Annotated in this window: 55 protein-coding genes; 36 read left to right on the plus strand and 19 right to left on the minus strand. The window is 61.5% G+C overall.

The genetic code is table 11. The annotated features are described in order from the left end of the window. Window positions 1-60: 60 nt before the first annotated feature. Both ANI01nite_RS04705 and ANI01nite_RS04710 read right to left on the minus strand, forming a co-directional pair. On the minus strand, window positions 61-717 hold the full coding sequence (locus ANI01nite_RS04705; RefSeq protein ID WP_038992348.1) for a potassium channel family protein: 657 nt from the start codon (window positions 715-717) through the stop codon (window positions 61-63). A gap of 7 nt (window positions 718-724) precedes the next feature. Continuing rightward, window positions 725-2,158 (minus strand): TrkH family potassium uptake protein, encoded by a 1,434-nt coding sequence (locus ANI01nite_RS04710; protein WP_038992320.1) that lies wholly within the window; start codon window positions 2,156-2,158, stop codon window positions 725-727. Window positions 2,159-2,363: 205 nt separating this feature from the next. On the opposite strand from ANI01nite_RS04710, the gene ANI01nite_RS04715 reads away from it, so the two are divergent. The 5 genes from ANI01nite_RS04715 (at window position 2,364) to ANI01nite_RS04735 (ending at window position 6,325) form a co-directional block, all read left to right on the plus strand. Next, window positions 2,364-3,533 (plus strand): acetoin utilization protein AcuC, encoded by a 1,170-nt coding sequence (locus tag ANI01nite_RS04715; RefSeq protein WP_052253885.1) that lies wholly within the window; start codon window positions 2,364-2,366, stop codon window positions 3,531-3,533. Window positions 3,534-3,634: 101 nt separating this feature from the next. Next, window positions 3,635-4,072, plus strand: coding sequence for an ArsR/SmtB family transcription factor (locus tag ANI01nite_RS04720; RefSeq protein ID WP_066140976.1), 438 nt, complete (start codon window positions 3,635-3,637; stop codon window positions 4,070-4,072). A gap of 190 nt (window positions 4,073-4,262) precedes the next feature. Then, complete coding sequence (gene gdhA, locus ANI01nite_RS04725) at window positions 4,263-5,606, plus strand: NADP-specific glutamate dehydrogenase (RefSeq protein WP_038992317.1); 1,344 nt, start codon at window positions 4,263-4,265, stop codon at window positions 5,604-5,606. 256 nt (window positions 5,607-5,862) lie between these two features. Further along, window positions 5,863-6,087: a helix-turn-helix domain-containing protein gene (locus ANI01nite_RS04730; RefSeq protein WP_013349804.1), complete on the plus strand. Its 225-nt coding sequence runs from the start codon at window positions 5,863-5,865 to the stop codon at window positions 6,085-6,087. Between the two features lie 139 nt (window positions 6,088-6,226). Beyond that, window positions 6,227-6,325, plus strand: coding sequence for a 30S ribosomal protein bS22 (locus ANI01nite_RS04735; RefSeq protein WP_005504750.1), 99 nt, complete (start codon window positions 6,227-6,229; stop codon window positions 6,323-6,325). A gap of 102 nt (window positions 6,326-6,427) precedes the next feature. Here ANI01nite_RS04735 and ANI01nite_RS04740 read toward each other — a convergent pair whose 3' ends face one another. Beyond that, window positions 6,428-7,234 carry an HAD family hydrolase gene (locus ANI01nite_RS04740; protein WP_038992316.1) on the minus strand — a complete coding sequence of 269 codons (807 nt, stop codon included), beginning with the start codon at window positions 7,232-7,234 and terminating at the stop codon, window positions 6,428-6,430. A gap of 62 nt (window positions 7,235-7,296) precedes the next feature. Here ANI01nite_RS04740 and ANI01nite_RS04745 point away from each other — a divergent pair, with 62 nt between their 5' ends. Together ANI01nite_RS04745 and ANI01nite_RS04750 are read left to right on the plus strand one after the other, a co-directional pair. After that, the gene (locus ANI01nite_RS04745; protein WP_307723203.1) at window positions 7,297-7,542 is read left to right on the plus strand and encodes a glutaredoxin family protein; all 246 of its coding nucleotides are present in this window, start codon (window positions 7,297-7,299) and stop codon (window positions 7,540-7,542) included. Window positions 7,543-7,569: 27 nt separating this feature from the next. Then, window positions 7,570-8,244, plus strand: a complete 675-nt coding sequence (locus tag ANI01nite_RS04750) for a redox-sensing transcriptional repressor Rex (RefSeq protein WP_255209569.1) — start codon at window positions 7,570-7,572, stop codon at window positions 8,242-8,244. A 105-nt stretch (window positions 8,245-8,349) separates the two neighbouring features. Here the strand turns inward: ANI01nite_RS04750 and ANI01nite_RS04755 are convergent, their stop codons facing one another. Next, window positions 8,350-9,126 (minus strand): AI-2E family transporter, encoded by a 777-nt coding sequence (locus ANI01nite_RS04755; RefSeq protein WP_141356461.1) that lies wholly within the window; start codon window positions 9,124-9,126, stop codon window positions 8,350-8,352. A 174-nt stretch (window positions 9,127-9,300) separates the two neighbouring features. Here ANI01nite_RS04755 and ANI01nite_RS04760 point away from each other — a divergent pair, with 174 nt between their 5' ends. From ANI01nite_RS04760 to ccsB, 5 genes are read left to right on the plus strand one after another with little or no spacing between them, the layout of a single operon-like run. After that, on the plus strand, window positions 9,301-9,963 hold the full coding sequence (locus tag ANI01nite_RS04760) for a histidine phosphatase family protein (protein ID WP_038992310.1): 663 nt from the start codon (window positions 9,301-9,303) through the stop codon (window positions 9,961-9,963). Between the two features lie 5 nt (window positions 9,964-9,968). Next, window positions 9,969-10,592 carry a TlpA family protein disulfide reductase gene (locus ANI01nite_RS04765; protein WP_038992308.1) on the plus strand — a complete coding sequence of 208 codons (624 nt, stop codon included), beginning with the start codon at window positions 9,969-9,971 and terminating at the stop codon, window positions 10,590-10,592. Between the two features lie 8 nt (window positions 10,593-10,600). Beyond that, the gene (locus ANI01nite_RS04770; protein ID WP_141356463.1) at window positions 10,601-11,356 is read left to right on the plus strand and encodes a cytochrome c biogenesis CcdA family protein; all 756 of its coding nucleotides are present in this window, start codon (window positions 10,601-10,603) and stop codon (window positions 11,354-11,356) included. Then, a complete protein-coding gene (gene resB / locus ANI01nite_RS04775) occupies window positions 11,356-12,984 on the plus strand; it encodes a cytochrome c biogenesis protein ResB (protein WP_038992306.1) in 1,629 nt (542 codons plus the stop codon). Before ANI01nite_RS04770 ends, resB begins: the two co-directional genes overlap by 1 nt. Further along, entirely contained in the window at window positions 12,977-14,044 is a 1,068-nt protein-coding gene (gene ccsB, locus ANI01nite_RS04780; protein ID WP_038992305.1) for a c-type cytochrome biogenesis protein CcsB, read from the plus strand. Before resB ends, ccsB begins: the two co-directional genes overlap by 8 nt. A 266-nt stretch (window positions 14,045-14,310) precedes the next feature. Here the strand turns inward: ccsB and ANI01nite_RS04785 are convergent, their stop codons facing one another. Further along, window positions 14,311-14,754, minus strand: coding sequence for a PLD nuclease N-terminal domain-containing protein (locus tag ANI01nite_RS04785; protein ID WP_038992304.1), 444 nt, complete (start codon window positions 14,752-14,754; stop codon window positions 14,311-14,313). Window positions 14,755-14,807: 53 nt separating this feature from the next. On the opposite strand from ANI01nite_RS04785, the gene ANI01nite_RS04790 reads away from it, so the two are divergent. Continuing rightward, complete coding sequence (locus ANI01nite_RS04790) at window positions 14,808-15,098, plus strand: DUF4229 domain-containing protein (RefSeq protein WP_038992302.1); 291 nt, start codon at window positions 14,808-14,810, stop codon at window positions 15,096-15,098. A gap of 133 nt (window positions 15,099-15,231) precedes the next feature. Here ANI01nite_RS04790 and ANI01nite_RS04795 read toward each other — a convergent pair whose 3' ends face one another. The 3 genes from ANI01nite_RS04795 to ANI01nite_RS04805 all read right to left on the minus strand — a co-directional run bounded on the left by ANI01nite_RS04795 (window position 15,232) and on the right by ANI01nite_RS04805 (window position 18,309). Further along, the gene (locus ANI01nite_RS04795; RefSeq protein WP_121867166.1) at window positions 15,232-16,116 is read right to left on the minus strand and encodes a 1,4-dihydroxy-2-naphthoate polyprenyltransferase; all 885 of its coding nucleotides are present in this window, start codon (window positions 16,114-16,116) and stop codon (window positions 15,232-15,234) included. Between the two features lie 75 nt (window positions 16,117-16,191). Further along, window positions 16,192-17,319 (minus strand): AMP-binding protein, encoded by a 1,128-nt coding sequence (locus tag ANI01nite_RS04800; protein WP_141356465.1) that lies wholly within the window; start codon window positions 17,317-17,319, stop codon window positions 16,192-16,194. A gap of 27 nt (window positions 17,320-17,346) precedes the next feature. Then, on the minus strand, window positions 17,347-18,309 hold the full coding sequence (locus ANI01nite_RS04805) for a 1,4-dihydroxy-2-naphthoyl-CoA synthase (RefSeq protein ID WP_174787668.1): 963 nt from the start codon (window positions 18,307-18,309) through the stop codon (window positions 17,347-17,349). 184 nt (window positions 18,310-18,493) lie between these two features. Here ANI01nite_RS04805 and ANI01nite_RS04810 point away from each other — a divergent pair, with 184 nt between their 5' ends. Then, window positions 18,494-19,933 (plus strand): amino acid permease, encoded by a 1,440-nt coding sequence (locus ANI01nite_RS04810; protein ID WP_141356467.1) that lies wholly within the window; start codon window positions 18,494-18,496, stop codon window positions 19,931-19,933. A 74-nt stretch (window positions 19,934-20,007) separates the two neighbouring features. On the opposite strand, the gene ANI01nite_RS04815 is transcribed toward ANI01nite_RS04810, so the two are convergent. After that, complete coding sequence (locus ANI01nite_RS04815) at window positions 20,008-21,435, minus strand: MFS transporter (protein ID WP_174787669.1); 1,428 nt, start codon at window positions 21,433-21,435, stop codon at window positions 20,008-20,010. A 336-nt stretch (window positions 21,436-21,771) separates the two neighbouring features. Between ANI01nite_RS04815 and ANI01nite_RS04820 the strand changes: the two genes are divergently transcribed. The 3 genes from ANI01nite_RS04820 to ANI01nite_RS04830 are packed head-to-tail and all read left to right on the plus strand — an operon-like array spanning window position 21,772 to window position 24,667. Then, window positions 21,772-22,995, plus strand: coding sequence for a thiolase family protein (locus ANI01nite_RS04820; protein ID WP_141356469.1), 1,224 nt, complete (start codon window positions 21,772-21,774; stop codon window positions 22,993-22,995). 2 nt (window positions 22,996-22,997) lie between these two features. Then, entirely contained in the window at window positions 22,998-23,792 is a 795-nt protein-coding gene (locus ANI01nite_RS04825) for an enoyl-CoA hydratase/isomerase family protein (protein ID WP_141356471.1), read from the plus strand. Window positions 23,793-23,794: 2 nt separating this feature from the next. Next, complete coding sequence (locus ANI01nite_RS04830; RefSeq protein ID WP_141356473.1) at window positions 23,795-24,667, plus strand: 3-hydroxyacyl-CoA dehydrogenase family protein; 873 nt, start codon at window positions 23,795-23,797, stop codon at window positions 24,665-24,667. A 54-nt stretch (window positions 24,668-24,721) separates the two neighbouring features. On the opposite strand, the gene ANI01nite_RS04835 is transcribed toward ANI01nite_RS04830, so the two are convergent. Further along, complete coding sequence (locus ANI01nite_RS04835; protein ID WP_141356475.1) at window positions 24,722-24,976, minus strand: LuxR C-terminal-related transcriptional regulator; 255 nt, start codon at window positions 24,974-24,976, stop codon at window positions 24,722-24,724. A 146-nt stretch (window positions 24,977-25,122) separates the two neighbouring features. Continuing rightward, window positions 25,123-26,025 (minus strand): serine protein kinase RIO, encoded by a 903-nt coding sequence (locus ANI01nite_RS04840; protein ID WP_141356477.1) that lies wholly within the window; start codon window positions 26,023-26,025, stop codon window positions 25,123-25,125. A gap of 140 nt (window positions 26,026-26,165) precedes the next feature. On the opposite strand from ANI01nite_RS04840, the gene ANI01nite_RS04845 reads away from it, so the two are divergent. The 4 genes from ANI01nite_RS04845 to ANI01nite_RS04860 all read left to right on the plus strand — a co-directional run bounded on the left by ANI01nite_RS04845 (window position 26,166) and on the right by ANI01nite_RS04860 (window position 31,653). Further along, entirely contained in the window at window positions 26,166-26,894 is a 729-nt protein-coding gene (locus ANI01nite_RS04845) for a tyrosine-protein phosphatase (RefSeq protein ID WP_255314409.1), read from the plus strand. A 31-nt stretch (window positions 26,895-26,925) separates the two neighbouring features. Further along, window positions 26,926-27,294 carry a VOC family protein gene (locus ANI01nite_RS04850; RefSeq protein ID WP_038992293.1) on the plus strand — a complete coding sequence of 123 codons (369 nt, stop codon included), beginning with the start codon at window positions 26,926-26,928 and terminating at the stop codon, window positions 27,292-27,294. A gap of 133 nt (window positions 27,295-27,427) precedes the next feature. After that, window positions 27,428-29,551, plus strand: coding sequence for a phenylacetic acid degradation bifunctional protein PaaZ (gene paaZ / locus ANI01nite_RS04855; RefSeq protein ID WP_141356479.1), 2,124 nt, complete (start codon window positions 27,428-27,430; stop codon window positions 29,549-29,551). 392 nt (window positions 29,552-29,943) lie between these two features. After that, the gene (locus ANI01nite_RS04860; protein WP_141356481.1) at window positions 29,944-31,653 is read left to right on the plus strand and encodes a carbohydrate-binding module family 20 domain-containing protein; all 1,710 of its coding nucleotides are present in this window, start codon (window positions 29,944-29,946) and stop codon (window positions 31,651-31,653) included. 57 nt (window positions 31,654-31,710) lie between these two features. On the opposite strand, the gene ANI01nite_RS04865 is transcribed toward ANI01nite_RS04860, so the two are convergent. The 6 genes from ANI01nite_RS04865 to ANI01nite_RS04890 form a co-directional block, all read right to left on the minus strand. After that, window positions 31,711-32,424 carry a nicotinamide mononucleotide transporter gene (locus ANI01nite_RS04865; RefSeq protein WP_141356483.1) on the minus strand — a complete coding sequence of 238 codons (714 nt, stop codon included), beginning with the start codon at window positions 32,422-32,424 and terminating at the stop codon, window positions 31,711-31,713. 214 nt (window positions 32,425-32,638) lie between these two features. Next, entirely contained in the window at window positions 32,639-33,256 is a 618-nt protein-coding gene (locus tag ANI01nite_RS04870) for a TetR/AcrR family transcriptional regulator (RefSeq protein WP_038992289.1), read from the minus strand. 32 nt (window positions 33,257-33,288) lie between these two features. Next, window positions 33,289-34,608, minus strand: coding sequence for a phenylacetate--CoA ligase PaaK (paaK, locus tag ANI01nite_RS04875; RefSeq protein ID WP_038992288.1), 1,320 nt, complete (start codon window positions 34,606-34,608; stop codon window positions 33,289-33,291). A 32-nt stretch (window positions 34,609-34,640) separates the two neighbouring features. Continuing rightward, window positions 34,641-35,087, minus strand: a complete 447-nt coding sequence (paaI, locus tag ANI01nite_RS04880; RefSeq protein WP_038992287.1) for a hydroxyphenylacetyl-CoA thioesterase PaaI — start codon at window positions 35,085-35,087, stop codon at window positions 34,641-34,643. A 116-nt stretch (window positions 35,088-35,203) separates the two neighbouring features. Beyond that, entirely contained in the window at window positions 35,204-36,217 is a 1,014-nt protein-coding gene (locus tag ANI01nite_RS04885; RefSeq protein ID WP_141356485.1) for a GNAT family N-acetyltransferase, read from the minus strand. A gap of 20 nt (window positions 36,218-36,237) precedes the next feature. Next, complete coding sequence (locus tag ANI01nite_RS04890; RefSeq protein ID WP_141356487.1) at window positions 36,238-38,391, minus strand: S9 family peptidase; 2,154 nt, start codon at window positions 38,389-38,391, stop codon at window positions 36,238-36,240. Between the two features lie 274 nt (window positions 38,392-38,665). On the opposite strand from ANI01nite_RS04890, the gene ANI01nite_RS04895 reads away from it, so the two are divergent. From ANI01nite_RS04895 to ANI01nite_RS04935, 9 genes are all read left to right on the plus strand, one after another. Continuing rightward, complete coding sequence (locus tag ANI01nite_RS04895; protein WP_255314410.1) at window positions 38,666-40,060, plus strand: amino acid ABC transporter substrate-binding protein/permease; 1,395 nt, start codon at window positions 38,666-38,668, stop codon at window positions 40,058-40,060. Further along, window positions 40,057-40,812 carry an amino acid ABC transporter ATP-binding protein gene (locus ANI01nite_RS04900; RefSeq protein WP_141356491.1) on the plus strand — a complete coding sequence of 252 codons (756 nt, stop codon included), beginning with the start codon at window positions 40,057-40,059 and terminating at the stop codon, window positions 40,810-40,812. Before ANI01nite_RS04895 ends, ANI01nite_RS04900 begins: the two co-directional genes overlap by 4 nt. 198 nt (window positions 40,813-41,010) lie before the next feature. Then, entirely contained in the window at window positions 41,011-41,460 is a 450-nt protein-coding gene (locus ANI01nite_RS04905) for a DoxX family protein (protein WP_141356493.1), read from the plus strand. 141 nt (window positions 41,461-41,601) lie between these two features. Continuing rightward, entirely contained in the window at window positions 41,602-42,588 is a 987-nt protein-coding gene (gene paaA / locus ANI01nite_RS04910; protein ID WP_038992281.1) for a 1,2-phenylacetyl-CoA epoxidase subunit PaaA, read from the plus strand. 1 nt (window position 42,589) lies between these two features. Next, a complete protein-coding gene (paaB, locus tag ANI01nite_RS04915; protein ID WP_038992280.1) occupies window positions 42,590-42,880 on the plus strand; it encodes a 1,2-phenylacetyl-CoA epoxidase subunit PaaB in 291 nt (96 codons plus the stop codon). Beyond that, window positions 42,877-43,737, plus strand: a complete 861-nt coding sequence (gene paaC / locus ANI01nite_RS04920; RefSeq protein WP_141356495.1) for a 1,2-phenylacetyl-CoA epoxidase subunit PaaC — start codon at window positions 42,877-42,879, stop codon at window positions 43,735-43,737. Before paaB ends, paaC begins: the two co-directional genes overlap by 4 nt. 36 nt (window positions 43,738-43,773) lie before the next feature. Then, window positions 43,774-44,271, plus strand: coding sequence for a 1,2-phenylacetyl-CoA epoxidase subunit PaaD (paaD, locus tag ANI01nite_RS04925; RefSeq protein WP_038992277.1), 498 nt, complete (start codon window positions 43,774-43,776; stop codon window positions 44,269-44,271). After that, complete coding sequence (paaE, locus tag ANI01nite_RS04930; protein ID WP_141356498.1) at window positions 44,268-45,428, plus strand: 1,2-phenylacetyl-CoA epoxidase subunit PaaE; 1,161 nt, start codon at window positions 44,268-44,270, stop codon at window positions 45,426-45,428. The genes paaD and paaE overlap by 4 nt, the downstream gene beginning before the upstream one ends. Before the next feature lie 18 nt (window positions 45,429-45,446). Further along, the gene (locus ANI01nite_RS04935) at window positions 45,447-46,232 is read left to right on the plus strand and encodes an enoyl-CoA hydratase/isomerase family protein (RefSeq protein WP_066140888.1); all 786 of its coding nucleotides are present in this window, start codon (window positions 45,447-45,449) and stop codon (window positions 46,230-46,232) included. A gap of 69 nt (window positions 46,233-46,301) precedes the next feature. On the opposite strand, the gene ANI01nite_RS04940 is transcribed toward ANI01nite_RS04935, so the two are convergent. Further along, window positions 46,302-46,754, minus strand: a complete 453-nt coding sequence (locus ANI01nite_RS04940) for an Lrp/AsnC family transcriptional regulator (RefSeq protein ID WP_038992273.1) — start codon at window positions 46,752-46,754, stop codon at window positions 46,302-46,304. Window positions 46,755-46,979: 225 nt separating this feature from the next. On the opposite strand from ANI01nite_RS04940, the gene pdhA reads away from it, so the two are divergent. From pdhA to ANI01nite_RS04960, 4 genes are all read left to right on the plus strand, one after another. Beyond that, window positions 46,980-48,143: a pyruvate dehydrogenase (acetyl-transferring) E1 component subunit alpha gene (gene pdhA / locus ANI01nite_RS04945; protein ID WP_141356500.1), complete on the plus strand. Its 1,164-nt coding sequence runs from the start codon at window positions 46,980-46,982 to the stop codon at window positions 48,141-48,143. Between the two features lies 1 nt (window position 48,144). Next, complete coding sequence (locus ANI01nite_RS04950) at window positions 48,145-49,227, plus strand: alpha-ketoacid dehydrogenase subunit beta (RefSeq protein ID WP_141356502.1); 1,083 nt, start codon at window positions 48,145-48,147, stop codon at window positions 49,225-49,227. Beyond that, the gene (locus ANI01nite_RS04955; RefSeq protein ID WP_141356504.1) at window positions 49,228-50,649 is read left to right on the plus strand and encodes a dihydrolipoamide acetyltransferase family protein; all 1,422 of its coding nucleotides are present in this window, start codon (window positions 49,228-49,230) and stop codon (window positions 50,647-50,649) included. A 242-nt stretch (window positions 50,650-50,891) separates the two neighbouring features. Continuing rightward, window positions 50,892-51,920 carry a hypothetical protein gene (locus ANI01nite_RS04960; RefSeq protein ID WP_141356506.1) on the plus strand — a complete coding sequence of 343 codons (1,029 nt, stop codon included), beginning with the start codon at window positions 50,892-50,894 and terminating at the stop codon, window positions 51,918-51,920. Between the two features lie 37 nt (window positions 51,921-51,957). On the opposite strand, the gene ANI01nite_RS04965 is transcribed toward ANI01nite_RS04960, so the two are convergent. Next, complete coding sequence (locus ANI01nite_RS04965; protein WP_141356508.1) at window positions 51,958-52,821, minus strand: phosphatase PAP2 family protein; 864 nt, start codon at window positions 52,819-52,821, stop codon at window positions 51,958-51,960. Window positions 52,822-52,901: 80 nt separating this feature from the next. On the opposite strand from ANI01nite_RS04965, the gene ANI01nite_RS04970 reads away from it, so the two are divergent. Both ANI01nite_RS04970 and ANI01nite_RS04975 read left to right on the plus strand, forming a co-directional pair. Further along, window positions 52,902-53,897: an o-succinylbenzoate synthase gene (locus ANI01nite_RS04970; RefSeq protein ID WP_141356510.1), complete on the plus strand. Its 996-nt coding sequence runs from the start codon at window positions 52,902-52,904 to the stop codon at window positions 53,895-53,897. A gap of 125 nt (window positions 53,898-54,022) precedes the next feature. After that, window positions 54,023-56,116, plus strand: a complete 2,094-nt coding sequence (locus tag ANI01nite_RS04975; protein WP_141356512.1) for a PhoX family protein — start codon at window positions 54,023-54,025, stop codon at window positions 56,114-56,116. The last annotated feature ends 151 nt before the right edge of the window (window positions 56,117-56,267 follow it).

Raw genomic sequence — 56,267 nt, forward strand, 5'->3', positions numbered from 1 at the left:
AACGGCGGTGGCCGGCAACCAACTGGATGCCGGCCACCGCCGTTTTCGAATCCTTTGGCCCTAGGGGCGGGCCGCGAACCGCTCCAGCAGATCCACGTGTCCCGAGACGATCAGGACATCTCGACGCGTCACCATGGTATCGGGGATTGCGTAAGTGAAGTCCTCACCAGGGGACTTCACCCCGACAATGGTCACCCCGTACTTGGAGCGGACCTGGGACTGGGCCAAGGTGAAGCCCTGGGTCTCCTTGGGCGGGTACATTTTCACGATGGCGAAGCCGTCATCGAATTCGATGAAGTCGAGCATGCGACCGCCGACCAGGTGCGCGGCACGCACCCCGGCATCGGCTTCCGGATAGATGACATGGTTGGCGCCGATGCGCGTAAGGATCTTTCCATGGGACGGAGTGATGGCCTTGACCCACAGGTGCTCGATGCCCAGATCCACCAGGTTGACGGTGATCAGCACCGAGGATTCGATGGAAGTGCCGACGCCCACGACAGCAGAGGAGAATTCCTGGGCGCCGAGCTGGCGCAGCGCATCGATGTTGGTTGCGTCGGCCGCGACAACGTGGGTCAGGGTGCTGGCCCACTGCTGGACGAGCTCCGGGCTGCGCTCGATGGCCAGCACTTCGCGGCCCTGCTTGACCAGCGTCTCGGCGACAGAGGCACCGAAGCGGCCCAAGCCGATCACCAGCACCGGGGCATTGTGGTCCATGTTCTTGTCAGCCAATGAGAGGCCTTTCTTCTGGAAGTCTGAACAACGTGTTGCGGTGGCGCATGGTCAATGCGCTGGCGAGTGTAATGCTGCCGATGCGTCCGGCAAACATCAACGCGCTGAGCACATATTTGCCAGCCGGAGGCAGTTCTTGCGATACGCCGGTGCTCAGCCCTACGGTAGCAAAGGCCGAAATCGACTCGAACAGGGCGCGCGAGAAGCCCACTGATTCATCAATGGTCACCAGTGCCCCGGTAGCGACCATCACCAGCGAAGCGCCCATGGCGACCACTGAGATGGCCACGCGCATGGTGCCCTGAGGAATCTGCCGGCCGAAGGCCTTCGCGTCCGTATCGCCGCGGACCTCTGCCAGAATGGCCAAGAACATCACGGCAATGGTGGTGACCTTGATGCCGCCAGCGGTGGAAGCTGAACCGCCACCGGCAAACATCAATGCGTCGGTCAGCAGGACGGTCACCTGGTGGATGTCGTTCTGGTCCACCAGATTGAATCCACCGGAACGGGTCATCGTCGAGGCGAAGAATCCATGAATGATCTTGTCGCTCAAGGACAGACCCCCAATGGTCTTGGGATTGGCCCATTCGAATACCAGCCACAGGAAGGATCCGGCAAAGAGCAGGATCGTGGTGGTGAGCATGGTCAGCTTAGTATGCAGGTTCCACTTCTTGATGTTGAACTTGTGCGCCAGGAGCACCATGATGACCGGGAACCCCAAGGAACCGGTGAAAACGCCGGCCATCAAGGGTCCCAGGATCCACAGGTCGGTTTCATAGGGAACCAAACCATCGGAGTGCGGGGTGAAGCCTGCATTGTTGAAAGCCGAGACTGCATAGAAAATTCCGTGCCAGATGGAGGACAGCACGCTTTCGCCCAGAATGTAGAAGCGCGGGATCAAGAACAGCGCGATCACCGCCTGCAGGCTGATCGCCGTGAGGATCACGATGCGCAGCAGCGAGCTGACCTCGCCCAGCGCAGAGGCTCCAGAACTGTTCATGGAGTTCTGGGCCATCAGCTTGGCTCGCACGCCCAGCTTGCGCGATACCGCCAGGGACATGATGGAGGCCAAGGTCAAAATGCCCAACCCTCCCATGAACGTCGCGACCAGCATGATCAGCTGGCCGGCAAATGACCAATGCACCGCGGTGGAGACGGTGGTGAGGCCGGTGACGCACACCGCCGACACCGCCGTGAACAATGCGTCATGCAGCGCGGTGGCTTCTCCGGTGGCCGAGGAAAACGGTGCGGCCAGCAGGGAAGTGAACAGCGTGATGGCCAAGAGGAAAGCGCCAAGAGTCAAGCGCGCGGGGGAGCGCACGGTGAAGTCGGCGACTGCGATGCGAACCGCCAGCCATTTCTTGCGTCGCCGTTCACGCATTTCAGCTGCCCGGGCACTGGGGCCCGGTGCACTGGCTGTGCTCATTTATTTCTCGCCGTTTCCTCGGGAACAGTACTTTGCCATGCGGAATTGAAGTCCTCCTAGTAATTTACGCGTTTCCACCGCTAAACGCTTGCGTTGCCCGCCTGAAGACCAGACAAGCCTCGCAATCTGCCATAAATTCATGAGTTGGATCACTATCGGGTAGCCTGAATTCGTGTTAGATCCGCAGCATGCCCCACGGTCCACCATGGTGATGTGGGATGAACAGTATCTGAAGTACAAATTCAGCGACTGGCATCCGATGCACCCTTCGCGGCTAGAGCTGACCTATCGGCTCAGCGACGAGCTGGATGTTTTCGATGCGCAGAACGTCTCGATCCAGGCGCCAGAAGTTGCCGAGGACGCGGTTATCGGCACGGTTCACGACCAGACCTATATCGACCAGGTACGACGGGTCAGCAACGATCCGGCACTGGTTGCCGAAGAATTCGGCTTGGGCACTGAAGACGACCCGGTATTCGCCGGGATGCATGAAGCAGCCGGACGCATCGTGGGAGGTTCGGTGATGGCGGCCCAAGCCATCATGGATGAAGATGTTGTCCGTGCAGTGAATTTCGCCGGCGGCATGCACCATGCAGCGAAGAGCAAAGCCAGCGGTTTCTGCATCTACAACGACGCTGCCGCCGCGATCCAGCGCATGCTGGAACAGGGCGCGAAGCGCGTAGTCTACATAGATGTCGACGCGCATCATGGGGATGGCACCGAATCGATCTTCTGGGATGACGAACGTGTGCTGACAATTTCCATCCACGAATCGGGATTGTCGCTTTTCCCGGGAACCGGATTCGCCAATGAAATCGGCGGCAAGGATGCCCAGGGCAGCGCAGTCAATGTCGCTCTTCCGGCCATGACCGGGGACTCCGGGTGGATGCGTGCTTTCCATGCGATCGTTCCCCAACTGGTGCGCGCCTTCAAGCCGGAAATCATTGTCTCCCAGCATGGATGCGATGCGCACCGTGATGACGACATGACCAATTTGAAGCTGTCGGTCGATGCCCAACGCCAGGCCGCCTTGGATATTTCCCAGCTGGCGGACGAACTGTGCGAAGGCCGTTGGCTGGCTACCGGAGGCGGGGGTTATAACGTCACTGCCGTCGTGCCGCGTACCTGGACCCATCTGACCGCGATTGTCGCCGGCAAGCCGGTGCCGTTGCGCACCTATGTCCCCGAGACTTTCCGCCGCTATGTCCTGGAGAAGTACGGGCGTGCCATGCCTTATCTCATGGGCGACGATGCCCAGTTGTGGTGGCGCAATTGGGAAGTTGGCTATGATCCGGCCGATCCGGTGGACCGGACCATCATTGCTACCCGCAAAGAAGTTTTCCCGCTATTTGGCCTTGATCCCTGGTTTGACTAGCCTCGGGTCGATACGACCACTGGGCGCAGCAACAAGACTTCACAGCTTTTTCGACAAGTAAATCGATTGCCATTCATTCATATGCCGTTAGGGTTATGAGTGTGGCAATTGATGAAGTATTTTCGGCGTTGGCTGAGCCGACCCGACGCAGGATCATAGAAGCGCTCAAGTCCGAGCCGAAAGCCGTGGGCACCTTGGTCACGGAACTGGAGATTTCCCAGCCGACCGTTTCCAAGCACCTGAAGGTATTGCGCGAAGCTGAGCTCGTGAGCATGGCCGCTGCCGGGCAGCGGCGCATCTACAGCATCGACACCGCTGCGCTCGAAGACCTCGTGCATTGGTGCACCGAATTGGTACCTGCACCAGCGGTGGACCAGGAACCGGCAACGGCCGAAACCGGAACCGAGGGGCAGCTGGCTGTGGCATCGAATCCGACCGCCCAGCAGATCGGCCGCCGCGTGGGCCAAGGCTTGGAACAAGTTACGGGACGTGCGCAGGAATTCTTCGAGAAACTTCCTCGGTTCGGACGCCGACGCTAGGCGTTGTCCAGTCTTCGACGCTGCAACCGGGCAAAATGGTCAATCTTTTAAGTTACGCGCGCAATCCTGTTTTATAACAAGAAAATTTTGTTCAGAATGCCCAGCATGGCATTCTCGTGTGCGGGGCAGTGACGCCGGCTATGAGGCCCCTCGTGCGCCTGTGCCTGCCCCAAGTGATGAGGAGAAGAACTTGGACAAGCACTTAGCGACGATTCGCGACGAAGTCTTCCGCCGCAATCCCGGCGAAGCAGAATTCCACCAGGCCGTCACAGAAGTATTCGAGAGCCTTGAAGCCGTATCGGTCAAGCACCCTGAATACGCTGAAGCCGCAATCCTGCAGCGTTTGTGCGAACCTGAACGCCAGATCATCTTCCGCGTGCCATGGGTTGACGACGAAGGACGCGTGCAGATCAACCGCGGCTTCCGCGTTGAATTCAACTCGGCACTAGGCCCATACAAGGGCGGTCTGCGCTTCCACCCATCGGTCTACCTTGGCATCGTCAAGTTCCTGGGCTTCGAGCAGATCTTCAAGAACTCCCTGACCGGCATGCCAATCGGCGGCGGCAAGGGCGGCTCGGACTTCGACCCCCGCGGCAAGTCCGATGGCGAAGTCATGCGCTTCTGCCAGTCCTTCATGACCGAGCTCTACCGCCACATTGGCGAATACACCGACGTGCCAGCAGGCGACATCGGCGTGGGTGGCCGCGAAATCGGCTACCTCTTCGGCCAGTACAAGCGCATCACCAACCGCTACGAGTCCGGCGTGCTGACCGGCAAGGGCTTGAGCTGGGGCGGTTCCCTGGTTCGCCCGGAAGCCACCGGCTACGGCGCAGTGATCTTCACCGAAGAAATGCTCAAGACCCGCGGCCAGACCTTCGACGGCCAGCGCGTGGTCGTTTCCGGTTCGGGCAACGTGGCAATCCACGCCATCGAGAAGGCGCAGGCACTGGGAGCCAAGGTCGTCACCGCCTCCGACTCGGCCGGCTTCATCGTCGACGAAGGCGGCATCGACCTGGATCTGCTGCGCCAGATCAAGGAAGTCGAGCGCGGGCGCATCTCCGAGTACGCCGAACGCCGTGGCAGCAAGAAGGTCAAGTACGTCGCAGGCGGCAGCGTCTGGGACGTCGAAGGCACCGTGGCCCTGCCATGCGCAACCCAGAACGAGTTGGGTGCCGAGGCTGCGAAGAAGATGGTCGCCGCTGGCACCATTGCCGTCGCCGAAGGCGCCAACATGCCTACCACCGCTGAGGCAACGTCGATCTTCCAGGATGCCGGAGTGCTCTTCGGCCCAGGCAAGGCCGCCAACGCTGGCGGTGTCGCCACCTCGGCCCTGGAGATGCAGCAGAACGCCAGCCGCGATGCATGGACCTTCGAGCACACCGAGCGCCGCCTGACCGAGATCATGGTCGGCATCCACGACAGCTGTGCTGCCACTGCAGACGAGTACGGCATGCCAGGCAACTACGTCGCCGGTGCCAACATCGCTGGCTTCGTGAAGGTTGCTGACGCCATGCTAGCGCAAGGCGTCATCTAGTAATTCAGTTTGTTGCAATCCGCGTGGATTCATCGGAACCCCGGTGAATCCACGCGGATTGTCTCATTCTGGCATCGAAATATGCGATTCAGATGGTCACCGGTGTGTTTCGTGATGCAAAAGTTACAAAAGTGCGATTAGACTAGTACAAAGCGAACGTGAACCTGAACCGCCGATGTTGATCCAAAGTCGTGTAAGTTCATCTTCGCTAAAATAACGCGACGAATTAGAGATCAGCGTCAGGAGAATATCCCGCATGACGGATAAACAGAATTTTGCCGGAGCCCGATTCATGACTGTGGCCGAAGTCGCCGACATGATGCGTGTTTCCAAAATGACCGTTTATCGGCTGATCCACGCCGGTGATCTGCCAGCTGTTCAGTTCGGTCGCTCCTATCGTGTTCCGGAAAACGCCGTGGAATCATATCTGAATGCCGCGGCCATTGATCCGCAGCACGGTACCGGTTCCTACGGTCGATAGTCCGCGCGATGGTCAGAGCATGGCCGAAAAGCGGGTAATCTGTTAAGGAACGTTTAACGTCCGGTCAACCTTGTCCTTGTGCTCGCGCGCAAGCAGGCGTTTGGGGTTGACGCATTTATTTAGTTTGTGAGGAACCACTATGGGCTCTGTTATCAAGAAGCGCCGCAAGCGTATGTCGAAGAAGAAGCACCGCAAATTGCTTCGCAAGACCCGCCACCAGCGTCGCAACAAGAAGTAAATCTGCTTCTGAGCGTTTGCCGCTTGGCAATCATCGCCACCGCTTCACAGTGATACTGCTGAACGGTGGCGATTGCTTTATCCAAAACCGCTCAACGCCCGCCTAAGAGCCGGAACGGCGCACGAATGAACGCCGGGCAGCCCAGAGCGCGCCAAGGACGCCAGCGGCCTTCAGGCCCAGTTTGGCGGCCCGCTGGCCGGTGCGGAAGTCATAGACCTGCCAGCCGCGGCGCTTGGCGTAGGCGCGCAGCCGTGCATCGGGATTGATGCACACCGGATGGCCCACGGCTTCAAGCAGGGGAACATCATTGTAGGAATCCGAGTACGCCCAGGACTTCGATAGCGAGATTCCGCGAGCCTTCGCCAGGGAGCGCACGGCCTGGGCCTTTTCCGCAGCATGCAGGATCGGACTGGCCAGCGCTCCGGTGTAGAAACCGTCTTCGCTGGCCACTACGGTGCCCAGTGCGCCGGTAAGTTCCAGGCGATCTGAGATGACATTCGCCACTTCCAGGGGAGTGGCAGTGACCAGCCAGACCTCACGCCCCACCGTCCGATGCTGGCGGGCAATGGCTACCGTCCCGGTCCACAGCTTGGGTTCGATGTATTCGTCATAGATCTCGTTGCCGATCTTCTCGATCTCTGACACCGGAATCCCGCGAACCATCATCAACGCACGGTCGCGGATCTGGTGGATGTCCCCGAGGTGCTCGCCTCGGGCGGCGAAGCGCAGCTGCTTGAGCGCGAACCAGAGGATTTCGCGGAACTGGAAGAAACGGCGCTCATGCAGCTTGCGGGCCAGCAGATACAGCGAGGCGCCGCGCACAAGTGTGTTGTCGACATCGAAAAAAGCGGCGACCGTTTCCGGCGCCAGGGCGGAATTCGGGCTGGGGTGTGGATCGATGGAAGGCATTTGATCCAGTTTATTTCATCGCCAAGTTTAAGCGTGGTTACGGCTCGTGAGATTATAGGCAGGTGAGTACTTTGCATCAGATCCAGCTATTGGTTCGAGAAGGCTGCCACCTGTGCCACGCCGCACGCGCAACCGTGGCCGAGGTGACTGGACGGCTGAATATGGAGTTTTCCGAACTCGATATCGACCAGCACCCCGAACTGCTGGCAAAGCACCACGAAGAAGTGCCGGTGCTGCTCATCGACGGAGCAGTCCGCGACTTCTGGCACATCGACGCACAGCGTCTCGAACGGCTGCTGCGCAGCTAGCCGCGGCGGAATTCATGAATATGCGTTGTGCTCGTCCAGAGCACCGAAAAGTGCGGGAGAACGAAGATGTCAGAGCTTGAAGCCCGGGTCCTGCCTGAGGCCACGCTGGCTCGACTGACCCAATACCTGCGCGCGCTGAACGCCCTGGAAGCCCAAGGCCTGGAACGCACCAGTTCCGGGGTGCTGGCCAAGGAAGCCGGCGTTAACCCCTCCATCTTGCGCAAGGACCTTTCCTGGTTGGGATCCTACGGAACCCGCGGTGTGGGCTATGTGGTCCGCGAGCTGGCAGAACATATCAGCCGCACACTTGGCTTGAACCAGGACTGGCGTGTGGCCATTCTCGGCGCAGGCAACCTCGGCCGGGCGCTCAGCGGCTATGCAGGGTTCAGGACTCGCGGCTTCAACGTCAAGGCGATTCTGGATGTCGATCCTGCACTGGTGGGCAGCGCAGTTGGCGAACTGCATGTGGAAGCCATCGCGGACTTGGCTGCTGTTGTGGAACGCGAGGAAATCAACATTGCCGTCTTGGCTGTTCCCGGAGAAGCCGCGCAGGATCTGGTCTACGAACTGGCCGAGCTGTCGGTCCGCTCGGTGCTCTCCTTCGCGCCGAAGCCGCTGCGCGTACCAGCGGGAATGAATCTGCGGCGCGTCGACCTGTCCACCGAATTGCAGATCCTTGCCTACCTCGCCGTCCAAGGCTGAAACTCCGGCAAGCAGAAAGGCGTAGCCGCATCATCCTCCTATGGGATGACGCGGCTACGCCTTGATTGTTCTTGCGGGGCCTAGCGAAGCTGCAAGGCCAGGGGTTTAGCGGAAGCCCGCGAGGCGGGCCTGGCGGCGCTGCGCAATGTATTGCGAGGACGGGCGCAGCCAGGAGAAGACCACGCCGGCAACGCCCAGCAAGATGCCCACAACGTAGACGGCATTGATGATTCCGGCCTGGGTGTCGGCGAACATGCTGATCATTGGAACGGTCGTCACGAGGTTCAGCAGCGAAATCGCACCGAGGATCGTGGCGATAATGCGCATGGCGCCCACGCCGCGGCCAACGAAGAAGCCCACCAGGAAGTACAGGCCCAAGGTGATGACCATGCCGACAATCACGAAGCTCGACATCATGGAATTGACCTGGGACATGAACGCTTCAGGGCTGGCCATCATCTGCTCGACCAGCGGATCCTGCTCCATGCCAGGAGTGCTCTGCATCTGCTTCTCGAACTCTTCTTGGACCAAGGACCACTGTTGGCCAATCATGTTCGCCATCATGTTGGAGTTGGCCATCAGCCAGCTGGCCAGGGCACTGAAAATGCCGGCGAGCAAGATCAAGCCAAAGGCGATGGCCAAGGTCCGCGGACGCTCGGTCGGCGGCTGCACGCCAGCGTAGCCGCCCTGCTGGCCATACTGGTCGTAGCCCGGAGCCTGCGGCTGCCCGTAGGGATTCGGATTCTGGCCGTACGGGTTCTGGCCATAGGGCGAGGGCTGCTGGCCGTAGGGGTTTTCACCGTAAGGGTTCTGCGATGACCCCTGGCCCGAAGGGTTCGGGTTATAGGGCTGGCCCGGCTGGTTAGGATTGTAGTCGCTCATCATGCATCCTTCTGGGTCGAACTATCTTATTTACCAAGCGTAGTGGCAGGTCATTGTGAGCAACCCCTCCGAAAGGATGGTTTTTCCATATGGGATTCCAATGCGTGTCCTGTGAATAGTTGACGGTGGCCACAATATGGCTAATTTGCACCGAATATTTGAGACACTGGAATCATGCCATTATCGACTGTCCATTTGTTGCGCCATGGGGAAGTTTTCAACCCTGACCGTATGCTCTACGGCAGGATCCCCGGCTTCGGGCTCTCGGAACTGGGATTCCAGATGGCCGATGGGGCAGGCGAATATTTTGCCAAGCGCCAGGCCGAAGGCGGCAACGTGGTCCGATTGGTAGCCTCTCCGCTCTTGCGTGCCCAGCAGACTGCCGCGCCGACCTCCAAGGCCTTGGACCTGCAGATCCACACCGACGAACGGGTGATTGAAGCGGGCAACAAGCTCGAGGGCCTGTCCAAGGTCGCAGAGCACCTGCGCCAGCCGAAGTATTGGCCGCTGCTGGTCAACCCGCTGAAGCCTTCATGGGGTGAAGCCTACGTCGAGCAGGTAGCCCGCATGCGCCTGGCCATGGACGAGCATCGCAAGGCAGCGGTCGCCGAACACGGCGAAGGCTCCGAGGTCATCATCGTCAGCCATCAGCTGCCGATCTGGGTGACGCGTCGAGCCGCCGAGAAGAAGCGTCTGTGGCATGATCCGCGCCAGCGCGAGTGCACCCTTGCATCCATCACCAGCTTTGATTTTGAGGGAGACGAATTGGTCTCCGTGCGTTACACCGAACCGTGCCCCGAGCTGCTTGCCGGCGCGGCGAATATCCCTGGAGCCTAAAGCAAATGACTGATCCCGTGCCTAATCCTCGCCCGTTGAGCCGCCGTACCATGCTGCGATCGCTGATGGTTGCCGCCGCCGTGGTGCCGCTGGCTGCCTGCAGCGGCAAGGAAGATGCGCTGACCGCGCAAGCGAACAGCGGCGACGGCAAGAACTACATTGCCGGCGACGGTGCAGTGGAAGAATACGAAGTATCCAAGCGCAGCGAACCGGTGGCCATCAAGGCCACCACGTACCATGGCACGGACATCGACTTCACGCAGTGGCAGGGCAAGCCGGTCGTCATGAACTTCTGGTATGCCGCCTGTGCACCGTGCCGCATCGAAGCGCCGGATCTGAAGGAAATTGCCGAAGAGTTCGGCGAGAAGGTCGAATTCATCGGCATCAACGTACGCGACGAAGCCGAAGCCGCGAAGGCCTTTGAACGCACCTTCGACATTCCCTACGAGTCCGTGCAGGACACTGACGGGGCGATCCAGCTGGCGATGACCAAGTACGTGCCGCTGCAGGCTGTTCCATCCACGCTGGTGCTGGACCGCAAGGGACGTGTCCGTGCCCGCGTGATCGGTGCGGTGGAGCCGGGTACTCTCAAATCGTTGATCAGCACCGCTCTGACCGAAGAGTTGTGAGCTGAGCAGTGACCTCTAATCCCTTTGCCGACATCGTCCTGGACGGGTCGTTGCTCCTGGCCGCACCAGTGGCCCTGCTGGCCGGATTGGTCTCCTTCCTCTCGCCTTGCGTCCTTCCGCTGGTGCCGGGCTATCTCGGCTACGTCACCGGATTGACCGGCGCAGATTTGAAGGACCACCGCCGCGGCCGGGTCGTCTCCGGCGTGCTGCTCTTTGTCCTGGGATTCTCTGTGGTCTTCATTGCCGCCGGCGTGCTCTTCAGCCAGGCGTCCGCATGGCTGAGGTTCAACGGCTCCTGGGTCACCCAGGCGTTGGGGTTGGTTGTGGTCTTCATGGGCATCGTCTTCATGGGCGGATTCTCCTGGATGCAGCGGGACCGCAAGATCCATAGGAAACCGCCTGCCGGCTTGTGGGGCGCCCCGGTGCTGGGCTTGACCTTCGGGTTGGGATGGGCGCCGTGCATCGGACCGACGTTGAGCGCGGTATTGATCATGTCCACCGGAGTGGACGCGAACGTGGGCCGCGGAACCCTGCTGACCGTGTTCTATTGCCTCGGGTTGGGCCTGCCCTTCATCCTGATCGCAATGGGTCTGCAGCGCGGCATGCAGGCGCTGGCGTTCTTCCGCAAGCACCAAGTACTGATCATGCGTTTGGGCGGGGGACTGCTCATCGCCTTGGGCCTGGTCATGGTGACAGGGCTCTGGGGAACATGGGTAGCAGAACTGCAAAACTGGTTTGCCAATGAAGTGAGGTTGCCAATTTAATGGCGAAAAAACAACGGAAGTCCAAGGGAACCGGCGACGTGCCTGCCCTGGGATTCGTGGGCTCCATGCGCTGGATCTGGACCCAGCTGACATCGATGCCGACAGCACTGTTCCTGCTGCTGCTGCTCGCTGTCGCTGCGGTGCCGGGCTCGATATTCCCGCAGCGCGATGCCAACCCCGAATCTGTCGCCCAGTATCTGGAGCAGCACACCACCGCTGGCCCCTGGCTGGACCGCTTCCAGATGTTCGACGTGTACTCCTCGGTGTGGTTTTCCGCGATCTACATCCTGCTGTTCATCTCGCTGATCGGCTGCATCCTCCCGCGTGTGAAGAAGCACGCCAAGGCCTTGCGCACCCCGCCACCGCGGACCCCGGCGCGCCTGGACCGCCTGCCCCAGTACAGCACGCATGAAATTCTTGAAGGCGAAGCCGATACGCCCGATGACCAGCAGGTCATCGATGATGCGTTCAGGATCCTGAAGAAGCGCGGCTACCGCGTCGAGCGCCGCGAGGATGCCACCGGTGCCTCGGTGGCCGCTGAGCGCGGGTACACCCGCGAAATCGGCAACCTGCTCTTCCACATCTCGCTGGTGGGCGTCCTTGCTTCCGCGGCGATCGGCGGCTCCCTGGGCTACACCGGGCAGCGTGTGGTGGTCGAGGGGGAAACCTTCGTGAACTCGCTGGTCGCCTATGACTCCTTCACCCCGGGCACGAACTTCAATGCCGATAACCTCCCTGGCTACGCAGTGACCCTGGACAAGTTCGATATTGTCTTCGACCGCGAATCCGAATCCCACTTCGGCCAGCCGCTGGACTTCACCGCCCACGTGCAGGTGCGCGAATCAGCCGATGCCGAGCCTGTGAAGCAGGAACTGAAGGTCAACCACCCGCTGCGCATCAAGGGCGCCGACGTCTACCTGGTCGGCAACGGCTACGCGCCGGTGATTACCGTCAAGGACGGCAACGGCAACGTCGCCTACTCCGGCCCGGCGGTCTCCATCCCGCAGGACTCGGTCTACACCTCGATGTTCGTGCTGAAGGTGCCGGACGCAGAACCTTCGCAGCTGGGCTTCCAGGGCTTCCTGCTTCCCACCGCGCTGGTGGACGAGAACGGCTTCGGCATTTCCGGCGACCCCAACGCCATTAACCCGCAGCTGCACCTGAACTCGTACTTCGGCGATCTCGGACTGGACGACGGCAACCCGCAGAACGTGTTCGTGCTGGACACCGACAAGATGGAGCCGCTGAACAGCCGTGATCTGGATGCCGGCGGCATCATCCTCGAAGCCGGACAGACCTACGAGCTGCCCGACGGCAAGGGCTCGATCACCTTTGACGACCTCAAGCGCTATGTCGCACTGGACGTGAACCACGACCCGGGCAAGCTGCCGATCGGCATCTCTTCGGCTCTGGCGTTGATCGGCTTGTCGATCTCGCTGTTCACCCCGCGTCGCCGCGTTTGGGTGAAGCTGAAGAATGAGGACGGCAAGCGTAGTATCGAATACGCATTGCTGGCACGTGGCGAAGATCCGCGTCTGGAACGCGAAGCCGCAGAACTACAAAAGATCTTTGACAAGGCTTGGCCATTGGCAAGCCAGGAGCAGAACCAAGGAGCCGTAAATGGATAACGCAGGGGCATTAGCGCCTATTAATGAAACGCTGGGTGAATACAGCCAGCTGTTCATGCTGCTGGCCGCCATGGTCTATGGGGTCGTCTTCATCATTTTCGCCTTGGACCTGGCAAAAACCAACAAGTCCATCAGCGAAATGGATTCCCAGGCGCTCAAGCGCGACGAGGAACTGCTGGTCAGCGCCGGCAGTGCCGCGGTGGGCACCAAGGCCCGTGCCAGCAGGGGTGCCGCCGCGCGTGCCGATAACGTCGGCGAGCACATCGTGACCGACAAGATGGAATACACCCAGCTGTCATCCAAGCGTCCGATGGCGCGCATTGCCGTGGTGCTGATGTGGCTGGCAGCGGTCCTGCACGGCGGCGCAGTGGTTTCCCGGGCAATGGCAGCGCACCGCGTGCCGTGGGGCAACATGTACGAGTTCCTGTCGACCGGTGCTTTCCTGGTGGCCCTGGTGTACCTGCTGGTGCTGATCTTCAAGGACCTGCGCTTCATGGGATCCTTCATTTCCGGCCTGGTGACCTTGATGCTGTGCGGTGCCACCATCGGCTTCCCCACACCGGTGGGCCACCTCGTTCCCGCTTTGCAGTCGCCATGGATCGTCATCCACGTTTCCATCGCGGTGCTGGCTTCGGCGCTGTTCGCCATCAGCTTCGCCATGAACGTGCTGCAGCTGATCCAGCATGCCCGCATGAACCGCCTGGCCGCTGGCCAGAAGGACAAGTTGCCCTTCATGCGCGTGGTGCCGGGCGCCGGCGCACTGGAGAACTTCGCCTACCGCATCAACACCATCGCCTTCGTGATGTGGACCTTCACCGTGATCGCCGGAGCGATCTGGGCTGAAGCCGCCTGGGGCCGTTACTGGGGTTGGGATCCAAAGGAAGTCTGGTCCTTCGTGATCTGGGTGGTCTATGCAGGCTACCTTCACGCACGCGCCACCGGCGGTTGGACGGGTCCACGCTCGGCCTGGTTGTCCATCATCGGCTTCCTGTGCGTGGTCTTCAACTTCACCATCGTGAACATCTTCTTCGACGGCCTGCACTCCTACGCCGGAGTCTAGACCCAAAAGAAATCGGCACTGCGAGCGGTTTCCCTTTCAGGGGAGGCCGCTCGCAGCGTTTTAACCGCGCAGTGCAGGGCGCCGTGTCCAGCCGAGGCGCAAGTAGCCTGCAAGTGGCCCATTGAGCCCGTCCGGAGCCCGGAGAAGCGGTCCGGGGTATAGTCCAGCCACACGGTTGCCCCGGGGCTCCAGGGCACAAATAAAGCCCAGCTGCGCTGGCTAGGCGTGCTGGGCTGGTTGCCGGGAACCCCGGCAGGTCGAGAGGGCTATTCGGAGTCAGGCGAAGCGCTGTCTGAGCCTTCTGGGTTGTTCTTGTGCTCCGCGCTGGGCTTTGGCTCCTTGGCCTCCGGCTTGGCTGGTTTCGCGTCGTCGGCCTTCTGCGCTTCCTCGCGTTTGGTGAGGTCTTGCTCACGCGCCTTCAGGTCGGCTTCACGCTGCTGCTGGCGGCGCCAGATCTCCAGCTGGCGCAGGAAATCCTCGTCATCGTCCGGAGCCATGGACTTCTGCGCTGGGGCATCATGAGATGCTGCAGGGCGCCCCAAAAGGAACCACAAACCGGCTCCGACGAGCGGTAGCAGGATGATGACCGCGAACCACGCAGGCTTAGGCAATGAACGTATGCGGCTGCGTTCTGCACGAGCGCATTCGATCAGGGTGTAGATCGTCAAAGCAACCGAAACCACTGCGGCGAAAATTAAAATGCGGACCATGCTTCCATTCTAGTGATAATCCTGTTCACAGGTTCATCGGTAGACTTGAGACTATGCAGTTCGTGAAATATACCGTTATCCGCCTAGGCGTATTCCTCGCCGTTTTCCTGGGCCTCTGGTGGGGTCTGAGGTGGCCAATCTTCGTTTCCGGAATTATTGGCCTCATCGTGGCCTTCGCGGTGGCCTACCTTTTCTTCAACAAACTTCGTCTACGGGCGAACGAAGATATCCGTAATGCCTTCAACAAGACCTCGGCCAACAAGACCAAGAAGCAGCTGGACGACGAGGCTGTCGAGGATGAATTCGACGAATCGCAGCGCAAGCAGACGCCTCACGCCGAGTAGTTCCCGCTACGCAGGTCAATCGAGAACTGCATGGCCCAGCCAACCACCCTGGCCGGCACGGCAATTAACGAGATGGGCTGGCCGGATCGCATGATCCGGCCAGCCCATCGTCTTATGCAATCACTGCTGGAGCCTAGGCTAGAACCTCGATGGCGATCGCCAGGGCGAAGAGCACCGCGTAGACCATATTCACAATGCCGGTCTGCTTGAGCACTAACACCAGTTTGGGAAGCCGCTGCTCGCGAAGCATCAGCAGCGATGGCGCCGCCGCAGGAATGAAGGTGATCAGGATCAGCCACATCCACGGGAAGTCGCCGGTGGCCAGCAATGGCAGCAGGATGGCTGCCGCCAGCATCAGCACATAGCTCAGGCGGGCGTTGTGTTCGCCAAGGCGTACCGCCAAGGTAATCTTCCCCACCTCTTTGTCGGTAGGAATGTCGCGCACGTTATTGGCCATCAGCAGGGCGCAGCCAATCAGCCCGGTGCCGATGGCACCCCACAGTGAAGCCATGGTCAGCTGGTTGATCTGGGTGAAAGTGGTGCCCAGGGTGGCAACCAGGCCGAAGAAGATGAAGACGTAGATATCGCCCAGACCTCGGTAGCCATAGGGGTTCTTGCCGCCGGTGTAGCCCCAGGCGGCAAAGATCGCGGCAACGCCGACCAGCAGCAGCGGCCAGGCTGAGGAAAGGATAACCAGGATCAGGCCGAAGGCGGCGGCCAACCCGAAGCACCCGAAAGCGGCATTGCGCACGTTCTTCGGCTCCGTGAGCTTGGAACCGGTCAGGCGCAGCGGGCCGACGCGTTCGTCATCGGTGCCGCGGATGCCATCCGAGTAGTCGTTGGAGTAGTTCACTCCCACTTGGAGCAGCAGGCCCACGAGCAGAGCCAAGATGAAACGGATCCAGTGAATGGTTCCGGTTTCACCGAGCGCGGCCGCGGTGCCGATGACGACCGGGGCAATGACGATGGGCAAGGTGCGCAAGCGCGCTCCGGAAACCCATTGGGAAAGTGTGGCCACTTCCTGTCCTTTCAGGGCAAGTGAAAACTCGTACCCTCTAGTTTCCCGCGATTAGCCGTGCAAGGCGAATTGAGGCTAGTCGCGAATGCCCAGTTCCTCGATGAGCAGCCGCCGGTTGAACTTGCCGTTGGGCAACTGCGGCAAGCCGTGGGGGTAGTGGCGCACGTGCTTTGGCACAGCCTCCTTGCCCAGGGTCCGGCGCACCGCGTCAAAGGCATCGGCGGTGCTGGTCGGGCCCGAATAGGCCAGGCCCACGCTTTGGCCCCATTGCGCATCGGGCAACGGAACCACGATTGCCTGCGTAAAGAATTCCTCCAGCAGCCCTTCGATCTTCGATGCCGAAAGCTTGATGCCACCGGAATTAATCACGTCATCGACGCGTCCGATGATCTTCAAGCGCTGTCCGTCAACCGTGCCCAGATCATCGGTGACATACCAGCGCGCACCATCTCGTTCAACGAAGTGCTCGGCCGTGGCTTCGGGGGCGTTGGCGTATCCGTCGGCCAGCATCGGTCCGGAAACCCAGATGCGTCCCTCATGCTCGGCCAGCTGCACGCCGGGAAGCGCGGTGCCGTTGTAGACCAGGCCGCCGGAGGTTTCCGAGGAGCCGTAGGTCTGGAAAATCTTCAGCCCGTGATGCCGGGCGCGGGTCAGCAGATCCCGGCTGGCTCGTGCCCCGCCCAGGAGGATGGCATCGAAACGCTTCAGCGCCTGCAGGGTTTCCGGAGCCGGGTTGTCCAGTAGCCGGGCCAGCTGGGTCGGCACCAGCGAGGTGATCCGGCGGGACTCGACCATTTGATTGGCCGCTTCGGTGAAAGCCGTGGCCGAGAAGCTCCCCCTGGTGTCCATGGCCACTGGCTTGGTGCCGGCGAACAGGGAACGGGTCAGCACGCTCAGCCCCGCCACATAGTGCACCGGCAAGGCCAACAGCCATTGGCCTTCGAAGCCGAGGAACTCGGCCGTGGCCTGCGCGCTGGATGCCAAGGCCGAAACGCTGAGCACCGTGCGCTTGGCCCGGCCGGTGGAACCGGAGGTCCGCACTACCGCCATGGGCTGCTCGAAACCCGGCAGGTCCGTTGGGGCCAGGTACTCGATGCGCCATCCGTTGGGGCTGCGCTCATCGAGCAGCACCTCAACGGCCGGGCCCTCGTCATTGGCCGCCTTAGCCAGGGCCGCGAGCAGTTCAGCGAGTTGTGCGTCCATATCCGGTCCTCGTTTCTCCGCGCTGGATTAGAAGTAGTAGGGGTAGTTGGACCAATCCGGGTCGCGCTTGCCCAGGAACGCGTCGCGCCCCTCCACTGCTTCGTCGGTCATGTAGGCCATGCGGGTGGCCTCGCCTGCGAAGACCTGCTGTCCGGCCAGGCCATCGTCGGCCAGGTTGAAAGCGAACTTCAGCATGCGGATGGCCTGCGGGGACTGGCGCGCGATATCGGCTGCATACTCCAACGCCACCTCTTCGAGGCGTTCGTGATCCACCGACTCGTTGACCGCACCCATGCGGACCATGTCATCGGCCGAGTACTCGCGGGCGAGGAAGAAGATTTCGCGGGCTGTCTTCTGCCCGACCTGGCGGGCGAGCAGCGCCGAACCGTACCCGGCATCGAAGGAGCCGACGGTGGCGTCGGTCTGCTTGAACTTGCCGTTCTGCTTCGAGGCGATGGTCAAATCCGAGACCACGTGCAGCGAGTGCCCGCCGCCGGCAGCCCAGCCATTGACAACGCACACCACAACCTTTGGCATGGTGCGCATCAGGCGCTGGACCTCCAGGATGTGCAGGCGTCCGGCACGTGCCGGGTCGATGGACTCGCGGGTCTCGCCCTCGGCATAGCGGTAGCCGTCGCGGCCGCGGATGCGCTGGTCGCCGCCGGAGCAGAAAGCGTGCCCGCCGTCCTTCTCCGATGGTCCGTTGCCGGTCAGCAGCACGGTGGCCACATCGCTGGTCATGCGGGCATGGTCCATGGCGCGGTACAGCTCGTCCACGGTGTGCGGGCGAAAGGCGTTGCGCACCTCGGGGCGGTCGAAGGCGATGCGCACGGTGGGAAGGTCGCGCACGATGCTGCCATCAGCGGTTCGCTCAACCTGGCGATGGTAGGTGATGTCGGTGAAGTCGAATCCCTCGACCACGCGCCAGCGCGTTGGATCGAAGACATCGGAGACCTTCTCGGGCAATGCGGAATTATTCAGGCTACTCACCCTATGAATGCTAGTCGGTTTCGTCCCGAACTCTAAGAAAGGGGGAGTAGACTCTTCACGGCCCGACTGGCGGTTGCGCACGGAATCCCTGCCTCGAAGCCTTGGACCACCCAGTGAGTCACCGGATTCATTTCACGATTTTGCACGGATCCATTCAACGCTTCCGTAGGTCAGGAGTTCATCTATGCCATCTGCCCAGCATCAACCGGCAGCCCCGGAAATCAGCGCCGAGGGCTACAAGAAATCCCTGAGCCGCCGCCACGTCCAGATGATCGCGATCGGCGGAGCCATCGGCGTGGGGCTGTTCATGGGGTCCGGCGGGCGGCTGGCCTCGACCGGGCCGGCACTGGTGCTGTCCTATCTGGTGGCCGGTGCGCTGGCCTACCTGCTGATGCGGGCCCTGGGTGAATTGATCATGTACCGCCAGACCTCAGGCTCCTTCGTCTCCTACGCCGCTGAGCTCTTCGGCCCGAAGGGCGCCTTCGTCTCCGGATGGATGTACGTGCTGAACTGGATCATGACCGGCATCGCCGAATTGATCGCCATCGGGCTGTACTTCCAGTACTTCTTCCCGAATGTCCCGGTGACCGTGTCCGCATTCTGCGCGCTGCTGCTGCTAGTGGCCATCAACCTGATCAGCGCCAAGGCGTTCGCGGAGTTCGAGTTCTGGGCGGCCTGCATCAAAGTTGCCGCGATCCTGCTGTTCCTGGCCGTGGGCACCTGCATGGTGGTGACCAACGCCCAGGTCGGAGAGCACACCGCATCGGTGGCCAACCTGTTCATCGGCGATGAGAACGGCGAGGGCGGCATGTTCCCGCGCGGCTTCTTCGTCAGCATCCTGGTCCTGAATTCGGTGATCTTCGCCTACAACGCCATTGAACTGGTGGGCATTGCCGCCGGCGAGATGGAGCACCCGGAAAAGGAAGTTCCTTCGGCAATCCGCGCCGTGGTCGTCCGCATCCTGGTCTTCTATGTCGGCAGCGTGTCCCTGCTGGCCATGGTGCTGCCCTGGAACGAGTATGAATCCGGGGTCAGCCCATTTGTCACGGTCTTCGAGAAGATGGGCCTGGGCTGGGTGGGCAGCGTCATGAACCTGGTGGTGATTACCGCCGCGCTGTCCTCCTGCAATTCGGGCTTGTACTCCATCGGCCGCATCCTGCGCACCATGAGCGGCAACGGGCATGCCCCGCAGTGGCTTTCCAGGATGAACAAGCACTTTGTGCCTTCAACCGGCATCATCACCGTGGGCGTGGTTTATCTTGCCGGCGTCATCCTGAACATCTGGCTTGGCGATTCTTTCGCCTTCGACCTTGCCTTGAACACCGCATCCATCGGCGTGCTGTTCACCTGGGCCTCGATTTTCGGATGCCAGCTGATGCTGCGCAAGAAAAAGGGCGCTGTGTCCTCGCTGCCCATGCCGGGTTCGCCCATGACCGGCTGGATCGGATTGATTTCCCTGCTGGTGATCACCGTCTTGATTTCCTTCGATACGCTGACCGGGGAGAACGGCGAGGTATTCCCGGTAGGGCTGTACACGATCGCGACGATTCCGCTGTTCGCGGTGCTGCTGTGGGTCGGCTGGCGGTTCGCCCGCAGGCACGCCCGGTCGAGCATCGACTTCTAGCCGCCGGGCTTTCGGCACCAAGCACCAAGGGGCGCATCTGCACTGCAGATGCGCCCCCTTGGTGCTGTGCTGGCTCAGGACGTCCGGGTTTCGTCCTGTTGCACTGTGGCCAAGATGCCGGTGTCCAGGGCATCGGGGATTTCTGTCCCGCGCAGCGAGGCTCCGGCGGTCTCCGGCATGAACTTGATGGCGATCGCGCCGATGACGCAAGCTGCCATCATGTAGATCGCAGGGAAGAGCAGGAAGCCGGTGGAATCGATTGCCGCTTCATTGACCATCGCGGCGGTACCGCCGAAGATGGCGGTGGCGACGTTGTAGGTGATCGCGAAGCCCGCGAAGCGCACCTGCGAGGGGAACATCGCCGGGAAGGTCGCGGTGATGGTCGCCAGCTGCGGGATGTACAACAGTCCCAGCACAGCGAAGCCGACAATGGCCCAGGCGAAGGACTGGCCCATGAGCCAGAACATCGGCAGCGCAAGCACGAACAGGCCGATCACCGAGGCGTACCACATCGGACGGCGTCCCACCTTGTCGGAGAGCGAGCCGGCGAACGGGATGACCGCCATCATGGCGACTTCGCCGATCAGGATGGTGGCCAGCGATGCGCTGGAGCTCAGCCCCAGCTGGGTTTCCAGGTAGGTCGGCATGTAGCTGAGCAGCGTGTAGTTGACCACGTTCAGCGCGATGACCAGTCCGGTCATGGTCAGCATCGGGCGCCAGTACTGCATGACCAGTTCCTTGAGCGAACCGCCCTGCTGGGCTTCGCCGGCTTCTTCCATCTCCTGGAAGACCGGGGTGTCCTCCAGCTTGCTACGCAGGTACAGGCCGATCAGGCCCATGGGCAAGGCGAGGAAGAACGGGATGCGCCAGCCATAGGCCATCATGGCTTCTTCGCCGAGCATCAGCTGAAGGGCCAGCATTACCGCGGTACCGAGGGCGAAGCCGCCCAGGGTGCCGAATTCCAGGAAGGAGCCGAAGAAGCCGCGCTTGCGGTCCGGCGCGTATTCGGCCATGAAGGTTGCCGCGCCGCCGTATTCGCCACCGGTGGAAAAGCCCTGGACCATGCGCAGCAGCACCAGCAGGATCGGGGCTGCGACGCCAATGGCTTCATAGGTGGGCAGGACGCCGATGAGGAAGGTGGCCAGCGACATCATGATGATCGTCAGGGCCAGGATCTTCTTGCGGCCCAGCTTGTCGCCCAGCGGGCCCCAGACCAGGCCGCCAATCGGGCGGACCAGGAAGGAGAGGGCGAAGGTGGCCAGGGCCATGAAGGTGCCGCCCTCGGTGGGGAAGAAGTGGGCGGTGATGTAGGTGACGGCTACGGCGTAGACACCGTAGTCGAACCATTCGGTCATGTTGCCCATGGCCGAGGCGGCAGTGGCCTTGCGAACTTCTTGCCGGCCTTCCTGCGTGTTCATGTCCGGGCCGATGTCGTGGTCCAGGTCGGGTGTGAAATTATGAGAATTCGAGTTGTCGTTTGGCTGGCTATGTTCCGGTTGCATTGCTGCTCCGTTGTTTTCAGCTTTCCGTCGACCGATCGCCCAAGGGCCAGATAGAAATTCATCGCCTTGGCCGCGGTCCACGATCCGAGGGTTTCCCGGAGTCGGTTAAATACCAGAGGCTATTCGAATCATTCTGCAAAATCAAGCACTGACATGGATTTGGTTCCGAGGGTTCGCGGATAAAACGGTAGTTGGCCTGTGGGCTGGCCACGTGGAATGGCAGGCCTGAAAATGTTCAATTGTGAAAAAGCGGCGATCCGCGACTTTATTATTGAACGAATGGTCGGTAAGTTTAGGTGTTGAGGGTCACTAACCATTTCGGCATAAGGAGCACAAATGACCGAGGCATTTCTCGTAGGTGGAGCACGCACGCCGGTAGGCCGCTACGGAGGGACGCTCAGCGCTGTGCGCCCCGACGACCTGGCTGCGCTGACGATCCGCCGCGTCATCGACGACGCAGGCATCGACCCGGCAGACATCGATGAAGTCATTTACGGAAACGCCAACGGCGCCGGCGAGGAGAACCGCAACGTGGCCCGGATGGCTGCGCTGCTGGCAGGACTTCCCATCACCGTTCCGGGCATCACGGTCAACCGCCTCTGCGCCTCCGGCATGAGCGCCATCACCATGGCCAGCCATATGATCAAGGCCGGTGCCGCCGACATCGTCGTCGCCGGCGGCACCGAATCCATGTCGCGGGCTCCCTGGGTCATGGAAAAGCCGGCCAAGGCCTTCGCCAAGCCGGGGGCAACCTTCGACACCTCCATCGGCTGGCGCTTCACCAACCCGCAATTCCTTTCCGGGGAGTACGCCCGCGATGGCAAAGCCACGTTCTCCATGCCGGAAACCGCCGAGGAAGTCGCCCGGGTCTACAACATCTCGCGCGAGGACTGCGACCAGTTCGCCGTCGAATCCCACGCCAAGGCCATCGCCGCCATCGAAGCTGGGCGCTACCGCGATGAAATCGTTCCGGTGACCGTCAAGGGCCGCAAGGGCGACACCATCGTGGATACGGATGAAGGGCCTCGGCCTGGCACCACCATGGATGTGCTTTCCGGACTGCGCCCAGTAGTCAAGGGCGGCAGCGTGGTCACCGCCGGCAACGCCTCGACGCTGAACGACGGCGCTTCGGCGATCCTCGTGGTTTCCGAACGCGCCATCAAGAAGTACGGCCTGACCCCGCGGGCACGTATCGTCGACGGGCAGGCCGCGGGCCTGGAACCGGAGATCATGGGCATGGGACCGGTTCCGGCGACGCGCAAGGTCCTCGAACGCGCCGGCGTGGGCATCGAGCAGATCGGCGCCATGGAAATCAACGAAGCCTTCGCCAGCCAGTCCCTGGCCAGCATGCGCGAGCTGGGCGTAGATGCCTCAATCGTCAACCGCGACGGCGGCGCCATTTCGCTGGGCCACCCGCTGGGTTCCAGCGGTTCGCGCATTGTCATCACCCTGCTGGGCCGCATGGAACGCGAACTGGCCTCCGAGCAGCGCAAGCTGGGCGTGGCCACCATGTGCGTGGGCGTCGGCCAGGGCACCGCAATCTTGCTGGAAGGCGTCTAGGCGTGAGCGATCTGAAGAGCGAATTCACCACCCTCAAGCTGTCGGAAACCGATGACCGGCTCTGGGTGCGCCTGCACCGGCCGGATGTGCGCAACGCCATCGACCAGGCCATGGTCGACGAGCTGCACGCCATCTGCGCCTACCTGGAGAAGAGCCCCAAGATCCTGATTATCGCCGGCACTCCCGCAGAAGGGCCGAGCGAAGCCAACCCCAAGGGGCGCAAGGGCATCTTCGCTTCGGGCGCGGACATTGCCCAGCTGCGCGAACGCCGTCGCGATGATGCGCTCGCCGGGATCAATTCGGGCATCTTCGACAGGATCGCCAAGCTGCCGATGCCGGTGATTGCAGCCCTCGACGGCTTCGCGCTGGGCGGCGGTGCCGAGCTGGCCTATGCCGCGGACTTCCGCATCGGCACCCCCGAGCTGCGCATGGGCAACCCTGAAACGAACCTGGGCATCATGGCCGCGGCCGGCGCCACCTGGCGGCTGAAGGAGCTGGTCGGCGAACCGCTGGCAAAGGAAATCCTGCTGGCCGGCAAGGTGCTCACCGGCGAGCAGTGCCTGGCCGCCAACCTGGTCACCGAATTGCATCCCGCCACCGAGCTGGATGCGGCGGCCGACGCCTTGGCGGACCGCATCGGAGCCCAGGATCCTCTGGCGGTTCGGATCACCAAGTCGGTCTTCCATACTCCCCGCGAAGTCCACCCGGTCATCGACACCTTGGCCCAGGGCATGCTGTTCGAGTCCCAGGCAAAATTCGACCGCATGCAAGCATTCCTAGATCGAAAGAAGAAGTAAGCATGAGTGCACAGACCAGCTTCACCTCCGGCGCACTGCCGCAGCAGATGGGCGTGCTCGGCGGAGGGCGCATGGGCGCCGGCATCGCCCACGCGTTCTTGATCAGCGGCAGCTCGGTGACTGTTGTCGAACGCGACAGCGAGTCGGCGCAGGCCGCCTATGAGCGCGTGGCAGCATCAGTGGACAAGTCGATCGCCCGCGGCGGGGTGAGCGAAAGCCGCGAAGAGCTGCTGGCTCGTTTCTCCACCAGTACCGATTACGGGCAATTCGCCAGCGCGCAGCTGGTGATTGAAGCAGTCCCTGAAATCTGGGATCTGAAGGTCTCCTCGCTGCAAGCGGTGGAGCAGGCCTTGGGCAGCGATGCCGTGCTCGCATCCAACACCTCGTCGCTGTCGGTCAGCGGACTGGCCGAGGAATTGCAGCGTCCGCAGAACTTCCTGGGCCTGCACTTCTTCAACCCGGTCCCGGCTTCCACCCTGATCGAGGTCGTGATCGGCAAGCAGACCGACCAAGCGCTGGTGGGTGCATCGCGCGGTTGGGTTGAAGGCTTGGGTAAGACCGCGGTCGTGGTCAATGACGCTCCGGGCTTCGCATCATCCCGCTTGGGCGTGGCAATCGCGCTGGAAGCGATGCGCATGGTCGAGGAAGGCGTCGCCAGCGCCGAAGACATCGACAATGCGATGGTCCTCGGGTACAAGCACCCCACCGGCCCGCTGAAGACCACCGACATTGTCGGTCTGGACGTGCGGCTGGGCATTGCAGAGTACCTGCATGAGATGCTGGGGGAGCGCTTCGCTCCGCCGCAGATCCTGAAGGACTTGGTGGCCGAGGGCAAGCTGGGCCGCAAGACCGGGCAGGGCTTCTATACCTGGTAGGACATCGATGAAAAGGGCTGCGCATGCAGCCCTTTTCGCGTTCCGGCAGGTGTTTCAGGCGATCAAGCCGCTGTGGCGCGCACGCAGCACCGCATCGAAGCGATTCGTGGTGACCAGCTTCCGCGCCGCCGGCGCCAGATAGCTCGTGACGGTGCTTTCGGCTAAGCCCATATGCGCGCCAATCAAGGCATTGCACGGGACCAGCGCCAGATGGGAATCCACTTCGAGCTCACGCGGCGAAAGGACAGAGAGGCCGACGCCTTCATTTGCCTGGCCATGGGAGCCTTCAGCGCAAGCACGCTGATTCACGAGCTCGGCGGCTGGCCGGGCCGGATATCACCGCACTCCTGGCCTGGTACGGCTTTTTGCCATCGGCGACAACACCACCTGGCGTCGTGCGGTGCTGCCCGTCTGAGCCCAGTGGGCGTACAAACCGGTGGTCGGCAAGCGCCGGCTCAGAACAGATGGCTCAGCAACGAAGAAAACAACTCATCCGGGTCATTGGGCAGTCCCTTGGAAGCGAACCACTCGCAAAGATTCACGCAATCGCGATGCAAGAAGTCCAAACCGTTCGGGTTGCCGGCGAGATCGACGCACTGCGGAACATCGATCACCACCAGGCGTTCGCCGGATACGAGAAGGTTGTATGACGAAAGGTCGCCGTGGGCGACCCCGAGTCCGGCAAACCTCTCCAACGCGTCGACGAGCTGGTCCCACAGCGCTGGCAGGCGCGGATCAAAGCGCGAGAGCTGCTGCAACCTCGGAGCCGCCGCATGCTGGTCCTCGGGATCGGCGATGAACTCCATCAGGATTTCGGTGCCGTCGATTTGCACCGGATAGGGGACCGGAATTCCCGCCTCGTAGCAGCGCAACAGGTAGGTCCATTCGGCGTTGGCCCACTGCAGCGCTGCCACCTGCTTGCCGTAGGTGGAGTTGTTGCGGATGGCGCGGTTATCACGCGAACGCCGTGCGGAGCGCCCATCGCTGTAGGCCTGGGAACGGCTGAACTGCATTTGCTCACGTGAACGGTAGCGCTTTGCGGCCAGAAGGCTGCTGCGATCTTCGGTGGCACGTTCCAGCAGGAAGACATCGCCTTCCTTGCCGGTTTTCAGGATTCCCAGCTCCGTGTCAATAGCGGCGGCGTCTTCGATGAGCCAGTGCGGATACGGCTTCGGCCCGCGCAACCCCTTTTCGATAAATGGCCACGTCGAGTACCGTTGGCCGTCATCCGGTTCACCGGTATCGGATTCGTTCCAGACAGGCTTGTGCTTGCTGAATTTCAGTTGCTCATCGGCATCTGCGGAGCCGGCATCGATCAGTGGTGAATGTGCGGCCGCGAGGCCAGCGGGGTAATGCATTGGAAATAGTCCTTGGAAGTAGTGGGGAGTGACGGGTACAGGCGGAAAGCAATCATCGTTACCCCTCCTTCGCTAGACTGATTGACGTTTGTCAATGACTAAAACTCTACAACATGCCAGCGATGTGTTGCAATGGGCCTATGAACCAAGGCCTGAATTACCGCAAGCAAGCCGGAGATCTGGAATGGAACGGAGCCGTCAATGCGCGGCATGTCTGCGGGGCGTTCTACCGCATGGGCAGGCACGAGTGGCTGACCGACCAGGGGTGGCGGCAGCTGCAGGATGACGGCATTGACCGGATCATCGACCTGCGCAACCCGGGCGAGATCAGGCGCCGCGAACATGACCCGGTGGTTGCCGAGCCGAGCATGCGGGGTATCGAGCTGATCAATCTCCCGCTGGAATCCCCAGGTAACGAGCGTTTCGAAGCGGTCGCGGTCCCGTATATGAACCACACCGGGATGTACCGGCTGGTTTGCGAGGAATTCGGGGATCAGCTGGTGGCGGTCTTCGAGAATCTGGCGGCAACCCGCAGCGGAGCGGTGATCCACTGCTCCGCCGGGAGGGACCGCTCGGGCCTAGTGGCGACGCTGCTGCTGGATTTGGCCGGGCTCCGCGACGAAATCCTGGCGCAGGACGAAGCGGCGGTGCGCGGCATCAATGAATGGCATCGGGTCTCGCCGCGCAAGCACCCCCATGAGTCCCACCAGTCTGCCGGTGAGCTGGAGGCTATCATCAGCAGCCGCGCCGCCGAATTGGAGAAGTTCCTGGACTGGCTCGGCTCTGCGGAGGACTACTTGCGCGGCCAAGGCCTGAGCGAGGACAGCCTGTCCGCCGTCCAGGCGCTGGCTCGACTCAATATCCCATGACAGCGCCGCAGCCGCGCTGTAGGCTCGGGGAATGGATGGAATACCGCGGCATCATGCCTTGAACTATGTTGAACTGACCGTCACCGACCTGCAGGCGGCAAAGGATTTCTACGCGGCCGCCTTCGGCTGGAAGTTCATCGACTACGGTGACCAGTACGCTGGCATCCTCATGCCGGAAGCGAGCACTGAAGAGTCCGGGGGACTGCTGCTGTCCGACAAGCCGCGGCCTGTTGGCGGGCCCTTCGTGCTGCTGTATTCCGACGACCTGGATTCCACGGCCCGCGCCATCGAGGCCGCTGGCGGATGGCTCGACCAGCCGGCCTATCCCTTCCCCGGCGGTCGCCGGCTGCATTTCACTGATCCCTCCGGCAACGAGCTGGGTGTCTGGGCCAGCCGATAGCGAGCTTCGGCCGGTTGTTGGCGCTGGCGCTTCACCTCGTTCTCTTGCGCAGTCATTCAGGTGTCGTCGATCACGCCAATGCTGATATGGTTAACACTATTACTGACCGACCGTTCAGAAAGGAATTGCGTCGATGACGACAGCCCAGATTGGTGCAGTACCAAGTTTCATTGCCGGCCAATGGCAGACCCCAGCAGCCGAGGGAGGTACCGAAGTCCTCGACGCCAACACAGGTGAGCTGCTCGCCACCGTCACCAAGGAACCCCTTGATGTCGCCGGCGCCGTCGCCTACGGCCGAGAGACCGGCCAGCGGGAACTTGCCAAGCTGTCCCTGCATGAGCGCGCGCTCAAGCTCAAGGAACTGGCGCTGTACCTGAACGAGCGGCGCAAGGACCTGTACGAGGTCTCCTTCAAGACCGGTGCTACCAAGATCGATTCGATGGTGGACATCGACGGCGGCATCGGCGTGCTGTTCACCTTCTCCTCCAAGGGCCGGCGCGAGCTGCCCAACTCCAACGTGATCCTGGATGGGCCAACCGAACCCCTGAGCAAGGACGGCTCGTTCATCGGCACCCACATCTACACCGCGATGGCCGGTGTTGTTGTCCAGGTCAACGCATTCAACTTCCCTGTGTGGGGCATGCTGGAGAAATTCGCTCCTGCCTTCATCGCCGGCGTGCCAACAATCGTCAAGCCGGCGACCCCCACCGGTTACCTCACCGAAGCGGCGGTGCGCATGATGCTGGATTCGGGCATCCTTCCTGAAGGATCCCTGCAGCTGCTCTCCGGATCCGCCCGCGACATCATGGACCACCTGGACTACCGGGACATGTTCGCATTCACCGGCTCGGCATCCACCGCCAGCAAGCTCAAGGCGCACCGCAACGTCATCGACGGGGGTGTCCGCTTCGCGGCAGAAACCGATTCCCTGAATGCGGCCATCCTCGGCCCGGACGCGGTGGAAGGAACCCCTGAATTCGACGCTTTCGTCAAGGTTGTCGTCAATGAGATGACGTCGAAGGCCGGACAGAAGTGCACCGCCATCCGCCGCAACATCGTGCCGGCCGCTCAGGTTGACGCGGTCATCGCCGCCATCGGCAAGCGCATCGATGAACGCGTAGTCATCGGCGACCCGCGTGTTGAGGGCGTCACCATGGGCGCTTTGGCTTCGCTGGAGCAGCTGGCCGACGTGCGCGGGGCCGTCGAGGACATGATCGCTGCCGGCGGCGAGCTGGCCTACGGCCGGCTGGATGCCCCGGCGGTACGAGTGGCTCCGGAAACCGATGCCGTAGCGGAATCCGGTGCCTTCATGTCGCCTGTGGTGCTGCGCTGGAACGACGCGCGCAACCCGATCGTGCACTCGCGCGAAGCGTTCGGCCCGGTCAGCTCAGTCATCGGCTATGGCAGCGTCGAGGAGGCAGTGGAGCTCGCCGCCATGGGCGCCGGATCGCTGGTCGCGACCGTGTGCACCAATGACGCCGAATCCATGCGTGCCCTGTCCCTAGGCATCGCCGCCCACCACGGGCGCGTGCACATCCTGAACCGCGAAACCTCCCGGTCCACCACCGGCCACGGATCCCCGGTTCCGCACCTGGTCCACGGCGGCCCAGGCCGCGCCGGCGGCGGCGAAGAACTCGGCGGCATCCGCTCGGTCAAGCACCACATGCAGCGCACCGCGGTCCAGGGCTCGCCCAACATGATCACTGCGCTCAGCGGAGTCTGGCATACCGGCGCCCAGCAGTCGCTGGCAGGCAGCCCGAAGTTCGGCGGCAAGCCGGAGAACGTCCACCCGTTCCGCAAATCGCTGGCCGAGCTGAAGATTGGTGACGGTTTCGCTTCGGACCTGCGCGAAGTCAGCTTGGAGAAGATCACCGAATTCGCCAACGAAACCGGTGACACCTTCTACGCGCACACCGACCAGGCCGCCGCGGAAGCCAATCCGTTCTTCCCCGGCATCGTGGCCCATGGCTACCTGCTGGTTTCCTGGGCCGCGGGGCTGTTCGTAGAGCCTGCTCCGGGACCGGTCCTGGCCAACTACGGATTGGAATCCCTGCGCTTCATCACCCCGGTGGCTGCCGGAGATTCAATCCGCGTGACCCTGACGGCCAAGAAAATCACGCCGCGAGTCACCGATGAATATGGCGAGGTCGCATGGGATGCGATCTTGCACAACCAGAATGATGAGATTGTCGCGACCTACGATGTCTTGACCCTGGTGGAGAAAGAAAACCTCACCTACGCCAACTTCGAAGGCTAAAACGCAACTTCAGCAAGGGTGGATGCCGTCAACCACGGCATCCACCCTTTTGCGTGCTCGGAGCCAGGACAGCTTTGCCGGATATCTATGAAAGCGTTTCCAATTTTGGCAAGATTTGACGCGGAGTGAAAAAATTTTAGGGCAATTTACGCGGACATTTTCGCGGGTTTAATGTATTTACAGAAATTTACTTATTGGAGAGAGGTAAGAAAACGCTTACAGTTGTGTCGCAGGTCACGCGTTGATGGGGAACGTGTGGTTGAGCGATCCCGACGCTGTCGCGTCGAGCTATCGCAGCCCGATCATCACAACAAAGGAGTTTTTCTGTGGGACTTTTGCCATCACGCGCCAAATCAACACAACGCCGGCACGGAGCCAGGACGGTGAAGCCGGTGGCAGCACTAGGCGCCTCGCTCGCCCTGCTCGCCGCACCGTTGTTCGCAGCACCCGCCCAAGCCGCCACCCCATCCAACGACGGCAAGGATGTCATCCTCAACCTGTTCCAATGGAACTGGAATTCGGTAGCCCAGGAATGCGAGTCCAGCATCGGCCCAGCAGGATATGGCTACGTCCAGGTCTCGCCTCCAGCTGAGCACCTGCGCGGCACTGCATGGTGGACCTCGTACCAGCCGGTGAGCTACAAGGTGGACTCGAAACTGGGCAACCGCGAGGAATTCTCCGCCATGGTCAAAAGCTGCAACGACGCAGGCGTGAAAGTGATCGCAGACGCCGTGGTCAATCACATGACCGGAGCCGGGCAGACCGGTACTGGAACCGCAGGCTCGGCTTTCTCTGATGACAACTTCCCAGAGTATTCGGCCCAGGACTTCAACGATTGCCGCACCAACATCACCAACTATGCTGACCGCTGGCAAGTGCAGCACTGCCGCCTCGTGGGCTTGCAGGATCTGAAAACCTCCAGCAGCTACGTCCAGCAAAACATCGCCGACTATCTCGATGACCTCGTCTCGCTTGGGGTATCCGGATTCCGCATCGATGCCTCGAAGCACATCCCCGCAACGGACCTCGAAGGCATCAAATCCAAGATGAAGAACCCCGGCGTGTACTGGGTGCACGAGGTGATCGGGGCGTCGGGTGAACCGATCCAGGAAAGCGAGTACCTCGGCAGCGGCGACTCGCACGAATTCGACTATGCGCGGCAGCTCAAGCATGATTTCGACGCGCAAATCGCCAACTTGCGCTTCATCGGCGACGGCAAGCTCACCAGTGACCGGGCCGGGGTTTTTGTCACCAACCACGACACCGAACGCAACGGCGAATCCATGAACTACAAGTGGGGCGCCAAGTACCTGCTGGCCAATGTTTTCATGCTCTCCTGGCCTTACGGATCGCCCACCGTGTATTCCGGATACACGTTCACCGACAAGGATGCGGGGGCGCCGGGCGCCAGTGACGCATCGGTACCCAATGCCGACTGCGACTCCTCCGCCTGGACCTGCGAACAGCGGCAAGATGAAATCACCGGAATGGTGGGCTTCAACAACGCCGTCGGCGACGCGGCTGTCAGCAATTGGTGGGACGATGGCGGCAACCAGATCGCATACGGCCGCGGCAATAAGGGATTCGTAGCCATCAACAACACCTCGGCGGCAACCACCCGCGAATACACCAGCTCGCTGGCCGCTGGCACCTATTGTGATGTGGTGTCCGGAGGCGATTGCTCGAAGACCATCACTGTGGGCGCCGACGGCAAGTTCACCGCGACACTGCCTGCCTACGGTGCCATGGCCCTGCACATCGGTGCCGTATCCGATGGCGGATCAGGAACGCCGGATCCGGTCGAGGACACTGCTGATGTCAGCGTCGCGGTCACCGCCCAAACCGTCTGGGGGCAGAACATCCGCATCGTCGGCAACCAGCCGGAACTAGGCAGCTGGGATCCGGCCAAGGCGCCACAGCTATCAGCTGCCAGCTACCCGAGCTGGAGCGGAACGGTGGACCTTCCGGCAGGAACGCAGTTCGAATACAAGTACGTCAAGTACGACCAGAGCGGCAATGCCACGTGGGAATCAGGGGCCAACCGCATCGCGACCGTGAATGCGGACGGTTCCCTGAACCTGAACGACAGCTGGCGCAATTAGCCACAAAAAAATGATCCCGCCCCAGTTCACACTGGGGCGGGATCATTCTAGGTTCAGCTACTTTTCGGTTTTGGCATTCAGCTTGTCCACGGTTGCCTGCTTGGCTTTTTGCAAGGCCAGCTCTTCCTCGTCCAGCTCGACCTGCACCGGCTCGGCAGCCTGGGCAGGAAGGCCGCGCCACAGGAAGTAGCCGTACGCGGCGGCTAGGGCGATGAAGACGAACAGGCCCATCATGCCCAGCATCGGGGAGATCAGGAAGTAGACAACCAGATCGGCAACGGCAGCCACGGCCAGCACCAGCCAGCCGGCGCGCACGCCGCGGGCAACCATGACAAATGACGCGAAGATGGCCGCATCGGCGAAGTAGAGGACCCAGATTTCCGGGGTTGCGCTCATGAAGCCGCCATTGAACAGGAACGGGCCGAAGCGCAGGGCAACCAGCAGGATCAAGCCCACGAGCAGGCCGAGCGCGGACCATGGCGTCACGGCAGTGCTCGTGACCACGCGGGTGAATTTGCCCTTGAGCTCGAAGCGGGAGAAGCGCCACAGGCCGAAGATGGCGATCAGCAGCAGCGGAACGGCGTAGATCAGTCCCAGTAGATCGAACTGCATCGAGGTAATGACCGGGCCAACGAAGACGCCCAGAATCAGGGTCCACCAGCCCAGGTCATTGCGGTGCGCCAGCAGGGCCGCGGAGACGAAGACAAGCAGCATGCTCGCGGCAGAAAGCAGGATCTGGACAAAGGAACTACTGCTGTCGGCGGTAGCCATGAAAAGGGTTTCTAAGATGGAATCCACAGCGCTCTTCACTTGGTTGATCGAGAATGTCCGGTGCTGGAAGCACCCCTTCGATGCTAGCTGTGAATTCTGTGAGGATGGCAAGATTGCCAGGTTGGATGCGCCACATCCAGGTGCCTCCGCACCCGGTTAACGACGTTGGCTCCCACCTGGAAGGCGGGAGCCAACGCGTAGCCTTGCCGTGCAACTAGGCGTTCACGGTATGCAAGCCATTGAAGAGCAGGGAAACGGCTTGCTCTTCAAGTTCGGTTCCGTTGATGGGCCCGTCGGCGCGGTACCAATCCACCACCGAGTTGATCAAGCCGAAAAGCAGCCTTGCAGTTGCCCGTGGTTCCAAATCGGCACGCAACTTGCCATCCGACTGCGCGGCGGTCACCAGCTCCGCCAGCTGGCGGTCCATGGCGCGGCGGCGCTGCAGTGCTTGGCGCTCCAGTTCAGTGTTGCCGCGCAGTCGCAGCAGCAAGGTCACGTAGGAACGCTTGTCCAGCAGGATCCGGAACGTCGCGCGCAGGAAGAATTCCAGGCGTTCATCTGCGGTGCCCTCATGGGAGCGGACCTCGGCGATCACTGCTTCCAGGGGAATCAGCGCTTCGTCCAAGGCCAGCCTCAACAGGTCCTCTTTGGACGGGACATGGTGGTAAATCGCGGATTTGCTGATACCCAGGCGGTCGGCGAGCTTGCCCATGGAGGTCGCGTCGTAGCCGTATTCGTTGAATGCCTCGACAGCAATGCGCAAAACGGCTTCTTGATCGTAACCGGGGCGGCCACGCTTGGCCGGACGGTTGGCAGTATCGGTAAGTCCCATGATTACTTCATTATCCCATGTCCCGGTCGGGACTAGTTGGAGCGCATGTCGTAGATGCGCTTGAGCTTGCCCATGGAGCGTTCCAGCGATTCCGGCTCGACAACGTCAATGGCGCAGGACGAGCCGACATGGATCTTGATGAGCTTGGCCAGTTCCTTGGCTCCGTTGGTTGCATCTTCGATGGTCGCCTCGCTGCGGCGCTCCACCTTGACTGCCAGCTGGTCCATGCGATCCGGACGGGTCAGGATCAGCTGGAAGTGCGGCGAAAGGGTCGGCACCTTCAGGATCAGTTCCTCGATCTGGCTTGGGAACAAGTTCACGCCGCGCAGGATGATCATGTCATCGCTGCGCCCGGTGATGCGGCCCATGCGGCGGTGGCCCGGCCGGCTGGTGCCTGGCATCAGCCGGGTCAGGTCATGGGTGCGGTAGCGGATGATCGGCAGGGCCTGCTTGGTCAGCGAGGTGAATACCAGTTCACCGTGCTCGCCATCAGGCAGCACCTTGGTCTCGTCGAAGGCATCAATGATTTCTGGGCGGAAGTGGTCTTCCCAGATGTGGCTGCCATCCTTGCGTTCTCCGGATTCGCCAGCCACGCCAGGGCCCATGACTTCGGAGAGGCCGTAGATATCGCAGGCGGTGATGTTGAACATCTCTTCCAGCTCGTGGCGCATCTCTTCGGTCCACGGCTCGGCGCCGAGCACGGCCACCTTCAGCGAGGTGGATCGCGGATCAAGGCCCTTGCGCTGCATGGCATCGCCGATGGTCAGCAGGTAGGTCGGGGTGCAGAGGATCGCGTCAGGCTCGAAGTCCTGGATCAGCGTGATCTGCTTGTCGGTCTGGCCTCCGGACATGGGGATGACGGTGGCGCCGAGGTACTCGGCTGCGGCGTGCGCACCCAAGCCGCCGGTGAACAGCCCATAGCCGTAGGCGTTGTGGACCTTCCAGCCCGGCTTGACCCCGGCCATGCGCAGGCAGCGGGCACCGAGCTTGGCCCAGTCTTCCAGGTCCTTCTTGGTGTAGCCAACCACGGTGGGCTGTCCGGTGGTGCCCGAGGAAGCATGGATGCGGGCGACCTCATGCTGCGGAACGGCAAACATGCCGAAGGGATAGTTCTTGCGCAGATCTTCCTTGTCGGTGAAGGGGAACTTGGCGAGGTCGCTCAGTTCCTTCAGATCATCGGGGTGCACGCCAGCGGCATCGTACTTCGCCTTGTAGTACGGCACGTTGTTGTAGGCATGGTGCAGAGTTTCCTTCAAGCGGGTCAGCTGGATCGCTTCGATCTGCTCACGGCTCATGGTTTCTTCTGGATCAAGCGGATTCGGAAGGCTGTCGCGGTCGGTGTTCTGGGACATGCTGGAACTTTCGTGTCGAGTGGGCTAGGTGCTTAGCGGTTCTTTGGTTTCGGGACGGTGCGCGAACGTCCGCGGAACTCTGCGACGGTTTCGATTGAGCCGTCGCCCGCTGGCTGGGTCACCTTGATGTCGTAGATCCCGCTGCGGCCTTGCTGCGAGACACGGTTGCCGGTGGCAGTCAGCACTCGTCCGGGAATGGCTGGCTTGAGGAAGTTGACGTCGGCACCGGACGCGACAGTGATGGTCTCATCCGAGCCTGCCTGCGGATTGCAGCTCAGTGCGAACGCAGTGTCGGCCAGAGCGAAGATCATCCCGCCGTGGCCAATGCCGAAACCGTTGAGCATTTCCTGCCGGAGCGTCATGGTGATGACAGCGTGGCCGTCGGAGACCTCAACTACTTCGATTCCCATCCACTGCGTGGCGTAGTCATTGTGAAGAATGGCGTGCGGGACCGAATTCTCTACCTGTGTTTCGCTCATCATCTTCCTTCGCCGAATTATTTACCGAACGATCATTAGGTAATAACATTATGTGAGCTAAGTCAAGTTAGGCGAGCGTTTTGGCGGTACTGTTTCAGCGAGGGCAAACAGGAGAACTAGCGGGTGAAAATTCGCTGGTGCACGTCGAGGATGAACGGCTCCTTGATCCGGTTGTAGTCCATGACCAGTCCATTTTCGCCATCGCTCGCAGCCAGCGCACGGGCAGCGTTCCGCTTGACCGAGGCATATGCCAGGCGGTCAGTTTCGTTGTGTTTCAGATGCTCGCGGAAAATCAGGTGCCGCAGGTACTCGGGGCTTCCCGCGCTGAAGACATGGATATTGGCTTCGGGAAGCAATGAACCGGCAACCGGCTTGAGCATGCGGTGGCCGTACCACCCGGGTTCGCGGTGCCAGAGAATGATGCCGGTGGAATCCAGCGCTGGGACGTAGAACGCTTCCTGGTTCGCATCGGGGACCAGCAAGATGATGTCGATGATCGGCTTGGATGGAAGGCCTGGAACGGACGTGGAACCGGTGTGCTCAATGGCCAGCGCGGTGGAACCCAGTGCATCGGCGATCTGATCGCGCAGGCGGTGGAAGTCCTTGGCCCACTGTTCGGCCGGTTCGGCAATCGCGATCAGTCCGCGCATCAGTTCGCCGCCGACAGCCTCGTATCCCGGATCTTCTTCCGGCTGGCTGGTCAGCAGCGGGTAGCAGGGCAAGGTGCACAGGTACCGCTGGGCCTCCGGCCAGCGCGGGTCGGCAGCCGACGGCGAGACGAGGCAACCGAGCGCACGGTAGAAGCCCACCGCATCATCATCGGTGGTGGCCCAGACGTTCTTCTGGTGGGTGTCGCGCAGTCCAGCCAGCAGGGCGGAGCCCAGGCCCTGTCCTTGCAGTGCTGGATCGACGGCAAGATATTCGACGCAGATCGCGTAGCTATCGCTGTGCCGGTAGGCGGCCAGTGCCGTGACGTCGCCTGAGGCAGTCGTGCTGGCAAGGACCTCGAGTCCTTCGCATTCATCGAGCAGCGTTTCAAGCGCCTGCTCGCTGGCAGGTTCGGCGGCCAGCACCAGCAAGCGGCGTACCGCAGGGTCGTTGCGGTGGTCGCTGATCTTGATGTGGTGCATGGCCGCCGTTCCTCCGGTTGTCAGATTTCTTCAGTGCATCCCAGCGCATCCAAGGCGAAGGAATAGTCCCACGCACGGGACTTCCAGGACTCGTAGCGCCCCGACGCGCCGCCGTGCCCGCCATCCATCTCGGTCTTCAGCACAATCGGTTCCTGCCCGGTGCCGATTTCACGCAGCTTGGCCACCCATTTGGCTGGCTCTACGTACAGTACACGGGTGTCGTTCAGCGAGGTGACCGCAGCGATCTTCGGGTAGTCCTGTGCCGTGACATTTTCGTAAGGGCTGTAGGACTTCATGTAGTCGTAGACCTCCTTGCTCTCGATCGGGTTGCCCCATTCTTCCCATTCCAAGGCCGACAGCGGCAGCTCTGGATCAAGGATGGAGGTCAACGCATCGACGAAAGGCACCTGTGCGATGATCGCCGTGTACAGTTGCGGGGCCATATTCGCGATGGCTCCCATCAGCAGTCCGCCGGCCGAACCGCCCAGAGCGGCGATGCGCTGCGGATCGGCCCAGCCGGAATCGAGCAGGTACTTGGTGGAATCAATGAAGTCGGTGAAGGTGTTCTTCTTGTGCAGCTTCTTGCCCTGCAGGTACCAGTTGCGGCCGAGCTCTCCGCCGCCGCGCACGTGGGCGATGACAAAGACCACGCCGCGATCCAGCACGCTCAAGCGGGGGATGCCGAAACCAGGATCCATGGAAGCCTCGTAGGAGCCGTAGCCGTAGATCAGCACCGGCTGGGGAACCGAGGTATCCAGGTCGGCCCGGCGCATGATGGTCAAGGGAATCCTGGTGCCATCGGCCGCGGTGGCCCACTCGCGCGTGGACAGGTACTTGGCCGGGTCGAAGTTGTTCACCGGAGTCTGCTTGCGCAGCACCAGCGACTGGTCTTCCAGCCACAGGTCGTAGACGCGTGCGGGGGTGAAGTCAGCGGTATAGCCGATGCGGATCAACGGCGCCTCCAATTCGGCGAAGGTCGCCGAGGCGGTGAACAGCTCATCCTCGAAGTCCGGTTCAATAGCCGGCTGCTGGGCTTCGGTGCCCAAGCCGTCCAAGGCAAGCAGCTGGACGCGCTCGCAGGTGTCGCGGCGAACCGAGAGCACCACGTGCGAACCGGTAATTGCCGTGCCTTCGATCTTGACGGTGTCCTCATGGGCCACCACGGTGCTCCACTGGGCGGGGTCGGTGTTCTCTCCCAGCTGGTTCACGGAAGCCAGCGACACCATATTGTTCGGTGCTTCATGGTCGTGGGTGATTAACGCCTGGCCAGCGCCCGGCATCAGATCGATTCCGTGCAGCAGGCGCAAGCTGCGCGGCACCAGGAGGGCTACTGCCGCCGAAGGATCGAGCAGGTCCAGCATGCTGGTTTCGGCGAATTCGGAGTTGCCGCTGGAGATCATCAGCGTCTTGCGGTCCGGGCTCAGATCGAAGCCGAGCCACATGCCTGGATCAGTCTCTTCGAAAATGATCTTGTCGTCCGCTGGGAGGGTGCCCAGCCGGTGGGTGCGGATCTGGTGCGGCCGCCAAGTCTCGTCAACTACCGTATAGAAGATCGTTGAAGAATCCGGCGAGAAGGCCAGCCCGTAGAACACCCCTTCAATGGTGTCTTCCAGCAGCTTGCCGGTTTCCAGGTCCTTGATGAACAGGGTGAACCGTTCATCGCCGGCATTGTCGACGCAGTAGGCGAGCAGGTTGCCGTCCTCATTCAGGGCCATGCCGCCGAGCGAGAAGAACGGCTGCCCTTCGGCCAATGCGTTGCCGTCGAGCAGCACCTCTTCGGCAGGCAGCGCGGTTTCCGGGTCGATGACCGGGGGCGTCCAGTCGGCCACCAGGTCCCCGGTGTCCGAGGCTTTGACACGGCACTGGATCGTGTAGGGCTTGCCTTCGGCCGAACGGGTGAAGTACCACCAGCCGCGGCGGCGCACCGGAACCGACAGGTCGGTTTCAACGGTGCGGCCCTTGATCTCGCTGAACAAGGCATCGCGCAACGGCTGCTGGCCAGCGGTAATGGTGTCGGTGTACTCGTTCTCCGCAGTCAGGTGGGCGATGACCTCCGGGTTGGATTTCTCGCGCAGCCATTCGTAGTTGTCGATGAAGTCGTCGCCGTGGAAGCTGCGGGTGGTGGGCAGCTTCGCGGCACGAGGAACATTTGCGGTCAATGATTCAGGAGTCATACCACTATTCAATCCCACCGCCGATGCTTGCGGGGGTAGCTATGCTCAGCGCGGACAGAACCGCGGTTTCAAACCGGTAACGATGCAAGTGCAGGCGAGTCGTGGGGTACCGGCTAGGCTTTATTCGTCCTAGGCTTGCAGGCAGAACGTATCATCTGCACCTTGGGCCATTCGCCCTTCAGCACGAGAAAGCGATTCATCAGTGGAAAAGAAAAGAACAGCTGCCCCCGCCGGGCGCCTAGCCAGGTGGATAGCCGCGGCTGCCATCGGTTTGATGGCATTGGTCGTGGGCGCACCGTCGGCTCTGGCCCAAGGCAGTGAAAGCGTCGAGGGCCAAACCTATGTCATCGGCACGGATACGACGTTCGCGCCGTTCGAGTTCCGCCAGAACGGCGAGCTGACCGGTATCGACATGGATTTGCTGCGCGCCATTGCCGAAGACCAGGGATTTGAAGTCGAAATCAGGTCCTTGGGCTTCAACGCCGCCTTGGCAGCCCTCTCCTCCAACCAGGTGGACGGCGTGATCGCCGGCATGTCGATTACCGACGAGCGCAAGGAGATCTACGACTTCTCCGAGCCCTACTTCGAGTCCGGCGTCCAGATGGCTGTCGCTGCGAACAATGACGAGATCACCAGCTATGAGGACTTGAAGGGCAAGACCGTTGTCGCCAAGACCGGCGCCGAGGGCGAGACCTACGCCAAGTCCATTGCCGAGGAATACGGCTTCCAGGTCAAGTCCCTGGATCAGTCGGCCACCATGTACGAATCGGTCAAGGCCGGCTCCGCCGTTGCCGTTTTCGATGACTACCCGGTGCTGGCCTACGGCATCGCCCAGGGCAATGGCCTGAAGACCGTCACCGACAAGGTTCCTGGCGGTTCCTACGGCTTCGCTGTGAACAAGGGCGAGAACACCGCGCTGCTGGCGGCCTTCAATGACGGGCTGGCCGAGCTGAAGGCCAGCGGAGAGTACCAGCAGATCCTGGACTCCTACCTTGCCGATCCGACCGCGGCGCAACCGAGCAACTTCTTCGATCTGCTGGTCAAGTCCATGCCGGCGCTGATGACCGGTTTGTGGCACACCCTGCTGGTGACAGCGATTTCCTTCGCCATCGCGATGGCGTTGGGCCTGATCTTCGGATTCATGAAGATCTCCGGGAACATCGTGCTGCGCGGCATCGCCACGACCTTCGTGAACATCTTCCGCGGCACCCCGCTGCTGCTCTGGGCATTCATGTTCTACTTCGGCCTTCCGCAGCTGACCGGCTGGGAGATCAGCGTCTGGACTGCTGGTGTGCTGACGCTGTCCCTGAACGCCGGCGCCTATGTCGCCGAAATTGTTCGCGGCGGCATCCAGTCGGTGGATCCAGGCCAGCTCGAAGCGTCCCGTTCGCTGGGCCTGGGCTACGGGAAGTCGATGCAGAAGGTCGTGATCCCGCAGGCCTTCAAGATGATGACCCCGTCGCTGATCAACCAGCTGATCATCAGCCTGAAGGACTCCTCGCTGCTGCTGGCTATCGGCTTCACAGAGCTGCTCTACCAGGGCCAGCAGATCTACGCGGCGAACTTCCGTGTCACTGAAACCCTGCTGATCGTCGGCATCATCTACTTCATCGCCATCATGGCGCTGACCAAGTTGGCAAATTATGCCGATCGGAGGTTCAACAAGTGAGCACCTCAACCGTGCAAAGCGACAACGTGAAGATCCAGGTCAAGGACCTGCACAAGTCCTTCGGGTCCAACAATGTGCTCAAGGGCATCGACATGGACGTGCGCGAAGGCGAAGTGGTGTGCGTGATCGGACCGTCGGGGTCCGGCAAGTCCACCTTGCTGCGTTGCCTGAACAAGCTCGAGGACATCACCTCAGGCAAGGTCGTCGTGGACGGCTTCGATGTCACCGATCCGAAGGTGGATATCAACGAGGTGCGCCGCCATGTGGGCATGGTGTTCCAGCACTTCAACCTGTTCCCTCATATGAGCGTCGAAGAGAACATCATGCTGGCGCCGGTCGAGCTCAAGAAGATGGGCAAGGCCGAAGCGCGGGAGCGTGCCCTGGAGCTCTTGGAACGCGTTGGCCTGCGCGAGAAGGCCAACGCCCGTCCGGCCTCGCTTTCCGGCGGCCAGAAGCAGCGTGTGGCGATCGCCCGCGCGCTGGCTATGGCTCCGGGCATCATGCTCTTCGACGAGGCGACCAGCGCTCTCGATCCCGAGATGGTCGGCGAAGTGCTGCAGGTCATCAAGGAGCTCGCCGATACAGGAATGACCATGGTCCTGGTGACGCACGAGATGGGCTTCGCACGTGAAGTAGCCGACCGGGTGGTCTTCATGGCTGACGGAGTTGTCTGCGAGCAGGGCGAGCCTGAACAGTTGTTCGGCAATCCGCAGCAGGCGCGCACTCAGGACTTCTTGTCCAAGGTCCTCTAGGCAGCAGCCGCACAGCCGGCCGGAAACCGTGCTGTCCGCAACTAGTTGAATCTGGTTGCGGGCAGCACGGTTTTTTCGTGACAAAGCTTACGCGGCAAATCCCTTCATATTATTGAAGTTTCAACTAATTTTCCAATAGGGTTGGGGCAGTAAATGAATGGGACTTGTCCCTGCATCTCAATCCTTAGGAGTTCACTAATGTCCGCTCTGGAAAATAGCGCAGGCCTGCAGACCGCTGCCCGCACCCTGCTTCGCTTTGCTTTCGGTTTCCTCTTTCTGGCCCACGGCTGGCAGAAGTACTTCCAGTTCACCATCGAGGGGACTACCGCTGCCTTTGGGCAGATGGGTGTTCCTGCCGCCAACCTGCTTGCCCCGCTGGCTGCAACCTTGGAGATCGCTGGTGGTCCCGCGATTATCCTTGGCCTGCTGACTCGCGTGTTCGCAGGCCTGTTGGGGGTGCAGATGATCGTCGCGCTGTTCATGGTTCACGCTGCAGGTGGAGTCTTCGTGGAAAATGGCGGTTTCGAGCTCGTCTTGGCACTGGCTGCCGGCGCACTGGCACTGCTTCTGGTGGGCCCTGGCCGGATCTCGCTTGATGCGCTGATCTTCAAGGGCAAGAAGGCGGACAAGGTGCTCGTCAAGGCCTAAGCCCCAGCTTTCGCAAACCCCGGGAAATCTTTCCCGGGGTTTTGTTGCGCCTGGAGGCGGGTTCATGTTGACGTGATCGAGCGCACTCTGACATACTGAACGAACGGTCAGTATGTAATTTGTTTTCGATGAGGTGAACCCATGGCCCCGACCACACCGCAGGAGCCGGGACTGAGTGCCGTCCCGAGCTACGAAGAAGAGCAGTCCCAAGCGCGTTTCGACGCCTTGATCGATCAGGACTCCCGCGTCGAGCCACGCGACTGGATGCCTGAGAAGTACCGCAAGACCCTCAGCCGCCAGATCTCGCAGCACGCGCACTCCGAAATCATCGGCATGCAGCCTGAAGCGAACTGGATTACCCGCGCTCCATCGCTGAAGCGCAAGTCCATTCTGATGGCCAAGGTGCAGGACGAAGCCGGTCACGGCCTCTACCTCTATTCGGCCGCCGAGACCTTGGGCACCACCCGCGACGAGTACAACGAGCAGCTGCTCTCCGGCAAGGCCAAGTACTCCTCGATCTTCAACTACCCCGCACGCACATGGGCGGACATGGGTGCTATCGGCTGGCTGGTCGATGGGGCGGCCATCGCCAACCAGGTTCCGCTGTGCCGTGCTTCCTACGGCCCCTACGGCCGTGCCATGGTCCGCGTGTGCAAGGAAGAATCCTTCCACCAGCGCCAGGGCTTCGAGATCCTGCTCTCGCTCTCGCGCGGCACCGAAGCGCAGAAGAAGATGGCCCAGGATGCCATCAACCGCTTCTACGAGCCAGCCCTGATGATGTTCGGCCCGCCAGATGAGCAGTCGCCGAACTCCCAGCAGTCCATGGCTTGGAAGATCAAGCGCTTCTCCAACGACGAACTGCGCCAGCGTTTCGTCGGCATGATCGCCGAACAGGTCAAGGTTCTCGGCCTGACCCTGCCGGACCCGGAGCTGCACTTCGATGAAGAAAAGAAGCAGTGGATCCACAAGGATCTGAACTGGGACGAATTCATGGCAGTGATCAAGGGCAACGGCCCAGTGAACGCGCAGCGCATGGAACGCCGACGCGAAGCGCACCGCGAGGGCGCCTGGGTCCGTGAAGCCGCCGCAGCATACGCAGCAAAACAAGCACAAAGTGAGGTTGCCTAGCATGAGCCAACAGAGCAATTGGCCCCTGTGGGAAGTATTTGTCCGTTCATCTCGTGGACTCTCGCACGTCCACGCCGGATCCCTGCATGCACCGGATGCCCAGATGGCCGTGCGCAACGCCCGCGATCTGTACACCCGTCGCAACGAAGGCGTGTCTCTGTGGGTTGTGAAGTCCACCGACATCATCAGCTCCGACCCTGATGAGAAGGACGCCTTCTTCGAATCCCCGCAGGGCAAGGACTACCGCCACGCGACCTATTACAAGGCCAGCGAGGGAGTGAAGCACCTGTGAAGCACGAAGAACTCGACGAAGCCCTCGACAGCTTCGGTGATGCGCTGGCTTCGGCCACCCGTGTCACCCCGGGCAACGCCTTGCGCCCGGAAGACATCGCTGTGGACGGCGTCAAGCCGAGCGAAGAAGTCGCGCAGTACGCACTGACCCTGGGCGATGATGCCCTGATCCTGGCGCAGCGCATGTCGCACTGGATTTCCCGCGCTCCCGAGCTGGAAGAAGATGTTGCCCTGGGCAACATTGCACTGGACGTCCTGGGCCACGCCCGCTCCTTCCTTACCTACGCCGGGCTGGCGTGGGACAAGACCGAGGACGATCTGGCCTACTGGCGCGAGGAAGAGGAATTCACCTCGCTGTGGATCGTCGAGCAGCCCAACGGCCACTTCGGCGTCACCATCATCCGCCAGCTGATCGTCTCGATCTTCCAGAACCTGCTGTACAAGCAGCTGACCGAATCCAAGGATGAAACCCTGGCTGCCATCTCGGCCAAAGCAGTCAAGGAAGCCGACTACCATCGCGACCACGCCATCCAGTGGACCATCCGCCTGGGCCAGGGCACCGAGGAATCGGCCGCCAAGATGCGCCACGCCCTGGAAATCCTGTGGCCGTACGTCGATGAGATGTTCCGCGATGAAGAAGTTCACCAGAACCTTGAGGGCATCGCCGTGCTGCCTTCCACCCTGCGCTCCGCGTGGGAGGAAGAAATCACCGCGGTACTGGACGCAGCCGGCTTGGAGATCCCTTCCACCGGTCAGGCCATGGCCTACGGCCGCCGTGGCGAGCACTCCGAACACCTGGGCTACCTGTTGGCGGAGATGCAAGTTCTCGCCCGCAAGCACCCCGGTGCCAGCTGGTAATTACGCAACTTTTGCCCGAATAAGGGGGAAGCAGTCTTGAGCAAAACGATCGCTGACGCCAAGGATCTGTTCGCTATCGCGTCCAAAGTGACCGACCCGGAAATCCCGGTGCTGTCCATTGCAGACCTGGGAATCCTTCGTGAAGTGAATATGGCCGAGGACGGAACCGTGCAGGTGGTCATCACCCCAACCTATTCAGGTTGCCCGGCGATGGACGCCATCAATGAAGACCTGTACGCCGTTTTCGGCGATGCCGGATATGAAAAGGTTGACGTCAAGCTGGTGCTGACCCCAGCGTGGTCAACCGATTGGATGACCGAGGAGGGGAAGAGCAAGCTCGAAGAGTACGGGATCGCTCCACCCACCGGCAAGGGCCATGCAGGCCGCGTCACCCTCGGCATGAGCGTGAAGTGCCCGCGGTGCCACTCGCTGAACACGCGTGAGCTGGCCCGGTTCGCCTCGACTTCCTGCAAGGCGCTCTACACCTGCAAAGACTGCTTGGAACCCTTCGACTACTTCAAGGTGCTCTCATGACCGAACAAACCACACCCACCCGACGCCGGGCGTCCTTCCATCGGCTCACTGTCTCGAACGTGCGCCGGCTGACCAAGGACTCAATCGAAGTCACTTTCGCCATTCCCGCGGAACTGAGCGAGGAATACGACTACGTTGCAGGCCAGTACGTGGCGCTGCGCAAGGAAATTCCCAACGCCGAGGGCGAACTCGTCGAGCTGCGCCGCTCCTACTCCATTTGCGCCGCTCCAACCGGGGATGAGATCAAGGTAGCGATCAAGCGCGACCTCGGAGGCCTGTTCTCCACCTGGGCCAACGAATCCCTGGCTGCGGGCGACCAGATCGATGTGATGAGCCCCGCTGGTGCTTTCATTTCCAAGCACAAGCTCACGGAGATCAACGATCCATCGACCATCGACACCAAAGCCCAGGACCGCTTCGTGGCCGTGGCCGCCGGCTCCGGCATCACACCGGTGCTGGCCATCGCCCGCACGATCCTGGAAGCCAATGACCACACGCGCTTCGACCTGATCTACGCGAACAAGGCAGCCATGGACGTCATGTTCCTTGAGGAATTGGCTGACCTGAAGGACCGCTATCCATCGCGTCTGGCGCTGCACCACGTGCTCAGCCGCGAACAGCGCATCTCGCCGCTGCTCTCCGGCCGCATCGACGCAGAGAAGCTCACCACGTTGCTGACCAGCGTGGTCCAGGCGCCGAACGTGGACGAATGGTTCCTCTGTGGCCCCTTCGAGCTCGTCCAGCTGGTCCGCGACCAGCTAACCAGCCTGGATGTTCCCGCGGAAAAGGTCCGCTTCGAGCTGTTCACCACCGGTGAGCCGACCAAGCCGCAAGGGCATATCGGCCGCCCGGTCGAGGTGGACGAGAACGAGGAAAGCTATGAGATCAGCTTCAACCTCGATGGCCTTAAGGGCGAAGTCAAGTCACCGGTGCGCGCCAACGAAACCGTGCTGAACGCCGCACTGCGCGTCCGCCCGGACGTTCCGTTCGCCTGCGCCGGCGGCGTGTGCGGCACCTGCCGTGCCAAGGTCACCTGCGGCACGGTCACCATGGCCGAGAACTACGCGCTGGAACCCGAGGAAGTCGAGGCTGGCTACGTGCTGACCTGCCAGTCGCACCCGACCAGCGAGAAGCTGAGCGTCGACTTCGACGCCTAGAAAGGCCAGGACGAATCCATGATCGAACTGACGATTGCCGATTCAATCGCACGCGTGGTGCTCAACGCGCCGCAGAAGATGAATTCCCTGGACGAGGTGGCACTGGCCGAATTATCCGAGGCCTATGACAAGGCCGCGGCGGCCGTGGACACCGGAGAGGTCCGCGCCCTGGTGCTTTCCGGCGAAGGCCGCGGTTTCTGCGCCGGACGCGATATCTCAGGAGTCAACCCGGCAGATGACGACGTCATCGGCTACCTCGACGGTAAGGTGCAGCCGCTGCTGGAGAAGATGTCCAGCTTCCCGGCTCCCACCTTCGCCCTCGTGCAGGGCGCTTGCCTGGGTGTCGGCCTCGGCCTGGCTGTGGCCACCGACGTGGTGTACGTTGCGGAGAACGCCAAGATCGGCTCGCCGTTCGCCAACTTGGGCGCGACCTTGGACTCCGGGGGACACTGGCTGTTCACCGAGCGGCTCGGGGCTCACCGCACCTTGGACATGATCTACACCGCCGAGCTGATTTCCGGTGCCGAAGCTGTGCGTTCGGGCCTGTTCTCCCGCGCCTTCCCGGCGGAGGAATTGGCCGAGCGCGGCGAGGAGATCGTCGCCAAGGTGGCCCAGGGGGCCACCCAGGCCTTCGTCGCGTCCAAGCAGCTGGTTGCGGAAATCCGCGACCAGCGGGTAGGCCTGTGGAACTCGATGCGCACCGAAAACCGGGCGCAGGCAGCCTTGTGCGACACCGCTGATTACGCCGAAGGATTCAAGTCTTTCCAGGAGAAGCGCAAGCCGGTGTTCACTGGCAAGAAGTAGTTTCCCAGCAAACACGAGAAGAGCACCTGGTGGCATCCAGGTGCTCTTCTCGTGCGTTAAACGAGCCGGCTATCGGGTGTCGGTGTCTTCGAAAATCAGCAGGGTCTGCGTATCCAGAACCGTTGGCAATGACTGCAATTGCTCAAAGACCACACGGCGCAGGTCCAGATTGTCTTTGGCGCGCACCAGCAGGATCACGTCGAAATTGCCGCCGACCAAGCCCACATGGTGCACCTCGGGAATCGATGCCAGATGGTCACGCAACTCGCGCCAGGAATGCTGGCGGAGTTTCAATGTCACGTAGGCGCTGGCCTTGAGTCCCGCCTTGACCGGATCAATCACCGCCGTATACCGGGTAATCACCCCGGAATCCTGGAGCTTTGCGATACGCGAGTAGGCGTGGGCCCGCGATACGTGCACCTTTTGCGCCACGGTGGTGACCGACTGGCGTCCGTCGCTGGTCAGCTCCGCGAGGATCGCATGATCGACATCATCGAGTTTTAGCTCCGCTTCCGCGGCCATTGATTCTCCTTGTTGACGTGCCGGACGTCTCTATTCCAAACACAATCTATTGACACTTTTCGTCTACGAGTATACGGATACTATTCGCAACTTTCCACGATTCCCCGCCGGACTGGATACAGAATGCCACTCATACCCATAATTGATTGCAAATGATGTTTAGGTGAAGTGAGTCACAAGCTGTTGTGCTCATGGACCAGCCAGAACTACGAAAGGTGGGAGAACATGAGCACTGAAGCGCATGCGGATCGCATCTCTGAGGTCAGCAAGAAATTCGGGATTACGCCTGAAGACTACATGCTGCCAGCACGCCACATGATCAACCTGTTGAACCCGGACGGAACCCTGCGCCCAGAGGATCAGCAAGGCACTGAGCCGGGCCACGAGTACCCGCTGCCGAGCCCGGCCCGGCTGCTCGAAGCCTACGCTGCCCTGGTCACCGGCCGACGCGTCAACGACCAGAACTCCGCGCTGGTCCGCCAGGGCCGCATGGCGGTCTATCCCTCCAGCCATGGACAGGAAGCCTGCCAGATCGCGGCAGCATTGTGCCTGGGCGAGAACGACTGGCTCTTCCCGACCTACCGCGACACCGTAGCGGTGCTGACCAAAGGCGTTGCACCGATGGAAGTCATGACCAGTTTCCGCGGCGAATGGCACTGCGGTTATGACCCGAAGGCCTATAACTGCGCACCGATGTCCACTCCGCTCACCACCCAGCTGCTGCACGCAGTGGGTGTTGCACACGCTGCCAAGCTGCGCGGCGAAGACACCGTTGTCGTGGCGATGTGCGGCGATGGCGCCACGAGCGAGGGCGACTTCCACGAAGCGCTGAATTTCGCAGCGGTCTTCAACCTGCCGGTGATCTTCTTCGTGCAGAACAACAAGTACGCCATCTCGGTTCCGCTCTCGCAGCAGAGCGCAGCACCATCCTTGGCTCACAAGGCTGTCGGCTACGGCATGGCCGGCGAGCGTGTGGATGGCAACGACCTGATGGCCTTGATGGCCATCATGACCCGCGCGGTGCGCATGGCCCGCCAGGGCAACGGCCCGCTGCTGATCGAGGCCCACACCTACCGCATGCAGGCGCACACCAATGCCGATGACGACAAGCGCTACCGCGAGGACTCCGAAGTCCAGGAATGGATCGCCAAGGATCCGGTGACCCGGATGAAGGCATACCTGGATGATGCAGGTCTGTTGACCGATGAGACCGTCACCAAGATCACTGCGGATGCCGAAGCCGTTGCCAAGACCCTGCGCGATGGCATGAACCAGGAAGCCAACACCGATCCACGCGAGCTGTTCGAGCATGTGTACTCGGCCAAGAGCCCGCAGCTTGCGGAACAGCAAGCCATTCTTGTCGACGAACTAGACCGTGAGGAAGCCTAGGATGACTGCCACTACTTCGCGCGTGAACCCGAACGTCAGCGCTGCCACCGCACGAGCCGCAGCAAAGGCTGCCAACGAGAACCAGCCGGTGACCTTCGGCAAGGCGCTGAATACCGCCTTGGCCGATGCGCTGGTTGCCGATGACTCGGTAGTGATCTTCGGAGAGGATGTGGGAACCCTCGGCGGTGTCTTCCGCATCACCGATGGCCTGACCGCACGCTTCGGCTCCGAGCGCTGCTTCGACACTCCGCTGGCCGAATCCGGCATCGTCGGCATGGCCGTCGGCATGGCCATCAACGGCATGCGACCGGTCATCGAGATGCAGTTCGATGCGTTCGCCTACCCGGCCTTCGAGCAGATCGCTTCGCATGTTGCCAAGATGCGCAACCGCACCCAGGGCAAGCTGAATCTGCCCATGGTGATCCGCATTCCTTACGCCGGCGGCGTCGGCGGCGTGGAGCACCACTGCGATTCCTCGGAAGCCTACTACGCGCACACCCCGGGCCTGAAGGTCTTCACCCCCTCGTGCGTCGAGGACGCCTACCTGATGCTGCGCGAAGCCATCGATTCGGATGATCCGGTGGTCTTCTTCGAGCCGAAGAAGCTGTACTGGTCCAAGGAGCAGGTTGACCTTGGGCAACTGGCCGAACAGTACGAGTCAAAGAAGAGCGCCACGACCGAGGGGCAGGCACGCATCGCCCGCCCGGGCAGCGATGCCACGCTCATCACCTATGGTCCAAACGTTTCCACCGCAATGGAAGCCGCCAAGCTGGCAGCCGAGGAAGGCATCAGCCTGGAAGTAGTGGACATCCGCAGCATTGTGCCATTCGATGACGAGACCGTCTGCGCATCGGTCCGCAAGACCGGTCGGGCCATCGTGGTCGCCGAAGCCCAGGGCTTCGCCTCGGTAGCCAGCGAAATCGTAGCCCGGGTGCAGGAACGCTGCTTCCACTCGTTGGCGGCTCCGGTGCTCCGCGTGACCGGATTCGATATTCCTTATCCGGCACCAACGCTGGAGAAGTTCCATCTGCCAAGCGCCGAACGAATTCTCGACGCAGTTGACCAGCTTCAGTGGGAGGCGTAAATGAGTATCAAGACTTTCCTCTTGCCAGACCTTGGCGAAGGGCTGACCGAAGCCGAGCTGGTGCGTTGGATGGTTGCCGCCGGTGACGTCGTTGCGGTCGACCAGCCCATTGCAGAGGTGGAAACCGCGAAGTCGCTGGTGGAAATCCCTTGCCCATTCGAAGGTGTCGTCTCCACCTTGCATGGGGATGCCGGCCAGATGATGCTGGTGGACCAGCCTTTCATTTCGGTGAACACCGGCGGTGAAGACGCTGCGGCCCCTGCCGGCGAAGAAGCCGAACGTGCCCAGTCCTACCGCGAGGAAGAGCGCGCCGGCACCCAGGTTCCTGCCGAGGATGATGCAGAATCCGATGAAGGCAGCGGAAATGTGCTCATTGGCTACGGCACCTCCTCTGCCCAGCGCAAGACCAGCCGCCGGCGCAAGCCGCGCTCAGGGGTCGCGTCGGCCGCGGTCCAGGCACCAGCTGAAGCGGTGCGCGTGATCAACCCGCTGGTACGCAAGCTGGCTCGTGACAACGCATTGGACATCACCACGGTTCAGGGCACCGGTCCAGAAGGGCTGATTCTGCGCGCAGACGTGGAAGCCGCCTTGTCAGCCGTTGCGGTGCAGCCTGAACCGGCAACACCTGCAGCGCCGATGCCAACTCCCGCAGCCTCAGCTTCGGCCTCGGTTGCGGTGCCGGTGGCCCAAACTGGGGAAGCTGATGCGAAGACCGGCCTGCCTGTAGCTTCCTCACAGGTGCTTTCGGGCGTGCGCAAGACCATCGCCAACGCGATGAGCACGTCGCGCCGGGAGATCCCGGAAGCGACCGTGTGGGTGGATGTCGACGTCACCAAGCTGCTGAAGCTGCGTTCGAAGATCAAGGAGGCAGACGGCCAGGCCCCGAGCGTCATGGCGCTGGTCGCCCGCTTCGCTGTGGCCGGATTGCAGCGTTTCCCGGAACTGAACAGCCGCATCGACGTTGAGGCTGATGGTGGATTGCGCCATACCCTCTTCGAGGGCGTGAACCTTGGCTTCGCCGCCCAGACCGACCGCGGCCTGGTTGTGCCCAATGTGCGCGATGCCCACAAGCTGAATGCCAAGGAACTGTCGGCCGAGTTCGCTCGGCTGGCTTCGGTGGCGCGCGAGGGCAAAGCGGGCGTTGCCGACCTGTCCGGCAGCACCTTCACCATCAACAACTATGGCGTGTTCAATGTTGACGGCTCCGCAGCCATCATCAACTACCCGGAAGCTGCCATCCTGGGGCTTGGGCGCATCGTCGAGAAGCCGTGGGTGGTCAATGGCAAGATCAAGGTCCGCTCCATCTGCGAGATGACACTGAGCTTCGACCACCGGGTTTGCGATGGCGGAACTGCGGCCGGCTTCATGCGCTATGTCGCTGACGCGATGACAGATCCAAAGGCCGCGCTGGCGTCGCTCTAGCGTCCACAGTGCCCAGTTCTCGCTCTTGCGAGTGACCATGGTGCCCGTCGAACCTCGCGAGGAACGGCGGGCATCATTCTTTTTGCTGGCATACTGTCAATGCTCGACGATTTATTCCCATGTCAAATACTAGTTGATAGAGTTAGATCGATAATCATTTCTGTGCTGGAAATAAGTTGTGCCCGTCTGCTTGCTTGGAAAGTGGGCCAACCGGCACAAAGCAGCGAGAGCAGGGGATTGGGATGGCAATCGCAGGGACCGGAATCAGGAATCGGCCGCTGACCTGCCTGCTGCTTCTTCTCCCAGCAGCTCTTTCGGGTGCCACCTATGCGCTGCTTGCTGGCGACCTGCCGGAAATGACCGCCACGCACTGGAGCTCTACCTACCCGGACGGGTTCACCCGAACCGCCGTCTTTGTCCCGGTCTGCATCGGGCTGACCATCGTTGGTGCCATCACCGGGATGTTCTCCTTGAAGCTGCGCAACAAACCGGCTTTGCTCCTGATGCTGCTCTTCGCCGGTGGCCTGCTCGCGTGGAGTGCAGCTGGCGTTTTCGTCAGCTCGGCGGTATCGACAGCGCTCGCCGAAACACCTGAAACGGCAGTGCTGGGCGGCATGATGGTTTTGCTTATTGCCTGCGCGTTGCTGGGCATAGCGCCGCTGTGGGCCAGCGGCATCTACCAGCAGTACACACGGCAATTCAACGAGGACCGCCAGCAACGAATCGATGCAGCCCAAAGCGTACAGCGGACTGACGCGGCGGAGGCATTCGCCGAGCCACAGCCAGATTCCAGGCAAGCGGAATTCAAGCAAACTATGGCCGCACCATGGTGGATGTGGATGCTATGCCTCGTGCTGTTCGCAACACTGATCGTTGCTGTAGTGCTGCCCTTTCTGGCCGGTGGAAGCCACGACGGCAGCTTGGCGAGCGTCATCCTTCCCGTGGCCCTGTCAGCCGCAGTCTGCGTGCTGATGCTAGGCGTGATCTGGATCCGCGTATCCATCATCGGCGATCGTTTCCGGGTATCTTCCGCGCTCTTGGGGATCCCAATGCGAACTATCAAGATCACTGACATTGAATCTGTGACCAGTGAAAAGATCAATCCCATGATGTGGGGAGGCTGGGGCTGGCGGATCATTCCAGGCGGTTCGGCCATCGTGATGAGAGAACACGAAGGCCTCGTTTTCGACCTCAAGAACAAGAAGCGATTCGCCGTGACCATTCCGGACTCAAGGCAGGCTGCGAACGTTCTCAATGCCCGCATGGGCTAGGCGGAACAGCAGCCTGCTTGATTCCTGTGCCGGTGCCCTATTTCTTCAAGGTGCGCATGGGGCCGATAACCACCGAGCGCAGCACTAAGCCGGATACCAGCGACGCGGCCACGACATGGATAATCCCCAAGGCAGCGTAGGCGAATTGCAGGAACTCCGGAATTTTCTGGATGTGCGGGTGCGGCAGGACGAAGGACAATCCGATGACAGCAGCCCAGAGAACCAAGCTGCCCGCCCCGACATTCCTCGACCAGGATCCCTTGGGAACTTCGTGGCTCAGCGGCTGGATGCGCTGGAGCACTGCCGAAGCCAGAACCAGCCAGAATCCTGCCACCACGAAACCAGCGGCAATGTCGCTTGGGCGGTGCCAGCCGCAGATCAGGGTGGCCACGCCGGTCACCGTGGCGAATAACCAGGCGATCGGTTGCACCACTGGACGCAGCTTCGGTGGCGACACCAGATACATCAGCCCCATGGCGGCAGCGGCGGCGGTGGTATGCCCGGACGGAAAGGAATTTCCTGTGGTGCCGAAATTGAAATCCGGGCGAACCAATAACTCGTGTTTCAGCAGCTGCGTGGTGCCTGCCGCGGCTGCGGCCGCGAGGATCGCTACGATGGCGCGAAGGAAATGGCGGTCGCGAATCACCCGATACAGCAGGAATACTGCAGCAATCGCGCCACAAATTGCTGGCAAGAGATCCAGGAATTCGCGGACCGGATTGAGCAAGTCGGTCCGGGGCCACCATTGCGACCACGCGATGAATCCTGCCTGATCCGCCCATTGCCCACTGCGTTGCTGAACGAAAAATATGTACTCAAGACAGAAAAGCGCAACCAGCAGCAGCAAGGCCCACCACCACCTGATATGGTGCGGGCGCGTGGAGGCTGAATGGCGTGGCATATCTCTAGGGTGTCATATCCGGCAGGCGGAACGGCACCGTTCAGGCATGTAACCATGCCCACGCTCGCTAGGCTTGGACCATGAGCTTTGAACTACCGCCCCTTGAAGAATTGCTGGCGCATTCCCATGTTGTCCGCCTTCCGATGCGCGTGAAATTCCGCGGTGTCACCCAGCGCGAGGCCCTGCTGATCGAAGGGCCGGAAGGCTGGGGCGAATTCTCTGCCTTCACCGAGTACGGAGCTGCGGAAGCCGCACGATGGCTGGCCGCCGGAATCGAGGCCGCCTACCAGCCGTTCCCCGAACCGCTGCGCACCAGCATCCCGGTCAACGCCACCCTGCCAGCGGTTGCGGCGAAGGATGTAGGGGCGGTTCTTGAACGCTACGACGCGCCGCACACCATCAAGATCAAGGTGGCAGAACAGGGCCAAGGCCTCGACGAAGACCTGGCCCGCGTGGCTGAAACCCGGCGGCTCTACCCGCAGGCAGCGCTGCGCGTGGACGCCAATATGGGGTGGGATATCACCCAGGCGGTTTCCGCACTGAAAGCACTGAGCGAGTACGACCTGCAATACGCAGAGCAACCGGTGCCTGGCATTACCGGGCTGGCGGAAGTCCGCGAGCAACTGCGCAACGCCGGAAACCCGTTGAAGATCGCCGCAGATGAAGCGGTACGCAAGCACACCGACCCCCTGGAAGTCTCGCGGTTAGGCGCGGCGGATCTGATGGTCATCAAGGCCCAGCCGCTGGGCGGCATCAGCGCTGTGCTGGACATTGCCAAGCACGCGGAACTGGATGTCGTCGTCTCCAGCGCACTGGATACCTCGGTAGGCCTGGCCCAAGCGGCGGCATTGGCCAGCGCACTGCCAGCATTGCCCTATGCCTGCGGCCTGTCTACCGGCACTTTATTCTCCGAAGACGTTTGTGCCGAGCCGTTGCTGGCTACCGCCGGATATTTGCCGGTGCGCCGCATTGAGCCGGATCACCAGAAACTGGAGAGCCTGCGTCCAGAAGAGGCGCGCGTAGGCTGGTGGCGGCAGCGGCTGGAATCCTGCTATGCGGAACTGGCTAGGGAATAGCACTACTCAGGAATCTGTTTCCCTGCCGTTCACCTTTGCGTTGCATTTAGAACACTTCCAAGTGAAAACCTCAGTTCGAGTCATTCCCCTGACGATGAGCCACATACTGAGGAAGTGAGCGGATCATGAATCCAACCCGTACCCTTTTGCCAATGCTGGGCCACACCCGCGGCGGCCGTTCTGCAGCTACTTGCCACTTCAAGTGCGCTGACGCCTGCACCAAGCCGGATTGCAACACTTCGTCCAATGGCTACTTCAAGGACATCGCCGACAAGTCGATGTCCCGCCGCAGCATGCTGGGCCTGGGCGCCGTCGGCGCCTCGGCACTGGTCATCGGCCCGCAGCTCTTCGGCGCTGCTGACGCGACCGCGGCGCCACTGGTGCCAATGAAGCCAGGCAAGGGCGGGCACCTTTCGTTCGACGCCATTGAGCCGGTGTCGCGTTCGGTAGATACCGTTTCAGTTCCTGACGGCTATGACTGGAACGCCATCATCCGCTGGGGCGATCCGCTCTTCAAGAACACCCCGGCATTCGACGCCTCCAAGCAGTCGGCCCGCAAGCAGGCAGAGCAGTTCGGCTACAACTGCGACTACCTGGACATCATCGTCGACAAGTACTCGGGCCGTACCGGCGTACTGGTGGCCAACCACGAATACACCAATGAAGACATGATGTTCGACGCTGCCTGGTTCCAAGCGAACAAGGACGAAGCCCGCAAGATCGCGATGAACGCCCATGGCTTCTCGGTCGTCGAGGTCAAGCGCAAGAAGAACGACAAGAAGTGGAGCTACGTGCAGGGTGGCGAGCGCAACCGCCGCATCACCGCCAGCACCGAATTCCTGGTCGACGGCCCAGCGGCAGGCAGCGACCTGCTCAAGACCGCTGCTGACCCAACCGGAACCAAGGTCCTTGGCACCCTGAACAACTGCGCCGGCGGCACCACCCCGTGGGGCACCGTGCTCTCCGGCGAAGAGAACTTCGACCAGTACTTCCGCGGCAAGGGCACCGCTCAGGAAGCCCGCTACGGCATCGGCACCGGCGCGACCGACCGCGGCTGGGAAGACATCGACCCGCGCTTCGGCCTGCACAACGACGGCTACGAGAACGAGGCCAACCGCTTCGGCTGGGTCGTCGAAATCGATCCGCAGGATCCAACCTCCACCCCGGTCAAGCACACCAACCTGGGCCGCTTCAAGCACGAAGGCGCCAACGTGCGCATCGCCAAGAACGGCAAGGTCGTTGCCTACTCCGGCGACGACTCGCGCTTCGAATACCTGTACAAGTTCGTCTCGAAGAACACCTATTCCAAGCACGATCGCAAGCACAACATGGGCTTGCTCTCCGAAGGCGACCTGTACGTTGCGAAGTTCGAAGGCAACTCGCCAGCAAGCGAAATCGACGGCAGCGGCACTGTGCCGTCCGATGGCGCCTTCGACGGCATGGGTACCTGGCTGCCGCTGGTGAAGAACGGCGAATCCAAAGTCGATGGCATGAGCATCGACGAGGTTCTGGTCTACAGCCGACTAGCAGCTGACAAGGTCGGGGCCACCAAGCTGGACCGCCCGGAAGATGTCGAGCCGAGCCCGGTCTCCGGCAAGGTCTACGTGGCGCTGACCAACAACACCGACCGCGGCAAGGACGGCAAGGAAGGCGCCACCGAAGTCAGCCCGCGCGTCCGCAACCGCGACGGCCACGTACTGGAAATCACCGAGGCCGGAAACGACGCCACCGCGGCGAAGTTCACCTGGAACATCCTGCTGGTAGCCGGCGACCCCAATGTGAACGGATCGACCTACTTCTCCGGCTACCCAGCCGACAAGGTCTCGCCAATCTCCTGCCCGGATAACCTGGCCTTCGACTCCAAGGGCAACCTGTGGATCTCCACCGACGGCGCACCCGGCACCATCGGCTACTCCGATGCACTGCACAAGGTCACCCTGACCGGCAAGGACCGCGGCCGCGTCGAGCAGTTCCTGGCCGTGCCAACCGGCGCAGAGACCTGCGGCCCGCTGATCCATGACAAGGACAACTCGGTCTTCGTTGCCGTGCAGCACCCGGGCGAAGGCGGCAGCTTCGCCAGCCCTACCTCGCTGTTCCCGGATTTCGTGAAGAACGCGGCAGATGCAGGCAAGGGCCAGTTCTACGGTCCACGCCCATCGGTAGTCCAGGTCTTCAAGGAAGACTCGAAGCCGGGCAAGGGCAAAGGCCGCAACAAGTAGACGCAGCCAGCCCGAGCCCCCAGGGCGCCGGCAGGATCCATCAGAGGATCCTGCCGGCGCCCTGGCGCACTCCAAATCGGTTCTCCGGCAGCCCAAGGCATAGACTTGGATAATTGCCTTCAGCTATGGAATCTAAGGAGTCATGCCGCGT

Origin of the sequence: Glutamicibacter nicotianae, from assembly GCF_006539525.1 — a bacterium.
GTDB classification, from domain to species: domain Bacteria; phylum Actinomycetota; class Actinomycetes; order Actinomycetales; family Micrococcaceae; genus Glutamicibacter; species Glutamicibacter nicotianae.

Coding starts and splice junctions, on each gene's coding strand:
- ANI01nite_RS04705 (WP_038992348.1), bottom strand. CDS start 717: ATGGACCACAATGCCCCGGTGCTGGTGATCGGCTTGGGCCGCTTCGGT.
- ANI01nite_RS04710 (WP_038992320.1), bottom strand. CDS start 2,158: ATGAGCACAGCCAGTGCACCGGGCCCCAGTGCCCGGGCAGCTGAAATG.
- ANI01nite_RS04715 (WP_052253885.1), top strand. CDS start 2,364: ATGGTGATGTGGGATGAACAGTATCTGAAGTACAAATTCAGCGACTGG.
- ANI01nite_RS04730 (WP_013349804.1), top strand. CDS start 5,863: ATGACGGATAAACAGAATTTTGCCGGAGCCCGATTCATGACTGTGGCC.
- ANI01nite_RS04735 (WP_005504750.1), top strand. CDS start 6,227: ATGGGCTCTGTTATCAAGAAGCGCCGCAAGCGTATGTCGAAGAAGAAG.
- ANI01nite_RS04740 (WP_038992316.1), bottom strand. CDS start 7,234: ATGCCTTCCATCGATCCACACCCCAGCCCGAATTCCGCCCTGGCGCCG.
- ANI01nite_RS04755 (WP_141356461.1), bottom strand. CDS start 9,126: ATGAGCGACTACAATCCTAACCAGCCGGGCCAGCCCTATAACCCGAAC.
- ANI01nite_RS04760 (WP_038992310.1), top strand. CDS start 9,301: ATGCCATTATCGACTGTCCATTTGTTGCGCCATGGGGAAGTTTTCAAC.
- ANI01nite_RS04765 (WP_038992308.1), top strand. CDS start 9,969: ATGACTGATCCCGTGCCTAATCCTCGCCCGTTGAGCCGCCGTACCATG.
- resB (WP_038992306.1), top strand. CDS start 11,356: ATGGCGAAAAAACAACGGAAGTCCAAGGGAACCGGCGACGTGCCTGCC.
- ccsB (WP_038992305.1), top strand. CDS start 12,977: ATGGATAACGCAGGGGCATTAGCGCCTATTAATGAAACGCTGGGTGAA.
- ANI01nite_RS04785 (WP_038992304.1), bottom strand. CDS start 14,754: ATGGTCCGCATTTTAATTTTCGCCGCAGTGGTTTCGGTTGCTTTGACG.
- ANI01nite_RS04790 (WP_038992302.1), top strand. CDS start 14,808: ATGCAGTTCGTGAAATATACCGTTATCCGCCTAGGCGTATTCCTCGCC.
- ANI01nite_RS04800 (WP_141356465.1), bottom strand. CDS start 17,319: ATGGACGCACAACTCGCTGAACTGCTCGCGGCCCTGGCTAAGGCGGCC.
- ANI01nite_RS04810 (WP_141356467.1), top strand. CDS start 18,494: ATGCCATCTGCCCAGCATCAACCGGCAGCCCCGGAAATCAGCGCCGAG.
- ANI01nite_RS04815 (WP_174787669.1), bottom strand. CDS start 21,435: ATGCAACCGGAACATAGCCAGCCAAACGACAACTCGAATTCTCATAAT.
- ANI01nite_RS04820 (WP_141356469.1), top strand. CDS start 21,772: ATGACCGAGGCATTTCTCGTAGGTGGAGCACGCACGCCGGTAGGCCGC.
- ANI01nite_RS04830 (WP_141356473.1), top strand. CDS start 23,795: ATGAGTGCACAGACCAGCTTCACCTCCGGCGCACTGCCGCAGCAGATG.
- ANI01nite_RS04840 (WP_141356477.1), bottom strand. CDS start 26,025: ATGCATTACCCCGCTGGCCTCGCGGCCGCACATTCACCACTGATCGAT.
- ANI01nite_RS04845 (WP_255314409.1), top strand. CDS start 26,166: ATGAACCAAGGCCTGAATTACCGCAAGCAAGCCGGAGATCTGGAATGG.
- ANI01nite_RS04850 (WP_038992293.1), top strand. CDS start 26,926: ATGGATGGAATACCGCGGCATCATGCCTTGAACTATGTTGAACTGACC.
- paaZ (WP_141356479.1), top strand. CDS start 27,428: ATGACGACAGCCCAGATTGGTGCAGTACCAAGTTTCATTGCCGGCCAA.
- ANI01nite_RS04865 (WP_141356483.1), bottom strand. CDS start 32,424: ATGGCTACCGCCGACAGCAGTAGTTCCTTTGTCCAGATCCTGCTTTCT.
- ANI01nite_RS04870 (WP_038992289.1), bottom strand. CDS start 33,256: ATGGGACTTACCGATACTGCCAACCGTCCGGCCAAGCGTGGCCGCCCC.
- paaK (WP_038992288.1), bottom strand. CDS start 34,608: ATGTCCCAGAACACCGACCGCGACAGCCTTCCGAATCCGCTTGATCCA.
- paaI (WP_038992287.1), bottom strand. CDS start 35,087: ATGAGCGAAACACAGGTAGAGAATTCGGTCCCGCACGCCATTCTTCAC.
- ANI01nite_RS04885 (WP_141356485.1), bottom strand. CDS start 36,217: ATGCACCACATCAAGATCAGCGACCACCGCAACGACCCTGCGGTACGC.
- ANI01nite_RS04890 (WP_141356487.1), bottom strand. CDS start 38,391: ATGACTCCTGAATCATTGACCGCAAATGTTCCTCGTGCCGCGAAGCTG.
- ANI01nite_RS04895 (WP_255314410.1), top strand. CDS start 38,666: ATGGCATTGGTCGTGGGCGCACCGTCGGCTCTGGCCCAAGGCAGTGAA.
- ANI01nite_RS04905 (WP_141356493.1), top strand. CDS start 41,011: ATGTCCGCTCTGGAAAATAGCGCAGGCCTGCAGACCGCTGCCCGCACC.
- paaA (WP_038992281.1), top strand. CDS start 41,602: ATGGCCCCGACCACACCGCAGGAGCCGGGACTGAGTGCCGTCCCGAGC.
- paaB (WP_038992280.1), top strand. CDS start 42,590: ATGAGCCAACAGAGCAATTGGCCCCTGTGGGAAGTATTTGTCCGTTCA.
- paaE (WP_141356498.1), top strand. CDS start 44,268: ATGACCGAACAAACCACACCCACCCGACGCCGGGCGTCCTTCCATCGG.
- ANI01nite_RS04935 (WP_066140888.1), top strand. CDS start 45,447: ATGATCGAACTGACGATTGCCGATTCAATCGCACGCGTGGTGCTCAAC.
- ANI01nite_RS04940 (WP_038992273.1), bottom strand. CDS start 46,754: ATGGCCGCGGAAGCGGAGCTAAAACTCGATGATGTCGATCATGCGATC.
- pdhA (WP_141356500.1), top strand. CDS start 46,980: ATGAGCACTGAAGCGCATGCGGATCGCATCTCTGAGGTCAGCAAGAAA.
- ANI01nite_RS04950 (WP_141356502.1), top strand. CDS start 48,145: ATGACTGCCACTACTTCGCGCGTGAACCCGAACGTCAGCGCTGCCACC.
- ANI01nite_RS04955 (WP_141356504.1), top strand. CDS start 49,228: ATGAGTATCAAGACTTTCCTCTTGCCAGACCTTGGCGAAGGGCTGACC.
- ANI01nite_RS04960 (WP_141356506.1), top strand. CDS start 50,892: ATGGCAATCGCAGGGACCGGAATCAGGAATCGGCCGCTGACCTGCCTG.
- ANI01nite_RS04965 (WP_141356508.1), bottom strand. CDS start 52,821: ATGCCACGCCATTCAGCCTCCACGCGCCCGCACCATATCAGGTGGTGG.
- ANI01nite_RS04970 (WP_141356510.1), top strand. CDS start 52,902: ATGAGCTTTGAACTACCGCCCCTTGAAGAATTGCTGGCGCATTCCCAT.
- ANI01nite_RS04975 (WP_141356512.1), top strand. CDS start 54,023: ATGAATCCAACCCGTACCCTTTTGCCAATGCTGGGCCACACCCGCGGC.